Source organism: Conexibacter stalactiti, from assembly GCF_033542075.1.
Lineage (GTDB): Bacteria > Actinomycetota > Thermoleophilia > Solirubrobacterales > Solirubrobacteraceae > Conexibacter > Conexibacter stalactiti.
Genome location: NZ_JAWSTH010000040.1, coordinates 1 through 50,683, shown reverse-complemented (window position 1 = coordinate 50,683; position 50,683 = coordinate 1). Strand labels below are relative to the sequence as shown.

Below are 50,683 nucleotides of genomic sequence, written 5' to 3'. Positions count from 1 at the left end.
GGGCCCGGCCGGCGCGGCGGGCGCTGCCGGGGGGTCCGGCGCACGCGGCGACCGCGGCGCGACGGGGAAGCGCGGCGCTGCCGGCCGCGCCCGTCAGGTGCGCTGCCGGCTGACGGCGAGATGGCGGCTGCGCTGCAGCGTCGTGACGGTCGTGCGCAGTGCGAGAGCACGTGCCAAGAGAGCCCGGGCCAGAAGAGCACGAAAGAACAGAACTTCGAACAGGAGAACGGTGCGATGAGCATCCATCGAACGGGGCGCGCGCTGCGGCGCGCGACGGCGGTCGCGCTGAGCGCGACGGCGGGCCTCGCGGCGACGGCGGCTGTCGCCACCGCGGCGGTCACGCCCAGCACGCTCGTCGGCTGGGGTGCCAACCAGGCCGGGCAGCTCGCGGCCGGCGCGCCCGCGGCGGTCACGACGCCGCGCTCGCTGCCGGGGCTCTCCGGCGTCGTCGACGTCGCCGGCGGCGGGCAGTACACGGTCGCGCTGCGCGCCGACGGCAGCGTCTGGACGTGGGGTCTCAACGACGTCGGCCAGCTCGGCGACGGCACGAGGAACACGCGCTCGGCGCCGAGACGGGTCGACGGCGTCGGCGACGTCGTCGCCGTCGCGACGACGCTCGCGAGCACCTTCGCGCTGCGCAGAGACGGCGCCGTGTGGGCGTGGGGCAACGACGACTACGGTCAGCTCGGCCGCGGCACGATCCTCGAGCACCAGGGCAGACCGGTCGCGACCGGCCTGACGGGCGTGCGCGCGATCCGCGGCGGGCGCGAGTTCGCGCTCGCGCTGCGCGAGGACGGGACGGTCCTCTCGTGGGGCGACAACAGCTACGGCCAGCTCGGTCGTGACAGCGGCGGCGGCGCGAGCGGCACGCCGACCGCGATCCCCGGCCTCAGCGGCGTCAGAGCGGTCGCGGCCGGCGGCTGGAGCGGCTACGCGCTGCTGGAGGACGGCACGGTCCGCGCATGGGGCTACGCGGCGGGCGGCGCGCTCGGCGATCCCACGGCCCATGACGGCGAGCCGACCGACCCGGAGTTCGTCACGACGCCGGTGACGGTCGCGGGCGTCGGCGGCAGCGGGACGCTGGACGGCGTCAGCGCGATCTCCGGCGGCACCGAGCACGCGCTCGCGCTGCGCGCCGACGGCACCGTCGTCGGCTGGGGGCGCAACGGCGACGGCGAGCTGGGCCAGGGCGCGGGCGGACCGGCGTCGGCCTGGTCGCCGCTCGTCGTGCCGGGGCTGAGCGGGATCGCCGAGGTCGGCGCGCTGCTGGTCAGCAGCGTCGCGCGCGACGGCGACGGCCGCCTCTGGACGTGGGGCGACAACCGCCTCGGCCGGCTCGGGCGCGGGCTCGGCGACGACGTGCTCGCGCGCTCGGACACGCCGGCCCAGCTGGCGGACGTGGCGGTCGCGCGGCTCGGGACGCTGGCCGAGACGGCCGAGCAGACGGTCGCGATCGCGCTGCCGCCGGCGACCGTCGGCCCGGCGCAGCTGAGCTTCAGCGCGCAGGCGCGCGGGACGTTGAGCGGCGCGCGGACGGTGACGGTGACGGCCGGCTTCGCGCCGCTGACGGTCAAGCGCGTCGTCGCGACCGGCGCGCATGCCGACGACTTCCTGATCGCCGACGACTGCGCCGGCGAGGTGCTCGCGCCGGGCGAGAGCTGCGGCGCGCAGGTCCGCTTCTCGCCGAGCGCGGAGGGGGCGCGCACGGCGACGCTGGTCGTGCGCGCCGACGAGCCGGGGCCGCTGGAGCTGCCGCTCTCCGGAGAGGGCGGTCCGCTGCCGCAGGGGCCGCAGGGGGAGGACGGGCCGAGCGGTCCGCAGGGGCCGGCCGGCGCGACCGGGCCGGCGGGGGTGCCAGGACCGGCCGGCGCGCTCGGCCCGGCCGGCGCCGCCGGGCCGAAGGGGGAGACCGGACCGCGCGGCGCGACCGGACCGCGCGGCCGCGACGCACGCGTCAGCTGCCGCCTGAGCGGACGGCGCAACGTCCGCTGCACGGTCACGTACGCGGGGCGCGCGAGCACCCGCCCGCGCCTGACGACGCGCGCGCGGCTCGTGCGCAGCGGGCGCACCGTCGCGCGCGGGACGCTCGGCCGCCTGCGCGCGCCGCGGGCGCTCGTGAAGGGCCGCGCCGTGCTGCTGATCGGCGGCGGCAGCGGCGCAGCGGCGCAGCGGATCGTCACGACGGTCCGCTGAGCCACCAACTTGCCAACCACCAACAGAAGGGGAGTCATGTCCATCAAGAAGAGCGGCGGCGTGCGCGCGCTGCTCGCCTCCGCACTCGCCGTGACGGCGTGCGCGCTGGCGCCGCTGGCCGCCGAGGCGGCCGACGTGACGGTGCGGGTCGAGGGCAGAAGCGGCACGCTGCTGGCCTCGTCGAGAGTCACGATCGGCAACGGCACGGGCACGGCGAGAACGTGGAACGGCGTCGGCTCGCTGCCGACCAGATGCGCCGACGACACCGTCTACCAGGCGACCGAGCTGGCGCTGAGCGGCAACTGGGACCGCAACCCGTACACGACGACGCTCGCGGGCGAGTCGCACACCTGGTCGCCGAACGAGGAGTACTGGATCCTCTACCACGAGAACAACTACGCCGACTGGGGCGCGTGCGACCTGCACCTCTCCGACGGCGACACCGTTCTCTGGCAGGCCGGCAAGTCGGGCGTCTCGCCCGACTACATACCGGACTCGATCCCGATCTTCCTCGAGCGCGTGACGCCGGCGTCCGGCGCCGTCAGACCGAGCGGCTCGCTGACGGTGAGACTGACGGCCTATCGGCCGACGGACATCTTCGGCACGCCCGACCCGAGCATCCCGGGTCACTGGATCATCCCGCCGAGCCCGGCGACCAACCCGGCCGGCTACACGGTCGCGATCGGCGGGGCGACGGCGACGACCAACAGCAGCGGCCAGGCGACCGTCACGGTCCCCGCGACCGCCGGCACCTACCCGGTGCAGGCGAGCGTGCCGGGCAGCTCCAGCAACTGGAGCCGCTCGATCCCGCTGTCGATCTGCGTCAGCAGAAGCAGCTGCTGAGCGGCTGAGGGGTCCCGGCGGCGCGAGGACGCTCGCGCCGCGGGGCCGCCGGCTCGCGGGCCGCGCCCGGCGGCCCCGCCGGCTCCCTCAGACGCCGAGCGACCGCCCCACGATCTCCTTCATGATCTCGGTCGTGCCGGCGTAGATGCGCGTGATGCGCGCGTCGGCCCAGGCGCGCGCGATCGGGTACTCGGACATGTAGCCGTAGCCGCCGTGCAGCTGGACGCAGCGGTCGAGCACGCGCCCCTGCAGTTCGGTGCACCACCACTTCGCCATCGCCGCGTCCTCGCCCGACAGTTCGCCGGCGTTGAGCGCCAGCACCGCCTGGTCGCAGTACTGCGTCGCCAGCTCGATCTCCGTCTTCATCTCCGCGAGCGCGAAGCGGTTCGCCTGGAAGGTGCCGATCGGGCGCCCGAAGGCCGTCCGCTCGCGCGCGAACTCAAGCGTCCAGTCGAGTGCAGCCTGCGCCGAGGCGACGCCGGAGAGCGCGATCGAGAGGCGCTCCTGCGCGAGGTTGGAGACGAGGTACGAGAAGCCCGCGCCCTCCTCGCCGAGCAGGTCGGCGGCCGGCACCGGCGTGTCGGAGAAGAACAGCTCGGCGGTGTCCTGCGCGTGCTGGCCGATCTTCTCCAGCATGCGGCCGCGCTCGAAGCCGGGCGCGCCCCGCTCGACGACGACGAGCGAGATGCCGCGGTGGCGCTGTCTCGGGTCGGTCTTGACGGCGGTGATCACGAGGTCGGCGTTGATCGCGCTGGTGATGAACGTCTTCGCGCCGTTGACGACGTAGCCGTCGCCGTCGCGGCGGGCGCTCGTCGTCATCGAGGCGAGGTCGGAGCCGCTGTGCGGCTCGGTCATCGCGACCGCCGTGATCAACGTGCCGTCGGCGATCCCCGGCAGCCACCGCTCGGCCTGCTCGGGCGTGCAGTAGCGCAGGAAGTACGGCAGGCAGATGTCGTTGTGGAGCGTCAGGCCGTGGCCGGAGCCGCCGGCCCCCGCATAGGCCAGCTCCTCGACGACGATCTGGTTGAAGCGGAAGTCGTCGAGGCCGAGGCCGCCGTGCCGCTCCGGCACGGCGGTCCCGATGATCCCCTTCGCGGCGGCCTTCGCGTACAGCTCGCGCGGGACGATCCCGGCCGCCTCCCAGGCGTCGAGGTTGGGCGTCACCTCCTCGGCGACGAAGCGGCGGACGGTCTCGCGGAAGGCGTCGTGCTCGGGCTCGAAGATCGTCCGTCGCATCAGCGCTCGTCCGTGTAGACGGCGCCGCTGGCGGCGGCCGCGAGCAGCGAGGCCGGCGGCGCGAAGCGCTCGCCGTGGCGGTCGGCGAGCTGCTGGGCGCGGGCGGCGAAGGCAGGCAGCCCGCCGTCGTAGCCGTTGACGTACTGCAGCACGCCGCCGGTCCAGCCGGGGTAGCCGATCCCGAGGATCGAGCCGACGTTGGCGTCGGCGACCGACTCGATCACGCCCTCGTCGCGGCAGCGGATCGTCTCCAGCGCCTCGATGAACAGCATCCGCTCGACCAGCTCCTCGAACGGGATCCCGGCCGGGTCGGCGACGGTCGGGAAGGCATCGCGCAGGCCGCTCCAGAGTCCGCTCCGCCGGCCCGCCTCGTAGTCGTAGAAGCCGGCGCCGGCGAGCCGGCCGCCGCGGTCCAGCTCGTCGAGCATCCGGTCGACGACCTGCTCGGCCGGATGCGGCTCCCACGTCGCGCCCGCGGCCGTCGCGGCGGCGCGCGCCGCCTCGCGGATTCTGCGCAGCAGCGCGAGGTTCAGCTCGTCGTTGAGCGCCAGCACCGGCGCCGGGTAGCCGGCCTGCAGCGACGCCTGCTCGATCGTCGGCGCCGGGATCCCCTCGGCCAGCATCGCCAGCCCTTCGTTGAGGAAGGTGATGATCACGCGCGAGGTGAAGAAGCCGCGCGCGTCGTTGACGACGATCGGCGTCTTGCGGATCTGCCGCGCGAGGTCGAGTGCGCGTCGCACGGTCGTCTCGCTCGTCCGCGCGCCCTTGATGATCTCCAGCAGCGGCATCTTCTCGGCCGGCGAGAAGAAGTGCAGCCCGACGAAGTCGGCGGGGCGCGAGACGCCCTCGGCCAGCTCGCTGATTGGCAGCGTCGAGGTGTTGGAGCCGAGCAGCGCGTCGGGGGCGAGGAACGGCTCGATCTCGGCGAAGACCTTCGCCTTCACGGCCGGGTCCTCGAAGACGGCCTCGATCACGAGGTCAGCGCCGGCGGCGGCCGCCGGGTCGGCGGTGGGGGTGATGCGGCCCAGCAGCTCGGCTGCCTGCTCGGCGGTCGTGCCCCCGCGCTCGACCGCCTTCGCCAGCAGTCGCTCGGAGTACGCCTTGCCGCGCGCCGCCGCCTCGTCGGTGAGGTCCTTCAGCACGACCTCGATGCCGGCCTTGGCGCAGACGTGCGCGATCCCGGCGCCCATCATGCCGGAGCCGAGCACGACGACCTTGCGGGCGCGCGCCGGCTCGCCGCCGGGCGCCTGTCCGCGCGTCCCGTTGACGCGCTGGAGGTCGAAGAAGAACGCCTGCATCATGTTGCCCGCGACCGCGCTGGTGACGAGGCCGGCGAAGTAGCGCCCCTCGATCGTCAGGGCGCTGTCGACGTCGACCTGCGCGCCCTCGACCGCGGCCGCCTGGATCGCGTACGGCGCCGGGTTGCCGAAGCTCTTCGTGCGGCGCCGCAGGTCAGCCGGCAGCGACGGCAGCACGGCCGCGAGCCGCGCGCCGCCGGGAATCGCGTGGTCCGGGCGATCCCACGGCTGAGCGGCGTCGGGGTGGGCGGCGATCCACGCCTTCGCGGCCGCGATCAGCTGCTCGCGCGTCGCGACCAGCTCGTCGACGAGGCCGAGCTGGCGGGCGGAGCGGGGGTCGTGGCGGGTGCCGGGCAGCAGCACGTCGCGCAGCGCCGCGACGACGCCGAGCATCCGCACCGTGCGCACGATCCCGCCGGCGCCCGGCAGCAGGCCGAGCGTCACCTCGGGCAGGCCGAGCTGGATCTTCGGATCGTCGACGGCGATGCGGTGGTGGGCCGCCAGCGCCAGCTCCAGCCCGCCGCCGAGCGCGCTGCCGCCGAGCGCGGCGACGACCGGGCGGCCGAGTGTCTCCAGCCGCCGCAGCGGCGCCTTGACCTCAGCGCTCCAGCGCTCGATCGCGGCGGCGTCGGGGGAGCCGTTGCCGTTGCCGGCCACGGCGGCGCCGCGCAGCGCGCGCAGCTCGCCGAGGTCGGCGCCGGCGAAGAAGGTCCGCTTCGCCGAGGCGAGCACGACGCCGGAGATCGCGTCGCGCTCGGCCTCCAGCCGCGCGACGGTCCCGGTCAGGTCGGCGAGGAAGGCGGCCCGCAGCGTGTTGGCCGAGCCGTCCGGATCGTCGAACGTGAGGACGACGACGCCGTCGGCTTCCTGCTCCCAGCGGATCGTGCTCATCAGATCGCCTCCACGACGGTCGCGATGCCCATGCCGCCGCCGACGCAGAGCGTGGCGAGGCCGTATCTGCCGCCCGTGCGGTGCAGCTCGTCGACGAGCGTGCCGACGATCATGCCGCCGGTCGCGCCGAGCGGATGGCCGAGCGCGATCGCGCCGCCGTTGACGTTGACCTTCTCCATGTCGAATCCCATCTCGGCGACGAAGCGCAGCACGACGGCGGCGAACGCCTCGTTGATCTCGATCAGGTCGAGCTGGTCGGCCGTGATGCCGGCCTTCGCGAGCGCCTTGCGCGTCGCCGGCGCGGGACCGGTCAGCATGATCGTCGGGTCGGCGCCGGAGACGGCGGTCGCGACGATGCGGGCGCGCGGCGTCAGGCCGAGGTCGCGGCCGGCGCGCTCGCTGCCGATGGCAACGAGCGAGGCGCCGTCGACGATCCCGGAGCTGTTGCCGGGCGTGTGCACGTGCTCGATTCGCTCGACCCAGTGGTACTTCTGCAGCGCGACGGCGTCGAAGCCGCCCTGCTCGCCGAGCGCCTTGAACGACGGCTTCAGCGCGCCGAGCGTCGCGACCGTCGTGCCGGGGCGGATGAACTCGTCGTGGTCGAGCACGACGGTGCCGTTGTGGTCGCGCACCGGCACGACCGCGTTCGCGAAGCGGCCGTCGGCGCGCGCCGCGGCGGCCCGCTCCTGCGAGCGCGCCGCGTACGCGTCGACGTCCTCGCGCGTGAGGCCGTCGAGCGTGGCGATCAGGTCGGCGCCGACGCCCTGCGGCACGAAGCCGGTCGCGATGCTCGTCGCCGGGTCGTTCGCCCAGGCGCCGCCGTCGCTGCCCATCGGCACGCGCGACATCGACTCGACGCCGCCGGCGAAGACGAGCTCCTCCCAGCCGGAGGCGACCTTCTGGGCGGCGACGTTGACCGCCTCCAGGCCGGAGGCGCAGAAGCGGTTGAGCTGCACGCCGGCGACCGTGTCCGGCAGGCCGGCCTTGATCGCCGCCGTCTTGGCGATGTCCGCGCCCTGGTCGCCGAGCGGCGTGACGCAGCCGAGAACGACGTCGTCGACCCGCTCGGGGTCGAGCCCGGGGTTGCGCGACAGCAGCTCCTGCAGCAGCCCGACGACGAGGTCGACCGGCTTGGTGGCGTGCAGGGAGCCGTCGCGCTTGCCCTTGCCGCGCGGCGTTCGGATCGCGTCGAAGACGAGCGCTTCGGTCATTCCACTTCCTCGTGTGTCGGTGTGCGGATCAGTTCCAGCTCCCGCTCGCGGACCGCGCTGCGCCGCACCTTGCCGGCGTCGTCGCGCAGCGGCTCGCTCACGAAGCGCACCGAGCGCGGCAGCTTGTAGCGCACGAGCCGTTCGGCGGCGAAGGCGAGCAGCTGCTCGGCGTCGAGCGCGCCGTCGGCCTGCACGACCGCGTGGACGCGTTCGCCGAGGTCGTCGTCGGGCAGTCCGACGACGGCGCAGGAGAGCACCTGCGGGTGCTCGTCGAGCACCGCCTCGACCTCGGCCGGGTAGACGTTGGCGCCGCCGGCGACGACGAGGTCGAGCTTGCGGTCGGCGAGGTAGAGGTAGCCGTCGGCGTCGAGCCGGCCGAGGTCGCCGAGCGACTCCCAGCCGTCGCCGAACTCGCGCGCGGTCGCGCCGATGTAGCGGTAGGTCGGCGGGGTGCCGGGAGTGCGCCGCAGCACGACCTCGCCCAGCTCGCCGGGCGCCGCCGGGCGGCCGTCGGCGTCGACGACGCCGACCTCGCCGACGACGGCGCGGCCGACCGAGCCGCGGCGCGAGCGCCACTCGACCCCGTCGATCACCGTCAGCGCCTGGCTCTCGGTGCCGCCGTACAGCTCCAGCAGCCGCTCGGCGCCGACCAGCTCGATCCAGCGCTCCTTCAGCCACGGCGGGCAGGGGCCGCCCATGTGCCAGACGGTCTCCAGCGAGCCGAGGTCCCAGCGGCCGGGCTGCGCGTCGAGCAGCCGCAGGATCCGCAGCATCATCGTCGGCACGAAGTTGACGAACGTCACGCGGTGGCGCTCGATCGCGCGCAGCGCGGCCTCGGCGTCGAAGCGCTCCAGCACGATCACGTGCTGGCCGAGGTAGGAGCCGAGCAGTGACAGCGTCAGCGGAGCATTGTGGTAGAGCGGGCCGGGCACGAGCTGCACGTCCCGCGGGCCGATCCGGAAGACCGAGGCGAGCCCGTCGAGGTCGGGCGCGCCGCTCTGGCCGGAGACGATCAGCTTCGGCCGTCCGGTGCTGCCGCCCGAGGTCGGCGCCTTCCACGCCGGCGCGGTGACCGGCGGCAGCGGCGCGTCGCTGAGCGCGGGGTCGGGCGCGAAGCCGGCCGGCAGCGTCGGCCGTCCGCCGGCGGCGCCGTCGCCGACGCCGATCACCAGCGGGGCGTCGGCCAGTTCGACGATCTGCGCCAGCTCGCGCGGCGGCAGCCGCCACGAGACCGGCTGCGGCACGGCGCCGAGCTTCCACAGCGCGTAGAAGCACGCGAACGTCTCGATCGAGTTCGGCAGCGCGACCGTGACGAGGTCGCCGAAGCCGACGCCGCGCTCGGCGTACGCGCGCGCCAGCCGGTTGGCGCGCGACTCCAGCTCGGCGCGGGTGACGGTGCGCTCGCCGCAGGTGACGGCAGGCAGGCGCGGCGCGGCAGCGGCCAGCGCGGTCAGGATCTCTCCCACAGGGCGACTCATCTCGGTCAGCAGCATGCGGAGGGCGCTCAGCGGCGACAAGAGGGGACTCCCCGGGAGTTAAGCGAGCGGTGCCGCGGCGAGCGGGGTGAATTACCGCGCGGGGTTCCTCTCCTATCGCCGGGATCGCGGCGAGGTCACGCTCGCACCACGCCGGAGCACGTCGCTCCCGGCAGTCGTCAGCGACGGAGGAGAACTGATGAGAACGAGGATGGCCCGCGCCGTGGGCGAGACCCCGCGACGCGCCATGTGGCTGGCGGCGCTCGCGCTCGCCGCCCCGCTGCCGCTCGCCGCGTGCGGCAGCAGCGACGGCGATTCGGCCGGCGCGACCGCGGCCGGCGGGACGACGAGCGCCGCGAGCGCGACGACGACCGCGGACGGTGCCGGCGCCGGCAGCGAGCAGGCCGCGCAGGCCGTCGAGCAGCTGCGCGTCGCCCCGAGACCGCTGGAGATCCCGGCGCTTGAGAGAAGACCGGCGAGCGGCACGAGCGCTTATCTGATCTCGTGCACGTTCGTGGAGTGCCAGACGCTCGAGAGAGGGTTCGCGCCCGCGATCGAGGCGCTCGGCTGGCAGCTCAGAACCGTCACCTCCGAGCTGACCCCGGAGGGGATCGCCGCCGCCTGGACGCAGGCGGTCGCCGCCAGACCGGCCGTGATCTTCGCGCTCGACGTCGTGCCCGTCTCGGTGATCCAGTCGCAGCTCGAGGAGGCCGAGCGCAACGGCATCGCGGTCGTCGTGACGGCCGGCACGACCAGAGTCGGCGAGGGCGGCGTCGACGCCTCGATCGGCGGCACCCGCTCGCACGCGGCCGACACGATCGCGGCCGTCGACTGGGCGATCGCCGACTCCGGCGGGAAGGCCGACATCGCCTTCGTCTACGGGCCGTCGGTGCCGATGCAGGCGACCGTCTTCGAGGCGGCCAAGCAGGAGGCGGCGAGACTGTGCCCCGACTGCTCGGTCGAGGGGATCACGGTCAAGCCGACCGAGGTCGGCAAGGCGATCCCCGGGCAGGTCGTCAGCTACGTCCAGAAGCACCCGGAGGTCAGATACGTGCTGTCGGACGGCTCGACGATCGTGCTCGGCGTCGGCCAGGCGCTGAAGGCCGCCGGCCTCGACGTGAAGGTCGTCACGACGTTGTCGCAGGCGCAGAACTTCGAGTCGGTCAGAAACGGCGTCGAAGCGGCCGCGATCCCGTCCGAGGACGTCTCGCTGGCGTGGCGGATGGTCGACGCCGGCGTGCGGCTCGTCGAGGGCGCCGAGCTGCCGGAAGAGCTGGCCGACCCGGTCGGCCAGCGCCAGCTGTTCGACGCCGCCAACGTCGCCGAGGCGCCGCGGCAGTGGGAGATCCCGGACGTCGCGGCGACCTTCACAGAGGCATGGCAGGTCGGCTGACCAGCTCGCCGGGCGCCGGCACCTCCAGCGAGGTGCCGGCGCTCGCGCTGCACGGGCTCTCCAAGCGCTTCGGCGCGCAGGCGGCGCTGAGCGGCGTCGACCTGGAGCTGCGGGCGGGCGAGGTGCACGCGCTGCTGGGCCAGAACGGCTCCGGCAAGTCGACGCTGATCAAGCTGCTGGCCGGCTTCCACGAGCCGGACGGGGAGCCGCGGGCGGAGCTGCTCGGCGCGCCGCTGCGGCTCGGCTCCGCGGCGGCCGCGCACGCCGCCGGGATCCGCTTCGTGCACCAGGACCTGGCGCTCGTGCCCGGCCTCGCGATCGTCGACAACCTCGCGCTCGGCGAGCGCTACGCCGGGCGCCTGTGGCTCGGCGACCGGCGCGAGCTGGCGGCGGCGCGGGCGCTGCTGGAGAGCCTCGGGATCGAGCTCGACCCGGCCCGCCCGCTGCGCGAGCTGGCGCCGGCGCAGCGGACGATCGTCGCGGTCGCGCGGGCGCTGTCGGCCGGCGTCGGCGCGACGCGGCTGCTGGTGCTCGACGAGGTCACGGCCACGTTGCCCGAGAGCGAGGTCGAGCTGGTCTTCGCGCTCGTGCGGCGGATCCGCGAACAGGGCGGGACGGTCCTCTACGTGACGCACCGCCTGGAGGAGGTGTTCGCGCTCGCCGACCGCGTGACCGTCCTGCGCGACGGCCGCCGCGTCAGCACGAGCGCGGTCGCCGGCCTCGACCACGACGGGCTCGTCGAGCTGATCGTCGGGCGCCCGCTGGAGCAGCTCTACCCGAAGCCGCCGGCGCCGCGCGCCGAGCTGGCGCTGCAGGCGCGCGGGCTCTCCGGCCGCGTCGCGCGCGCGGTCGACCTCGACCTGCACCGCGGCGAGATCGTCGGCGTCGCGGGGCTCGCCGGCTCCGGCCGCGACGAGCTGCCCTACCTGCTGTTCGGCGCCGCGCCGTGGAGCGCCGGCCGGCTGACGGTCGACGGTCGCGAGCACCGCGCGCTGACGCCGCACGCGGCGATCGCCGCCGGCCTCGCGCTGATCCCCGCTGACCGCGCCGGCGCCGGCGCGACGCCGTCGCTGTCGTTGCGCACCAACGTCACGCTGCCACGGATCCGCGCCGGCCGCCTGCGCTGGATCGGCCGCCGCGCCGAGCGCGCCGACGTCGCCGGCTGGCTGCGGCGGCTGCAGGTCACGCCGCCCGACGGCGAGGCGCCGCTGGCGACGCTCAGCGGCGGCAACCAGCAGAAGGTCGTGCTCGCGCGCTGGTTCCGCCTCGCGCCGACCGCGCTGCTGCTCGACGAGCCGACGCAGGGCGTCGACGTCGGCTCGAAGGCCGCGATCTACGACCAGCTCGCGACGAGCGCGCGCGAGCGGCAGCTGGCTGTGCTGGTCGCCTCGACCGACCACGAGGAGCTGGCCGCGATCTGCGACCGCGTGCTCGTGATGCGCGGCGGCCGGATCGCCGCGCAGCTGAGCGGCGCCGCGCTGAGCGCCGACGCGATCAGCCAGCAGATCCTCACCGCCCCGCCACCACGACATGGGATGACATGACGCGCCTGTCGAACTACACCGGGCTCTACATCTGGGCCGCCCTGATCGCGCTGTTCGCGCTGTGGGTCCCCGACACGTTCCTGACGCAGCTGACGGCGCAGACGCTCGCCAGCGAGCAGGCCGTCACCGCGATCGTCGCGATCGGCCTGCTGGTGCCGCTGGCGGCCGGCGCGTACGACCTCTCGGTCGGCGGCATGGTCGGCCTCTCGGCGATCGTCGTCTCGGCGCTGACGGCGCGCGCCGGGATGCCGCTGGCTCCGGCGATCGCGCTGACGCTCGCGCTCGGCGCGGCGATCGGCGCGATCAACGGCTTCCTCGTCGTCGGCGTCGGCATCAACAGCTTCATCGCGACGCTGGCGATGGGCTCGGTGCTGGTCGCGCCGGCGCGCGCCGTCTCCGACGACCAGATCATCGCCGGCGTCCCGAGATCGCTGACCGGCATGACAGAGGGGACGGTGCTGGGGATCCCGGCGATCGCGCTGTACATGCTGTTCGTCGCCGTGGTCGTCTGGTACGTGCTGGAGCACACGCCGACCGGCCGCCGCGTCGAGGCGACCGGCGCCGGCCCCGACGCCGCGCGGCTGGCCGGCGTGCGGACCGGGCGGATGGTCTTCGGCTCGCTCGTCACCTCGGCGCTGCTGGCGTCGGTCGCGGGGATCCTGCTGGCGTCGAAGCTGAGCACCGCGACGCCCGACCTCGGCCCCGCCTACCTGCTGCCGGCGTTCGCCGCGGCCTTCCTCGGCACGACCCAGATCAAGCCCGGCAAGTTCAACGTGTGGGGGACGCTGCTGGCGATCTTCCTGCTCGCGACCGGCGTCAAGGGACTCCAGCTGGCCGGCGCCGCAGACTGGGTCACCGACCTCTTCAACGGACTGGCGCTGATCCTCGCCGTCGGGCTGTCGCTGTGGGGAGCCCGCGTCCTGCTGCTGTTCAAACGACCGAAGGAGACGACCTGAGATGAGCGGCGTCGAAGGGCTGTACCGCACCCGCCTGGAGCAGTACGCGCCGGCGTTCGAGCGCTTCTTCGCGCTGCGACGGGAGAACGGCATCCTCGAAGTGCGGATGCACACCGACGGCGGGCCGCTGCGCTGGGGCGGCGCCGTCCACCGCCTGCTGATCCCGCTGTTCCAGCAGATCGACCACGACGAGGAGACGGAGGTCGTGATCCTCACCGGCACCGGCGACAGCTTCAACGCCGAGTCCGACTTCGAGGACTACCAGCGGCGTGGGCTGCTGAAGCGCTGGGACAACGAGACGATCGCCTACGACATCAACTACCGCGACCAGACGCGCGAGCCGCTGGCGCTGCTGTCGCTCAACGTGCCGGTGATCTGCGCGATCAACGGGCCGGTCTGGGCACACCCGGAGCTGGCGCTCGTCAATGACCTCGTGCTCTGCTCGCGGACGGCCTCCTTCTGGGACGGCCACTGGCAGCTGCTGGGGATCGTCCCCGGCGACGGCGTCCACACCGTCTACCGCGAGCTGCTCGGTCACAACCGCGCGCGGCACATGCTCTACACGGGCGCGAGAATCGACGCCGAGGAGGCGCTGCGGTTGGGGCTGGTCGGCGAGGTGCTGGCGCCGGAGCAGCTGCTGCCGCGCGCCTGGGAGCTGGCGGAGGAGGTCTTCATGCGCAAGAGCCGCGTGCAGCGGCGGCTCGCGCGGGCGCTGCTGATCCAGCCGTGGCGCGAGCTGTTCGTGAAGGAGCTGGCGTTCGGGATGGCGCACGAGTGCCTCGCGACCGCGATCAACGGGCCGCTCGACATCACGGCGGCGCTCAGGGGGTAGGCGCGGCGGCGGCGGGCGGGGCGGGCGCGCCGTCGCGCTCGTCGCCGTCGCCGTCGCCGTCGAGCCAGCCCGCGTCGATCGCGCGCGCCAGCTCCAGCCGTCCGGCGCAGCCGGTCTTGGCGTAGATGCGGCTGAGGTTGGCCTCGACCGTCTTGACGCTGAGGAAGACGGTCGCCGCGATCTCGCGGTTGCGGCGGCCCTGCTGCACCAGCCGCGCGATCTGCAGCTCGGTCTCGGTCAGCAGCGCGTGCGGGCGCGTGCGCTGACGCGGGATCTTCAGGCCGCGCCGGCGCAGCTCGACGACGGTCCGCCGCCGCCATGGCGCGGCGCCGAGCGACTGGAAGATCTGCGCCGCGGCGGTCAGGTGCTGCTCGGCCTCGACGTCCTGGGCGCCGAGCAGCAGGTGGGCGCGCCCGCGCAGCAGCGCGAGGCCGTGCTCGTCGGCGAGCGCGAGCGCCTCGTGCAGCGCGGCGGGGTCGCCGGCGGCGCGCCCGTGCGCGAGCCGGATCGCGATGTGGGTCGGGTAGTCGAGCACGTCGAAGCCCTGCCGCATCGGTCCCGCGAGCAGGTCGACGGCGAGCTGCGGGCGGCCGGCCTCGGTCACCACGTCGGCGAGGCGGCTGAGCAGCAGCGCGCGCGCCCAGCCGGGGATCGACGGCGCCTCCAGGTGCTGTTCGAGGCGGGCGCGGGCGGCGTCGACGTCGCCGGTCAGCAGCTCGATCCCGGCATGCGCCCAGACGTGCAGCGGGTCGCAGTGGGGGTTGCCCGAGAGCGGCTTCTCGGCGGCGCGGCGGGCGTGCGCCCACTCGCCGCGGTTGGCGCGCAGCTCGATCTCCAGCGCGCGCAGCACGCCCAGCTGCGTCAGCGTGCCGGCCGTCTCCAGCTCGTCGGTGAGCGACTCGATCAGCGCCAGCGCCGCTGTCCAGTCGCCGAGGTGGGCGGCGTTCTGCATCTGCGCGATCGCGAGGTCCTCGCGGTAGACCGCCCAGCCCAGCTCGGCCAGCAGCTGCTGCGCGTGCCCGATCGAGAGCGACGCTCTGCGCGTGTCGCCGATCGCCGCCTGCGCGTAGGAGATCGCCTGGTAGGCGGCGAGCCGCGACGGCAGCGGCGCGTCGGCGGCGGCCTCCTCCAGCTCCCGCCAGATCCGCGGCAACAGGTCGTAGCGCGGCTGCAGGTAGCGCATCCGCATCAGATGGCCGAGCGCGAGGATCCGCTCCTGGACCGGCGCCTGGGGGAGCGCGCGCTCGGCGGCGGCGGCGCTGGCGAGCGCGTCGGCGGGACGGTTGACGCCCATCAGGACGTGCGCGGCCTTCGCGAGGAAGCGGACGCTGGCGCCGCCGGCGGCCAGCTCGGCGTCGACCAGGTCGGCGGCCTCGTCCATCTCGGCGGCGAGCACGAGGCCGTCGACGACGAGCGTCACCAGGCGCGCGCGGGCCGGCCCCTCCGGCAGCGTCGCGAGCGCCGATCTGCCGACCTCGACCGCCTCCCGCGGGCGGCCCGCGAGGAAGAGCGCGCGCGCCAGCCGCGCCGCCAGCGGCGCGTGGCGGGGATCGTCGGGCGGGGTGATCGCGAGCGCGCGCTCGAACCACGGGATCGACGACTGCGGCGCGGTCGCGCAGGCCCGCTCGGCGGCGCGCGAGAGGACCGCGATCGCGCGCCCGTCGCCCATCTCGGCGACCTCGCCGAGGTGGGCGGCGACCTCGAGGTCGACCGCCGGCGAGGAGGGCAGCTCCAGCAGCCGGTCGGCGGCGACGTGGTGCCAGCGCCAGCGCTCCGCAGGGCCGATCTCCTGGTAGAGCGCGTCGCGCACGAGCTGGTGGCAGAGGCGGTAGCCGCCGCCGGCGACCGGCTGCAGGATGCCGCGCTCGACGAGCGCGTCGAAGGCGGCGTCGGCCTCGGCCGGGGCGAGCCCGGCCAGGTCGGCGGCCAGCTCGATCCGCGCGAAGCCGACGACGCCCAGCAGCGCGACCGCCTGGCCGATCCGCCGCGACCGCGGGCCGACGCGCAGCACGCGGTCGAGGAAGGCGCGGCGGCGGTCCTCGGAGAAGGCCGGCGGGCGCGTGCCGTCGTCGGCGCTCCACGCGCGCGCCTCGGCGAGGTCGAGCGCGCACTGCTCGGCGAAGAACGGGTTGCCGGCGCTGCGGCGCTGCACCGTCGCGACCACGCCCGCCGCGGGCGCGCCGCCGAGCAGCGTCGCGACCAGCTCCGCGACGGCATCGTCGGCGAGTGGGCCCAGCTCCAGCTCGCGCACCTGGTCGTCGCGGCCCAGCCGCTCCAGCGCGCGCTCGAGCGCGCCGTGGCGCGCGCCCTCGGGGCGGCGCAGGTTGCCGGCGAGCACGAGCGGATGGCGTTCGCGCTGGCGCAGCAGGCTGGCGATCAGCGCGAGCGTGTCGTCGTCGATCAGCGCCAGCTCGTCGAACGCGAGCACGACCGGTCGCTGGTCGGCGAGCGCTGCGAAGAAGCGCGCGGCGGCGACGTGCAGCGACGGCAGCGGCTGCGCGGTCGCGACGTCGAGCGCGGCGACGAGCGCTGAGGCGAGCTGCGCGAGGTCGCCTCCGAGCGCGGCGGCGTGGGCGGCGACGGCGTGGCGCAGCGCGGCGTAGGGGACGAGCCGGTCGAGCTCGTCGGCGCGCACGTCGAAGCCGATCCAGCCGTCGGCGGTCAGCGTCGCGACGGCGTGCGCGAGCAGGTGGGACTTGCCGATCCCGGCCTCGCCGCGCAGCAGGACGACACGGCCGCCCGCGTCGTCGGCGGCCTCGTCGCCCGCGATGAGACGCAGCAGCTCGGCCAGCTCCGGCGCGCGGCCGATCAACGGCATCGCCGCCCGGCGGCGCACGCGCGCATCGTCTGTCTGCATCACCGTTCTCTCCTCCGGTTCGGCCGTCGCCGTGCAGCGTACGCCGCGCGGGCGCGTCGGTGGGATGGGTCGCTTAGCAAAGGGGCGAACCCTCCTTGCCGGCGCCCGGTCGCGGGCGTGATGCTTGCCCGGCAAGTTTGTTCGCGAGGTGGAGAGGTCGGGATGAGCACGACGGCGACGACGAAGCACGGCACGGTCCGCGGCACCGTGGAGGACGGGGTGAGCGTCTTCCGCGGGATCCCCTACGCCGCGCCGCCGGTGGGCCCGCTGCGCTACCGGCCGCCGGCGCCGCCGGCGCGCTGGGATGGCGAGCGCGACGCGAGCGCCTACGGGCCGCCGGCGCCGCAGCACCTGCCCGAGGGGCTTGTCGGCGAGCTGTTCACGCCGGAGCTGCCGTGGGGCGAGGACTGCCTGACGCTCAACGTCTGGACGCCGGCGGTCGACCGCGGCGCGCGCCCGGTGATCGTCTTCGTCCACGGCGGCGCCTTCCTGTTCGGCTCCGGCGGCGACCCGTACATCGACAAGGGCCGCTTCGCGCGCAGCGGCGTCGTCCAGGTCTCGATCAACTACCGGCTCGGGATCGACGGCTTCCTCGCCGTCGAGGGCGACGCCGACGGCGGCAACTACGGGACGCTCGACATCGTCGCCGCGCTCCGCTGGGTGCAGGAGAACATCGCCGCGTTCGGCGGCGACCCCGAGCGCGTGACGCTCGCGGGCGAGTCGGCCGGCGCGACCGCGGTCGCGGCGGTGCTCGGCGTGCCGGCCGCGCGCGGCCTGTTCGCGCGCGCGATCGTGCAGAGCGGCTACCCGCAGCCGCTGCTCTCGCGCGCCTCCGCCGCGCTCGCCGCGCGCGAGGTGTTCACGCGCGCGGGCCTCGCCGACGGCGACCTCGACGGCCTGCGGGAGCTGCGCGACCGCGAGCCCGCGCGGGTGGTCGCGATCCAGGGCGAGATCTTCGCCGCCGTGCTCGCCGACCGCGACCCCGCGCGCTGGGGCGAGGAGATCGCCTCGACCGCCAACCCGTTCCAGCCGGTCGTCGGCGGCAGCGTGCTGCCGCAGCGCCCGGCCGACGCCTTCGCCGCGGGCGAGGCGGCGCCGGTCGACCTGCTGATCGGCCACACGAAGGAGGAGTTCCTGCTGATGTTCGGCATCGGGCTCGTCGGCGCCGGCGACGACCTCGTCGCGGCCGCCTTCGACGGCGTCTTCGGCGCCGGCGGTGCCGACGCGCTCGCGCTCTACAGCGCGGCGCGGCCCGGCGCGCGCCCGGTCGAGCTGCTGGCGGCGCTGGAGACCGATCGCGCCTACCGCGTGCCGACGACCAACCTCGCCGACGCGCACTCGGCCAGCGGCGCGACGACCTTCTTCTACCGCTTCTCGTGGCCCTCGCGCGCCTTCGACGGCGCGATCGGCGCCGGCCACGCCGTCGAGCTGCCGTTCGTCTTCGACATCCTCGACACCGAGTGGGCGCTGCGGCTGACGGGCGAGCAGCCGCCGCAGCGGCTGGCCGACGACATGCACCTCGCGTGGGTGTCGTTCGCCGAGACCGGCGACCCGACCCACGACGGCATCCCGGCGTGGCCGCTCTACGACCGTGAGACGCGGCCGATCCTCGACTTCGGCGAGCAGCATCAGGTGATCCACGACCCGTGGCCGGAGGAGCTGCGCCTGTGGACGCAGCCGACCGCCGGCGCCGCGCCGAGCTGAGCGGTGGGGTCGAAGGTGCCGAGCACGATCGGTGAGCTGCTGAGCGCGGTCGCCGCCGCCGCTCCGTCACGGCCGGCGGTGACCTGCGGCGAGCGGACGGTGACGCGCGCGCAGCTGGAGGCGCAGGCCAACCGGCTCGCGCACGCCTACGCGGCGCGCGGGGTGCGGCAGGGCGACGTCGTCACGGTCGCGCTGCCGAACGGGATCGAGTTCTTCGAGGCCTGCTACGCGATCTGGAAGCTCGGCGCGACCCCCGCGCCGGTCTCCGCGCGGCTGCCGGAACGGGAGCTGCGCGAGGTCGTCGCGCTCGCCGACGCGGCGCTGGTCGTCGGCGTCGCGGCGGCGGCGGTGCCGGACCGCGCGAGCGTCCCGGCGGGCTTCGCGCCCGACGCGGCGTACGGCGACGAGCCGCCGCCGCGGGCCGTCTCGCCGGCGTGGAAGATCATCGGCTCGGGCGGCAGCACCGGGCGCCCGAAGCTGATCGTCACGACCTCCTCCAGCGAGCTGGACCTGACGCCGTACACGAGCGTGTTCCGGCTCAGCGGCGAGCAGGTGCAGCTCGTGCCCGGGCCGCTCTACCACAACGGTCCGTTCTCGGTGGGGATCGTCGGGCCGCTGCTGGGCCAGCACGTCGTCGTGCTGCCGCGCTTCGACGCGGCGGCGGCGCTGGAGGCGATCGCGCGCCACCGCGTCGGCTTCGCCTTCCTCGTGCCGACGATGATGCTGCGGATGCTGCGGCTGCTCGACGCAGCTCCCGGCGCCCACGACCTCAGCTCGATCGAGGTGCTGTGGCATGGCGGCGGGCCGTGCCCGCCGTGGCTGAAGGAGCGCTGGATCGAGCTGATCGGCGCCGGGCGCCTCTTCGAGATGTACGGCGGCACCGAGGCGCAGGCGTTCACGATGATCGACGGCGTCGACTGGCTCGCGCACCGCGGCTCGGTCGGGCGCCCGGTCTTCGGCGAGATCAAGGCGGTCGGCGGCGACGGGCGCGAGGTCGCGCCCGGCGAGGTCGGCGAGCTGCTGCTGCGGCGGCCGGCGGGGACGCCTGAGACCTACCGCTACATCGGCGCCGCGTCGCGCACGCTGCCGGGCGGCTGGGAGTCGCTCGGCGACATGGGCGCCTTCGACGAACAGGGCTGGCTGTTCCTCGCCGACCGCCAGCTCGACATGCTGCTCGTCGGCGGCGTCAACGTCTATCCGGCCGAGGTCGAGGCGGCCGTCCTCGAACATCCGCGCGTGCTGTCGTGCGCCGTCGTCGGCCTGCCCGACGACGAGCTCGGGCAGCGCGTCCACGCCGTCGTCGAGGCCGACGGCGAGCTGGAGGAGGAGGCGCTGCGCGCCTTCGCCGCCGAGCGGCTCGTCCGCTACAAGGTGCCGCGCTCGTTCCGCTTCGTCGCCGAGTCGTTGCGCGACGACGCCGGCAAGGTCCGCCGCAGCGCCGTGCGCGAGCGCGAGCTCGCGCTGCTGCCGCTGGCCGCTTCCGATTCAATCGACAGAGAAGGCAGCAGATGAGCGACTACCGGTACCTCCGCTACGAGCCGCTCGACGACGGCGCGATCGTGCGGATCGTGCTCGACCGGCCGCGGACCCGCAACGCGCAGAGCCGCGGGCTGCTGGTCGAGCTGGACGCGGCGTTCACGCGCGCGGAGGCCGACGACGACGTCCGCGTGGTGATCCTCTCCGGCGCGGGCAGCGCCTTCTCCTCGGGCCACGACCTCGGCACGCGCGAGGCGCTCGCGGAGATCGCCGCCGGGCCCGAGCAGCACCCGACCTACGCGATCAACGGCGGCACCCGCAGCGGCACCGAGCTGCGCTGGATCCAGGAGTCGCACTACTTCCTCCAGAACACGCTGCGCTGGCGCAACCTGCGCAAGATCACGATCGCGCAGGTGCACGGCGAGGTGTTCGCGGCCGGAGTGATGCTGATGTGGGCCTGCGACCTGATCGTCGCGGGGCAGGACACGCGCATCGCCGACCCGGTCGGACCGCGGCTGGGCGGCGGCGGGGTCGAGTACTTCGCGCACCCGTGGGAGCTGGGGCCGCGGCGCGCGAAGGAGCTGCTGCTGACCGGCGACGCGATCGACGCCGAGGAGGCGCAGCGGATCGGGATCGTCAGCAAGGTCTTCGCGAACGATCAGCTGGAGGAGCGCACGCTCGCCTTCGCGCGCCGGATCGCGGCGCTGCCGACGGTCGCCGCGCTGGTCGTGAAGGACTCGGTCAACGGGTCGGTCGACGCGCAGGGCTTCCAGAGCGCGCTCAACAACGCCTTCGCGCTGCACCAGCTCGCGCATTCCCACTGGGCCGAACTGCACGCGACGCGCGCTGCCGACGGCGGTCGCGAGACGCCCGTGGGCGAGCGGCCGGAACGCGCCTACGCGGGCGCGGTCGCGACGGTCGACGACGGCATCCCCGACTGGCGCAGCGCGCCGCCGGTCGTCGTCGCCGTCAAGGACGAGGTGCGGGCGAGCGAGCGGTGATCGGCTGGGAGCAGGGGGAGGACGGGATCGTCGTGCTGACGCTCGACGACCCGGCCCGCTCGGCCAACACGCTCAACGGCACGTTCACGACGGCGCTGGGGGCGGCGCTCGAGCGGCTGGAGGCCGAGCGGGCGGGGATCGCCGGCGTCGTGCTCTGCTCGGCGAAGCGGACCTTCATCGCCGGCGGCGACCTGCTCGACATGCGCGCCTCCGCGGGCAGCGTGACCGACGACGTCGCCCTCTTCGGGCGCCTGCTCGACGGCCAACTGCGGCGGTTGGAGACGTACGGCCGGCCGGTCGTGTCGGCGATCAACGGAGCGGCGCTCGGGGGCGGGTTGGAGGTCGCGCTGGCGACCCATCGCCGGATCGCGCTCGACGCGCCGGAGACGGTCGTCGGTCTGCCGGAGGTGACGCTCGGGCTGCTGCCGGGCGGCGGCGGGGTCGTGCGCACCGTGCGGCTGCTCGGGGTCGTCGACGCGCTCGTCGGGGTGCTGCTGGAGGGGGCGCGGCACCCGGCGCGCGAGGCGCTGCGGATCGGTCTGGTCGACCAGCTGGTCGCGACGCGCGAGCAGCTCCTGCCGGCGGCGAAGGCGTGGATCGCGGCCAACCCGGGCGCGCGGCAGCCGTGGGACGCGCCCGGCTACCGCGTGCCAGGCGGGGCGGCGGTGACCGCCCGCGAGATCGAGCGCCACCCGGCGCTGCCCGCGGGCGTGCGGCGCCAGCTCGCGGCCGACCACTATCCGGCGCCGCACAGCATCATCGCGGCGGCGATCGACGGCGCCGGTGAGCGCTTGGAGCGCGCGAGCGAGATCGAGCTGCGCGCCTTCCTCGGCCTCGTCGGCGGCCCGACCGCCGCCAACATGACGCAGGCCTGCTTCTTCGACCTCCAGCAGGTGCGGGCGCGCGGCCGGCGCGGGCCGGTGCCGCGGACGGTGGCGCTGATCGGCGGGGCGGAGTGGACGGGCGAGGCGGCGCGGTTGCTCGGTCGCGCGGGGATCGAGGTGGTGGCGGCCGGCTCCGCCGATCTCGTGCTCTCCGACAGCACTGGACGCGCCCCCGCCGACGACCGCGTCAGCCTGCTGAGCCACGGCCCGCTCGACCGCGCGGCGCTGGTCGAGCTGGTCCCAGGCGCCGGCGTGGGTGAGGCGGAGGTCGACCGCGCGCTCGCGCTGGTCGAGCGGCTCGGGAAGCTGGCGGTCGTGATCGCCGGCGGGGCCGGGTCGTTCGTCGAGCCGGTCGCCGCCGCGCTCGCCGCAGAGCGCGCCGCGATGCTGAGGGAGGGCATCCCCGCCGAGATCGTCGACACCGCCGCCGCCCGCGCCGGGTATGCGCTGCCGGCGGCGCTCGACCGGACACCCGCCGCCGTCGGCGCGTCGTCGTCGGCCGGCGCGATCGACGCGACCGGGGCGGGCGCACCCCCGCCGCTCCAGGAGCTGAAGGAGCGCCTGCTGGTCGCACAGGCGCTGACAGCGGTTCGCCTGCTCGATGCCGGCGTCATCGCGACGGCCGCCGAGGCGAGCGTCGCCGCGATCGTCGGCGCCGGCTTCCCCGACTGGACCGGCGGGCCGCTGCGCTACCTCGAGAGCTTCGACGGCGGCGTGGAGGGTTCCACGTCGCCGCGCCCGCACTGGTACAACCGGTCGCGATGACAAGCGGCGACACCCAGGCCCGGCGCGTCTCCGACGTCGTGCACGAGCGGATGCGGCAGGAGATCCTCGGTGGCCGGCTGGAGCCGGGCGCCGCGGTTCCCTCCGAGCGCATGCTCGCGGAGCGGTTCGGCGTCAACCGGCACGCGGTGCGCGAGGCGCTGAAGCGGCTGGAGCAGGCGGGGCTGGTGCAGATCAGCCAGGGCGGTCCGACGCGCGTGCTCGACTGGCGCGAGAGCGGCGGCCTGGAGGTGCTGCTCGACCTGATCGACGATCCCGGCGAGTTGCCGCCACAGGAGCTGGTGCGCGCGGTGCTTGAGCTGCGTGCCTGCATCGGGACCGATGCGGCGCGTCGCTGCGCCGAGCGCGCGGATCGCGCGACGCGGGCCGAGGTCGCGCGGCTGGCGCGCGAGACGGCACGGCTCGCCGGCGACGCACCGGCCAGTGCAGCGCCCGCCGCTGGACAGCACGGTGGCGTCGAGCCAGGCGACGACGCGACCCCCGCGGCGGCGGTCACGGCTTACGACGAGCTGTGGCGCGAGATCGTCCGCGGCGCCGGCAACCTCGCCTACCGCCTCGCGCTCAACTCGCTGCTGGCCGCGCTGGCGTCGTTCCCGCTGCTGGCGGCGGCGCTGGTGCCGACCGACGGGGCGCGGCTCGCCGCGCTCGGCGACGCGGTCGCGGCCGGTGATCCGGCGGCCGCCGAAGCCGCCGCCCGTGCGCTGCTCGAAGCCGACGAGCCGCCGCGCTGAGGCGCGCGCGCTGCCGCCCCGCGCCGCGGCCGCCTCACCAACCGGTGGCGTCTCACCCGGGCCAACTGGTATAACCAGTCGCGCAACTGGTCCAACCAGCGCGCGGAGCGAAGCGCGCCGCCGCCCGGAGGTGTGTCGTGCTCGAGGTCTTCCTCGTTGCGATCCCGTTCTTCCTGCTGTCGATCGTCGTCGAGGTGGCCGTGCTGGCGCACCACGCGCGCGAGGAGGCCCGCGAGGCCGCGACTCGCGGGGAGGAGGCGGCGACCGTTCGCGGCGGCGCCACCGCAACCGCCAGCAGCGCGATGCTCGGCTATGAGCTGCGCGACACGCGGACGAGCCTTGCGATGGGCGTCGGCCACCTCGTCATCCTCGGCATCTGGAAGATCGCGATAGTCGCCGTCTTCGCGGTGCTGTGGACGATCACGCCGCTGCGGATTCCGGCCGACGCGTGGTGGGGCTGGGTCCTGCTCTTCTTCGCCGACGATCTGACGTTCTACGTCTGGCACCGCAGCCACCACCGCATCCGCTTGTTCTGGGCGACGCACGTCGTTCACCACAGCTCGCAGCACTACAACCTCTCGACGGCGCTGCGACAGGACTGGACGCCGTTCGGGGTCGGCCTGTTCTGGCTCTGGATGCCGCTCGCCGGCTTCGAGGTGTGGACGATCTTCCTCGCGCAGTCGTGGAGCCTGCTGTACCAGTTCGGCCTCCACACGGAGACCGTCGGAAGACTGCCGCGGCCGATCGAGTTCATCTTCAACACCCCGAGTCACCACCGCGTTCACCACGGCTCTCAGCACCAGTACCTCGATCGCAACTACGGCGGGATCCTGATCATCTGGGATCGCCTCTTCGGCACCTTCGAGCCCGAGGGCGAGCGCGTCCGCTACGGGCTGACGAGAAACATCGACACGTTCAACCCGGTCCGCGTCGCCTTCCACGAGTACGTCGACATCTGGCACGACGTGCGGCGGGCGCGCACCTGGCGTGACCGCTTTGGCTACGCGCTCCGCGGGCCGGGGTGGAGGCCGGCGGGTCCGGATGCTGGCGCAGCGCGCGAAGCGGGGATGGAGGCGGAGCGCGCGAGCGCCGCGTAGCCGGGCTCAGCCGTCAGCGGGGCGCGCGGCGGGTGGCGCGACCCGCGCCGCTGCGGATGCCATCGAGCACCAGCGCCGCCAGCTCGTCATAGGCGTCGGCGTCGTGCAGTCCCGTGGCGGCGAGCACCTGGCCGGTCTGGATCCGTTGCATCGTGGCGGCCACCGTGTCGGCGACGAAGGCGGCGTGGACGTCGCGGAAGTCGCCGGCGCGGACGCCGTCGGCGATCAGCTGCGCGACGCGCTCGGCGGCGATCGCGGTGTTGCGCTCGTAGATCTCGCGCGCGAGCGGCTGCGCCGCGACGTCGGCCATGAAGGCGGGCGACGCCGGCCGCAGCGCATCCGCCACCGCTCGCAGGTACGTCGCGATGCGGTCGGCCGGCGCGTCCGCCGCGGCGGTGCGCCGCTCGACGGCCTCCGCCGAGGTGCGGAAGAACTGCTTGAGCGCGTTGGCGGTCAGCTGCTCCTTGCTGTGGCCGAGCGTGTAGAGCGTCGTCTTGGAGCAGCGCAGGCGCGCGGCGAGCTGCGCGAGCGTGAAGTGGCCGAAGCCCTCGGCGAGGAAGAGCTCGAGCAGGTCGTCGAGGAGACCTGCGCTGGGACGTGCGACTCCGACGGGCACGCGCACAGTCTACGGCGCTATCGAGTCCATGAATAGTACCGAGGTATTCATAGCAGTATTATTCGCCGATGCCTGCCGACCGACTGCTCCCATCCGACGAAGCCGCCGACGTCGTCGCGCTCGCGCGTGACCTGGCCGCCGACGAGCTCGCTCCGCGCGCCGCCCGCGCCGAAGCCGACGGGGCGTTTCCGCGCGACCTCTTCCGCCAGCTCGGCCGGCTCGGGCTGCTCGCGATGCCGTATCCGGAAGCGCTCGGCGGCGGCGGGCAGACGTACGAGGTCTACCTGCAGGCGCTCGAAGAGCTGGGCGGTGCATGGGCGAGTGTCGGCGTCGGGATCAGCGTCCATGTCATGTCGTGCTATCCGCTCGCCACGTGGGGCAGCGACGCGCAGCGCGAGCGCTGGCTGCCCGCGCTGCTCGGCGGGGAGCTGCTCGGCGCCTACGCCCTCTCGGAGGCCGAGGCCGGCTCCGACCCGGGCGCGATGCGCGCCCGCGCGGTCCGCGACGGCGACGGCGACGGCGACGGCGGCGGCGGCAAGGGCGGGTACCGCGTCAGCGGCGCGAAGGCATGGGTCACCCACGGCGGCGAGGCCGACTTCTACACGCTGTTCGCGCGCACCTCTGAGGACCGCTCACGCGGCATCTCGTGCTTCCTCGTGCCGGGCGACGCGCCCGGCCTCGGCGCGCAGGCGCCGGAGCGCAAGATGGGGCTGACCGGCTCGACGACGGCGACCGTCGACCTCGACGAGGTCGCCGTCGACGCCGATCGCCGCATCGGCGAGGAGGGCGCGGGGCTCGCGATCGCGCTGCAGGCGCTCGACAGCGGCCGGCTCGGGATCGCCGCGGTCGCGGTCGGGGTCGCGCAGGCCGCGCTGGACCATGCGGTCGCGTATGCGCAGGAGCGCAGAACGTTCGGCAAGGCGATCATCGACCACCAGGGTCTCGGCTTCCTGCTCGCCGACATGGCCGCGGCGGTCGCCTCGGCGCGCGCCGTCATGCTCGACGCGGCGCGCCGTCGCGATCGCGGCCTGCCGTTCTCGCGCCAGGCGTCGATCGCGAAGCTGGTCGCGACCGACGCCGCGATGAAAGTGACGACGGACGCGGTCCAGGTGCTCGGCGGCTTCGGCTACACGAAGGAGTTCCCCGTCGAGCGGTTGATGCGCGAGGCGAAGGTGATGCAGATCTTCGAGGGCACCAACCAGATCCAGCGCATGGTGATCGCGCGGCACCTCGCGCGCGGGACCTGACAAGGCGGGTCAGTCGCCCCACCAGTCCCGCGTGCCCTCCACGTCGTCTCGCGGGTTGTCGCCGAGATTGGGCGCACCGAAGACGAGCAGCTCGAGGCCCTCTGGCCCGCTCTCGTAGCCGCGCCAGGTACCGGGCGGGACGCGCACGACGTCCCACTTCTTGACCTCGACGATCTCGTCGTCGAGCTTCATCCGCCCGCTTCCGCCGACGACCACGTACAGCTCCTCCTGCTCCTTGTGCGTGTGGCCGTACGGGAAGCGATAGCCGGGCGGGACGTGCTGATAGGTGAGCCCGGACTGCTCGAGCTGGAGCGCTTTGGTCGCCATGCGGAACTCGAGGTCGGGCGCGCCGTTGAAGTTGGACCCGACGTCCTCCAGGTCCTCCCTGAGGTTCTTGAGCGTGAACGGCATGGTCGCGATCCTATCGCTCAGAAAGTTGGACCCCGCGGCCCGCCGACCTCACACGAAGTGCGCCGCCGCGTGGCCCGACGCCCACGCCCACTGGAAGTTGTAACCGCCCAGATGGCCGCTGACGTCGAGCACCTCGCCGACGAAGTACAGGCCCGGGCTCTTCAGCGACTCCATCGTCTTGGACGACACCTCGCGGGTGTCGACGCCGCCCAGCGTGACCTCGGCGGTGCGGTACCCCTCGGTGCCGGCCGGCACCACCTGCCAGGCGCCGAGCTTGTCGGCGATGTCGCGCAGCTCGGCCGGGGTGTACTGCTTCATCGGCTTGGAAGCGAACCAGCGATCGGCCAGGAGTGCCGCCATCTTCTTCGTGAAGAGCTCGCCCAGAAGGGTCTTCAGCTCGCTGTTGGGGCGCGCGGCCTGCTGGCCCTGCAGCCACTCCAGTGCGTCGCGGTCGGGCAGCAGGTTGATCTCCACGGCATCGCCGGGCTGCCAGAACGAGGAGATCTGGAGGATCGCCGGGCCGCTGAGGCCGCGGTGGGTGAAGAGGATGTTCTCGCGGAAGCTCTCGCCGTTGCAGCTGACCACGCAGTCCACCGACGTTCCGGACAGCTCGGCGCACAGCTCCTTGAGCTGGCCGGAGATGGTGAACGGCACCAGGCCGGCGCGGGTGGCCAGCACGTTGTGGCCGAACTGGCGAGCGATCTCGTAGCCGAAGCCGGTGGCGCCCAGCGTCGGGATCGACAGGCCGCCGGTGGCGACCACCAGCGACGGCGAGGCGACCGGCCCCATGTCGGTGCTCAGCAGGTACCCGGCCGCGGTCTTCTCGATCTGCCGCACCGAAGTGTCCAGGCGCAGATCAACGCCAGCCTGCCGGCACTCGTCCAGGAGCATGTTGAGGATGTCCTTGGACCTGTTGTCGCAGAACAGCTGGCCCAGCTTCTTCTCGTGGTACGGCACGCCGTGCCTGCCGACCAAGGCGATGAAGTCCCACGGGGTGTAGCGGGCCAGGGCCGACTTGCAGAAATGCGGGTTCTTCGAGACGAAGTTGGCCGGGTCCGTGTACATGTTGGTGAAGTTGCAGCGGCCACCGCCGGACATGAGGATCTTCTTGCCGGCCTTGTTGGCGTGGTCGACGAGCAGCACCTGGCGGCCGCGCTCGGCGGCGGTCAGGGCGCACATCAGCCCGGCGGCACCTGCGCCGATGATCACAACGTCGGTAGAGCGCAACAAGAATCCTTGGGCAGAGTGAGTCGCGGGTGGATCCAGCCGCCGCTCATAGACATTCGCAGTGGATCCCGGTCCGACAAGATACGGCTACGAGGAGCGCGGCTGCGACGCGCCGGCTTCTCTTCATCCGGCCGCTTTCGCCGACCACCACGTACACATCCAGGAGAACATCGACCCAACGTCCGCGACCTGCTTTGTCGGTCCTTCCGCCTGTGTATCGTGGCGCGACAGGCGTCGGACGCCATCGGATGGCATCGGAGAGCAATGGGGTTGGGGACTGACAAGGGGACGACTGCGGCGGATGACGTCCGCGCTCTGCTCGATGGGCTTGATCGCGCCGCCGACGATCGGGTCGCGATCGTCGCGATCCTCTGGACCTGGCTGGAACACCACCTTCTCCACCTCGGCTCGCTTTTGGAGAAGCCACTGGTGATTCGCGCCAAGGCGCTCGATGAACCCGACTTCGTGCGCTTCGACGAGGACGAGCGAGCGCGGCTGATGGCGGCTCCGCTGCGAAACGCTGCGGAGTTGCTGGCGCGCATCGAGATCACGCTCACAAGGGATCAGCCGATCGAGTCAGCGACCGAAGCGGTCGGCGTCGATGGCAGCGAGGTGTTCGTGATGTGGCGGCGTCCGAGACTCGCCACCCGAGCGGGCAACGATGCCGACAGACCGCCAGAGGCCGACGAGCACCCCTCGCTGTCGGCGCTCGCGCCGCGCCTGGTCGTCTGCCCGACCGTCCATCGCGACATCGAACTGCACGTCATCAGACCTGGCAGCGACGGATGGGTGGCGGTGGAGGCGCTGCTTGAGCAGGGCGTGGTCGGCGCCGACCCGACGCTGTCCGTCCACCTCGACACGCTCGGGGACGCCGGCCTCTCGGGCTGGCTCGAACGCGAAGACGTCGAGGTGGGCTGGTTCGATGCCGCTGCGATGGATCCGGAGGACGAGCGCATCTGTCACGACTCGGCCGTCGCAGCCGTCGAGGCCGCATCCGGCCCAGCCTCGCTGCTCGTGTTGCCGGAGCTGTGCGCAACGCCGCGAACGCTCGACGCGGTGACGGCCGCGATCGTCGCGGCTGACGAGGCACCGGCGTTGACGTTCGTCGGCCTCCGGCACCGTCCGATCGCCGCCTCGGAACCCTCCGCGATCGAGCCGGAACTGCTCGGCGACGCCGTACTTGCGACGCACGTCAACGAGGCGGTCGTGATCGGGCCGGACGGCGAGCCGCTGTGGAGTCATGTCAAGCTCTCCTGCGCGCAGGGTCCACAGCCGAGACTGCTCAGCGACGGCACGCAGCCGCTGGCTGCGACCGAGGACATCGTGCTCGGACGGACGCTCCAGGTCGTGCCTTCGCCCATCGGCACGATCGCTGTCGTGATCTGCCTCGACTCCTTCGCCGACCATGTCCGCGACCGCCTCGCGCGCAGCGGCGCTGATGTTCTGATCGTGCCTTCGCTGAGTCCCAGGGTCCATCGCCACCGCGATTCGCTGCAACATCTCGTGCAGCGGTTGTGGGCGATCGCTTTTGTGTGCAACCGCGACTTCGCGGTGCCCTCGGATGGCACGACGACGTGGGACGAGGAGCACAACCGCTCGTTCTGGGCAATTCAGCGAAAGAGACTGAGACCTCCAACCCGAGCCGATGATCGCCCGGCCTTCATCTTCCGGCTGGCCGATCACGTTCGATCGCAGACGTCGAACGCTCAAGTCTGAGTCAAGTATGCTCGATGACGGGAAAGACCCATTCAATGCGATGACTGAATCAGAGCACTCCCCACCGGCTGCGGACGACCTGTTCACGCTGGCCTCTGCGCCGATGCCGATCCTGATTGCCGCCCTCCAGCGCGCGATCGCGGCAGGCGAGAGCCGACGCGATCTTCCCGCTCGCGTCGTCCAGCTCGCCGAAGCCGTTCTGGCCGAGGCGATCCGTCTCGTTCGTCTCGGGACGCGGCAGGAGATCGCGGATGCCGCCGTGGCCACCACGCAGTTGATGATCACTCCCGCTGCGAAAGGGCTGCGGGAAAGCAACCCCCAAGCGCACAGCATCCTCACTTCCGCATCGCGAGCGCTGACGGCTGCCGCGTCCCCGGCCAGCAAAGGCGGCGAGCTGACCGTGCTGCGCTCGTGGAATGGCAAGGCGCGGAGGGTCGTCCGACACGTCAACGAGGCCGAGGGGCACGCCGTGCCTCGCGCCGAGCTGAGACGCCTGCTGCAGGTCGACGAGTCCTATCTCTCGCACCTTCTGGCGGACCTGGAGGCGTCGGGGCTGGTCGAGCGCATCCGCGAGGGTCGCACCGTGACTGTTCACCTCGGGCGCGTCGCCCTCGCTGACCACGTGCAGGAGCTGCTGGGCGCCAGCTCAGACGATGGCTCAGGCGTCGACGACGATCGGCGCAGCCGAGCCGACGACGTCCGTCGGGTCGCGAATGGGACGCTCGAACGGCTCTTTGGAGAGGACGAATGGTGCGTCTCGGCGACCGGCTTCGACGACGGTCCGTTGCAGCCGCTGCGGCAGAAGCTGCTGGGGTTGAGGCAATACGCCGAGGAATGCGAGCAGACGATCATGGAGACGGTCGTCGAGGACGGAGTGGCGGTCTGTCGGATCCGCGTCGTCGGTCGGCTGCTGGATGTCGGGAGCCGTGATGAGCCGTTCGACGTGCGCCTCGTCTGCCGCATACGGGTGGAGGGTCAGGACGTCGTGGCTGCCGAGTGGTGGTCGGCGGACGATGAATGGCCCGCACCGCGCCCGCGATTCGCATTCGACGAGCCGAGATCGAGCTCCATCCTCGGCGACGAACGCGTCGAAGAGCTGACGAATCTGCCTGACGACATGCCCTCTCGCTACAGCGTCGTGGCCGTGACGGCCATCGGAAGGGCCACGTCGTTCGGCAGTTACGCACCCGCGTTCGTCAACGAGTCGCCGGAGGCCGAGATCACGCTGCGTCGGTACGACGTGACCACGCTCCGATCGCTCATGCACTCTGGAACGCCGCGCCGATCGCTCGGCTGAGAGCGTGGGCAGAGCACGGTCGTATCCTCGTCACGGAGACCGATCGGCGAGTGAACTGATCAAATTGGTGGCGATCGTCGCCGCGACGCCCGTGCCCAGGGAGCTGCTGCTCAACCGGCCCGCGGGCCAGAACGACGATGACGGCGCGGTTGAGGAGATCGTTGCCGGGCTTGTCGCAGAGCGTCTGCTGGAGGAGCGCGAAAGCGGCGTCGTGCTCGCCCCAGCGATTCGCGAGCAAGTGAGGACCGCCCTGGACGATGACGAGCGACGGCTGTCGATTCAGGACGCTGCTGACCGGCTTAGCGCGGTCTTCCCGCAAGACGTCCTTGATCTGAGCATGTGGAGACTGAGCGGGAGCCTGGCCGACCATGTTCGCGCGGTCGTCGAGGCCGCAGACGAGCTCGACGTGGTCACGCCGGCGCTGCTGCGCGCAATTCTGCATCGCAGCGGCTACATCGCCTATCTCGGCGATCTGGTCTCGGCACGCGACGAGTTGCAGCGCGCGGTCGAGCTCGCGGACGCGCGGCTGCCAGAGGAGGACACGCTGCGCGCGATGCTGCGGACCAGTCTCGGCGAGGTTCTCAATCAGTTGAGCAGGTACGCAGGGGCTACGAGATGGCTCCGAGAGTCACTCTCGCTGTGGGAAGGGGTGGCGGAGCCCGATCCTGACGAGGTCGCGCGCGCGCGAATCCAGCGCGGTACGGCGATGACCGGGCTGGGGCTCCTCGACAAGGCTGTGGATGAGCTGACGATGACGGTGGAGGCGCTCGCGCAGCGACCGTCAAGCAGAGTCTGCCTCGCGCTCGCGTGCAAGTCCCTCGGCTGGGCGTTGTTCTGCAAACACGACCTGGACGGTGCGGTCGGGGCAAGCGAGCGGGCGCTCGCGCTGTTCGTCGACGCCTGCGGGCCCGCTCATCCCGAGACTGCCGGCGCACGCACGCAACTCGGAGCCATCCTGCACGAGCGCGGTGACAGAGAAGCCGGGCAGACGCAGATGGAGCGGGCCGTCGAGGATCTCGTGGCGACGTTGAGCCCGGAGCACCCCGAGATTGGGATCGCGCGCAGCAACCTCTCGGACGCGCTCGGCGCAGCGGGCGATCTGAAGGGCGCGCAGGAGCAGCTGGAGCTGTCGCTGGCCAGCGCGGGAAGAACACTCCCTGAGGACTACCTGGGCCTGGGCATACGTCATGGCAAGCTCGCCTGGACGCTCACCAAGCTGGGCGACCTTCGCGGCGCGCTTGCGCATCGCGAAGAGGCGCTCTCGGTCCTCGAGCGTGCCGTCGGTCTCGACGACCCGAAAGCTGTGGAGGCACTCGCGGCGCTGGCCGGTGCCCGTCGCGCGACCGGCGACCTGCCCGGCGCGCGAACGGCGTACGAACGGGCGCTGGCGACGGGGCAGCGGAGCGACTTGGAGCAGAAGCTCCCGCTCTCGGCCTACTCACGGCAGCTGGCAAGCGTCTTGCGCCAGCTCGGCGACCTGCCGGGGGCGCTGCGCAGCTATCAGCAGGCACGTGTGCTGAGTAGGCCCGACGACGATGACGCCATTACATGGAACGCGATCGATCGGCTTTCGATCGCCGGCAATGCGCGCGTCCTGCAGGAGGCCACCGCTCACGCATATCAGTCGCTGGGCATGGAGCAGCACGCGCAGACGGCGCGGGCCGCTGCCGATGACGTGTCGCGGGCGATCCTCGAGGAGGCGATCGCGACCGACGAGCCGGCGCCGCTGCTCGAAGCCGGTGGATGGGCGGTCGAAGCGGGCTGGGTCGATGTCGCGGTGCGCGCGGCGGAACGCATGACGACGCTGGCGCTGACAGCCGACTTCGAGCGATGGGACTATCGCGGCCGGCTCACCGATCTGTGGCACAGGATCGGCCGCGCGGCGGTCCGGCTCACGATGCCCGATCAAGCGCTGCACGCGTTCGAACGGCGTCTCACGCTCCTGCAGTCGCAGCCGCAGCCGGATCCTCAGCAGATCGGCGTGACGCTGCACGACCTCGCGGACGTGCGCGCGCAGGCCGGAGAGCTGTCGGCGGCGATCGCACTCTACGAGGAGGCGGCAGCCTCGAAGCGCGAGGGCTCCGCGCCGGCTGACCTCGCGACGACGTTGTTCGCGCTCGGTCGCGGGCTCATGGACGCCGAGCGCAACGAAGAGGCAGAAGTCGCCTTGACGGAGCGTCTGGCGCTGCTGCGGCGGCTGCCGGATCCAGAACCGCTGATCCTCGGCGTCACATTGAGCGACCTCTCGGTCCTCAACCGCAGAATGGGCCGCTTCGAGGAGTCGCTCACGCTCAGTCGGCAGGCGGTCGAGCAGATGCGCAGAAGCGGTGATCGCGGCCAGTTGGCGATCGCTCTGCAGTGGCATGGACGGGCGCTGGCATCGTGTGCACGTCCCGCCGAGGCGCAAGCAGCATATGAGGAGGGCCTGGAGTTGCTCCGCGACCGGTCCGAGCCCGATCCCCAGTCCATCGGTGTCATGTTGCACGACCTCGCCAGAGTCCATCGCGACGATGGTCGGACGGATGTCGCGATCAGGCTCTACCGCGAGGCGGTGGAGTCGAAACGTCGCGCCGATCGACCGCGGGACCTCGCCGTGACGCTGATGGCGCTCGGGCGCGCGTTGGAGGGCAACGAGCAGTACGAGGAGGCAGTGGAGACGTTTGAGCAGCGCCTGCTGCTTCTGAGGGGGCTGTCAGATCCCGATTTGGAAGCCGTGGCGGAGACGCTGGAGATGCTCGCGGACGTGCGCGGCAGACAGCGGCGGGTGGCCGATGCCGCCGAGTATTACCGGCAGGCGGCGGATGCCTATCGGCGGATGCTGCAGGGAGACTGGACCTCCGCGGCGCCGGACGTCCCAGCGCGGTTGATCGGTGTCGCGGTGTCGCAGTTGCTGCTCGGCGAGCAGGTGTCTGCAGCTGCGACCGCTGCAACGGCCGCGTCGGCGCTGGAGGACGTCGAGCAGAGCCGCGACCTCTCATTCGCGCTGACGTTACAGGCGCAGGCGAGCGTGGACGAGCCGGCGACGGCGCTGGGGCTGCTGAGGCGGGCGCGGCATACGACCGGGCAGTGGCGTGACGCGGACCAGCTCGAAGCCGTGCAGATCGACGCGATGATCGCGGATGTTTGCAGGCAACTCGGCCAGTTGGAGGCGGCGAACGAGCTGCTCGCGCAGGCGACTGCCTTTCTGGACGAGATCGCCGACGAAGTGCTGGCCGCGCCGGACCCGACCGAGCTGATCCGGCTGAGCACTGCCTGCCTGAACATCGGCGCGCTGGACGTGGCACAACGGGCGCTCGCCAGCGCGGCCGACGCGATCAAGGAGGGACCGGCGGTCGCGTTGTCACAGCTCGGCGAGTTGTTGACCTACCTCGCGCTGCGCTGCGAGGCTGCCGAGGACTTCGTCGCGGCGGCGGCTGCGATCGAGCGATGCCTGGAGCTGCCCCCCGGACAGGACGGGCGCGAGGTCGTCGACCGTCCGGAGATGCTCGAGAGGCTGGGCCACGCACACGAGGCGATCGGCGAGTTGGAGAGCGCGATCGACCTCTTCCGGCAGAGCGCCGCGCTGTTGGCCGAGCGGGGCGAGGGCGATGAGGCGGACGCGCTGTTCTACCTCGGGCGCGCGCTGGCGCAGAACGGCGACGACGAAGCGGGCCTGCACATGCTGGAGCGGCATCTGAAGGGTCTGCAGAGGCTGCCGCTACGCAACGCCGACGATGAGAGCTGCGCGTGGCACGCAATCGGGCTTGTCCAATCACGGCTCGGTCGAAACGACGAGGCACTCGCTGCGCACAGACATGCCATCGACCTGGCGCGGGACGGCGACGCAGGAATGTGGAGCATAGCGGCGTCGTTGAGCATGTACGCGCAGACCGGGCTCGGCGTGGTGCAGCCGGAGCAGCTGTGCGAGCTCGCCGACGAGGCGGCAGGGCTGCTGCGGCGCGCCTGGCTGGGCGCGGAGCCCGTCGGAAAGGAGCGGTCGTTCCGCGCTCTGCCTGAGCAGTGGCCCGTCAACCTCGCTGAGATCGAGGTGATCGCGCGTGCGGTCGGCGAGCTCAGCTCGCGTGCCGTCGCGCTGCTCGTGCGTGTGCACCGTCTCGGCGTCGTGGTCGAGACCGTCGGCGGGGACGCCGCAACTGAGCTGGGGGCGGCCGGGCTCCTGACCGAGGATCCGCCCGAAGGCCCGCTCCAGCTGTCCGCTGCTGGGGTCGCGGCAGCTGGTCTGCTCGGCAGCGCGGGTGCAGCGCCCGCGGCCGTCGCTGCGTGGCTGAGAATCGCCAGCTCGGCCCCGGATGTCGGTGCAGTCAGCAGCGCAACCCTTATCGCACGCCTCGCGTGCTCACCCCTGGTCTCGGCGGCGGCGCTGGTGGAGGGGCTTCCTCCGGTTGCCGACAACGCCGTTGTCGACACCGCGGAGGAGCTCGCAGCCCTGACGTTGCGGGCGCTCTGCGTGCAGGAGCGCGACCGGGCGGAGGGAGCGGCGCTGCGCGCACGAGCGTTGGCGGCCGTCGCCGCGCTGCCCGGTGACGGCGACGCGCAGATGCTCGTCACTGCCGGCCTGACATGTCTGGACCTTGGCGAGGTCGATCAGGCGCAGACACTGCTCGTGAGTGCCGCCGCGCACGATGACGTCGGCGCCTCCGGGCATGAAGCGGCGGAGATCGGCCTCGCCTGGTATCGGCTCGCCGCGTCCTTGGAAGCTGACGGACGGGTGAACGACGCGCTGGTGGCATACGAGCGGTCGGTCGCGATCCTCGCCGACGCGAGTATCCCAGCGTGCCGCGCGGTGGTGGGCGTCTACACGGATCTCCTGTACGCGCAGGGAGCGCGCGAGCGAGCCGCCGTGGTACGGGACACGTACCGGCTCGGCCGGCCACAGAAGCCACGCACCAGCCGGATCTCTTGGCTGCTGCAACTGTCGCGGACGCAGACGGCGTTGGGGCAGACGTTGCATGCTCGTGCGTCCAGCGCGCAGGCGGCGACCGAGATGCGGCTGGTTGCTCTGGTCCGCTCCGGCGAGCGTGGAGACGACGCTGCCGGTGCTCCTGGCGGCCCCGGCGGTTCGCGGTCTGAGCACCCAACGGCCCTCGCGGTGGATCTGAGCCGGCTGAACCCGCTTGCGGTGGCACTGCTGGAGCGGTTGCGTCAGGACCTCTTGCTGTCGACTTCCAAACGCCTCGCTCCCGGACTGCCGGTACCGCCGGAACAGGCGTGGTCATGGTTGTGCGCAATCGAGCCGCTGAAGCAGGTGGGCTTCGTCATGAGTGACCTCCCCCTCGGTTGGTTCACGCTGACCGCCCGGGGCCGCGCGGCGGCTGCCCTGCTGGGGCCGCCCGACGACTCGGCAACGCTGCCACCGGCACCGTGACCCACCGAGTGCGGCTCGGCCCGCGCTGACGTAGACCGAAGCTCGGACGTTCGAGTATTCCGCCGGCGAGATCGCGACGGACACGCCATCACCCCAAAACGACGAAAGCCCCGCCGGAGCGGGGCTTTCGTGTGAAGCGGATGAAGAGACTCGAACTCTCGACCTTCTGCATGGCAAGCAGACGCTCTAGCCAACTGAGCTACATCCGCAGGGCTTCGCCAGTATAGCCAAGCTCGCGCGCGACGTGTCGTGAGGTCGCGCGCCCGCACGACATCCCCGGCTCGTCCGGCGATCACGCCTCCTCGGGCAGCACTTTCCCCGGGTTCAGCAGCCCCGCCGGGTCGAGCGCGCGCTTCACCGCGCGCAGCACACCGACCTCGGAGGCGCCGCGCGCCCGCTCCAGCCAGCGGGCCTTGGCGAGGCCGACGCCGTGCTCGGCGCTGATCGTGCCGCCGTGGGCGAGCACCAGCTCCAGGACGGCATCGTCGGCGCGCTCGTCGTCGTCGGCGGGGCCGAGCAGGTTGACGTGCACGTTGCCGTCGCCGAGGTGGCCGAAGAGGATCGCGCGCACCCCGCCCGGCACGTCCGGCGCGGCGGCGGCGACCGCCCCCGGCACCGCGTCGAGGAACGCGCCGAGCGACGCCAGTGGAACCCCGACGTCGAGCTTGTGGGGGACACCGGCCGCATTGATCGCGTCGGCATGTCCCTCGCGCAGCGCCCACAGACGCTCGCGGCCGGGCGTGTCGTCGGCGATCAGCGCTTCCTCCACGCCCGCGCGCGAGAGCGCTTCAGCCAGCTCCTCGGTCGGGTCGGTGCGACCGGCGCACTCGGCCAGCACGTACACCGGGGCCGCCGCCTCCAGCGGGGAGGACCGGCGCTGATGCGCGAGCACGAGCTGCAGCCCCTCGTCGAGGAAGAAGTCGCAGCTCTCCAGCGACGGCGCCTCGGCGCGCAGCGCGGCCAGCAGCGCCGCGGCCTCGTCTATCCCGGGAAGCGGTACGAGCGCCGCGACGCGCGCGTCGCGGCGCAGCTCCAACCTCCACAGCACGCGCGTGATCACGCCGAGCGTACCCTCCGACCCGACCAGCAGCGAGGGCAGGTCGTAGCCGGCGTTGTCCTTCGCGAGGCCGGCCATCCGCGTCACGACGGTGCCGTCGGCCAGCACCGCCTCCAGGCCCGCGACGCGCGCGCGTGCCGTGCCATGGCTCAGCGCCCGCGCGCCGCCGGCGTCGCAGGCGACCGCGCCGCCGATCGTGCACGAGTCGCGCGCGGCGAAGTCGAGCCCGGCCTCGAAGCCGGCGGACCGCGCATGCGCCTGCAGCGCGGCCAGCGTCACGCCGGCGCCGACCTCGACCAGCCCGAGCGCGCCATCGACCGGACCGATTCCCGCAAGCCGCGCCAGCGACAGCACGACCTCGCCGCCGCGCGGCACGCCGCCGCCGACCAGGCCGGTGTTCCCGCCCTGGGGGACGACCGCCACGCCGGCCGAAGAACAGACCTCCATCACCGCGGCGACCTCACGCGCATCGGACGGCCGCACGACGCACAAGGCGCGCCCGCCGAACCGGCCCGTCCAGTCGCGCTCGTACTGCTCGGTCACCGCCGGGTCGTCGAGCACGTGGCCGGCGCCGACGATCTCCACAAGGGCTTGTCTCCACTCCATAACATGTGACATGCTACTCGAACCGACGGGGGAGCGGCGCCGCCCAGAAGGCACGAGCGGAAGCGGCGCGGCACCTGCCCCCGGGGGAGCTGGTCCCATCAAGGAGGAAGAGAAGATGGCTGAAGATCGAGAAGCGATCTTCACGTTGGAGGCGACGCCGGTGAAGTTCGGCCCGGGCTCCTCGGCAGACGCGGGTTGGGAGCTGAAGCGGCTCGGCGTGCGCCGGGTGCTGCTCGTGACCGACCCGGGCGTCGCGGCGCTCGGCCACCCCGAGCGGATCAAGGGCCTGATCGAGGCCGAGGGCATCGAGGTCGTCCTCTACGACCGCAGCCGTGTCGAGCCGACGCTCGACTCGCTGCAGGAGGCGGCCGACTTCGCGATCGCCGAAGGGGTCGACGGCTTCGTCTCCGTCGGCGGCGGCTCGGCGATGGACACGGCGAAGGTCGCCAACCTCGTCCTCAGCCACCCGGCGCCGGTGATGGACTACGTCAACGCGCCGGTCGGCGGCGGCAAGAAACCGCCCGCGCCGCTGAAGCCCCACCTCGCGATCCCGACGACCTCCGGCACGGGCTCGGAGGCGACGACGGTGGCGGTCCTCGACATCCCGCAGCTGAAGGTCAAGACGGGCATCTCGCACCGCTACCTGCGCCCGGCGCAGGCGATCGTCGACCCCGAGCTGACGCGCACGCTGGCCGCCGAGATCACCTCTTCGGCCGGTCTCGACGTCGTCTGTCACGCGGCCGAGTCGTACATCTCGCGGCCGTTCGACACGCGCCCGCGCCCCGCCGGACCCGACGACCGGCCGCCCTACCAGGGCTCCAACCCGGTCGCCGACGTCTGGTCGGCGAAGGCGCTCGAGTACGGCGGCAAGTACCTCCGCCGGGCGGTCGCCGATGCGGACGACGTCGAGGCACGTGGCTGGATGATGCTCGGCGCGACGATGGCCGGCGTCGGCTTCGGCTCCGCCGGCGTCCACATCCCGCACGCCTGCGCGTACCCGATCGCCGGCCTCAAACACGTCTACCAGCCGCCCGGCTACCCGGACGACCACCCGTTCGTCCCGCACGGCCACTCGGTGATCGTCACCGCCCCGGCCTCCTTCCGCTTCACCTACGAAGCGGCGCCGGAGCGTCACCATCACGTCGCCGAGCTGCTGCACGGCAGCCCAATTGAGAACCCCGGCCCCGACACGCTGCCGGACGTCCTCACTCAATTGATGAAGGACGTCGGCGCACCCAGCGGCATCGCCGAGCTCGGTTACACCGAGGACGACGTGCCGGCGCTCGTCGAGGGCGCGCTGAAGCAGCAGCGCCTGCTCGTGATCGCCCCACGCGAACCGAGCCCGCAGGACCTGCACCACATCATCACCGCATCGATGCGCAACTGGTGAACGAGGGGAGAGACACGATGTCCGCAACGACCGACGGCCCGCGCCTGCACATGTTCGAGTGCGGCACGCTCAAGTGCCATGTCGAGAACATCAAGATGAACCAGGGGCTCGGCGACCCCTACGAGATCCCCGTCCCCTGGTACCTGATCGAGCATCCGCGCGGTCTCGTCGTGATCGACGGCGGCAACGCCGCCGAGTGCGCCGAGGACGCTGTCAAGCACTGGGGCGGGATCAGCGACGTCTACTGGCCGACGATGACGGCCGCCGACGCCTGCGTCCCGACGCTCCAGGCGGCCGGCTTCGATCCCGCCGACGTGCGCTACATACTCCAGTCGCATCTGCACCTCGACCACACCGGCGCGCTCGCGGCGCTCGAAGCCTTTCCGAACGCCGAGGTCGTCGCGACGCGGACCGAGTTCGAGTACGCGCACGCGCCCGACTGGTTCGCCGACGGCGGCTACATCAAGGCGGACTACGTGAAGCCGAACGTGCCGTGGACGCTGCTGGAGGAGACCGAGGACGGCTACGACCTCTTCGGCGACGGCACGATCCGCTGCTGGCGCACGCCCGGTCACGCGCCCGGCCACCAGTCGTTCGAGATCACGCTGCCCAACAGCGGCGCGATGCTGCTGACGGTCGACGCCGCGTACACGACCGACCACTGGAACGAGAGAGCGCTGCCCGGCTTCCTCGCCTCCGCCGTCGACGCCGTGCGCTCGGTGCGCAAGCTCCACCACATAGCCCGCCGCAGCGACGCGACCGTCGTCACCGGCCACGACCCCGAGGCGTGGCCGACCTTCAAGCAGAGCCCCGCGGGGGTCTACGACTGACCCAGCCGGCCGACAGCGACGAGCGCCCGCTGGCGCTCGGCGCGCTCGAAGGAGCGCGTCAGACGCTGACCGACCGGGCGGTCGCCGCGTTGCGCGCGGCGATCGTCGACGGCCGCCTGCGCGCGGGCGAGCTGTACTCCGTCGCCAGACTGGCCGAGCGGCTGCAGGTCTCGCGCACGCCCGTGCGCGAGGCGCTGCTGCTGCTGGAGCGGCAGGGGATGGTGCGCTTCGAGCGCAACCGCGGCGCGCGCGTGCTCGAATCCTCCGCCCACGACCTCGACGAGGTCTTCGCGCTGCGGCTGCTGCTGGAGGTGCCGGCCGCGCGCCGCGCCGCCGAGCTGGTCGGGGAGCGCGAGCTGGCCGAGCTGACCGCGATCCTCGACGCGATGCGTGAGCAGATCGACGGCGGCGACGAGCGCGCGTTCATGATCCACGACAGACGCTTCCACGAGGCGCTGCTGGCGGCCGCCGGCAACCGCCGCCTCGTCGGCGTCGTCGGCTCGCTGCGCGACTTCGTCCGCTTCCGCGGCGCCTCGACGGTCGGCCGCGGCCGCGATCTGCGCGCGATCTACGACGAGCACGTGCGGATCCTCGACGCGCTGCGCGCCGGCGACGCCGCCGCCGTCGGCGACGCGATGCGCGACCACCTCGTGCGCACGCGGCGGCTGCTGCTCGCGGCCGATCCGGCGAGCGCGACCGACGCCGGCGCCGAGCCGCCGTGGCCGGCGCGGCTGAGCTGAGCTGAGCCGGCGCCCGCGCGCGACGCCGCTCGCGCCACCCATTGCCGCCGCTCGCGCCGCTAGCGTGCCGCGGCCGTGCGTTCACTCCTTCTCCTCCTGCTCTCCTTGCTCGCAGCCGCCGCCCTCGCCGGGTGCGGCGCGGACTCGCTGGTCGGTGGGATCGCCGAGCGGACGACGCCGAGCGGCGGCGTCACGAGAGCGGCGACCGGCGCGCGCGCCTGCCAGCGCACCTCGCGCGTCGTCGAGGTCGGCATCAGCGCGACGAGATACCCGCGCGTGCTCGCGCACATCGACGCCGCCGTCCGCGCCGGCTATCCGCGCGTGCTGCGGATACGCCGCGACGGTGCCGACCAGCGCCGCGACCGGCTGCTGCGCGGCATCCCGACGCGCCCCGGCTACGACCGCGACGAGTGGCCGATGGCGATGGCGCGCGCTGACTGGAGAGCGCACGTCGCCTACGTCCCCAGCGGCGAGAACCGCGGCGCCGGCGCGAGCGTCGGGCTGAAGCTGCGGCGCTGGTGCGACGGCGTCCGCTTCACCGTCGTCGGCTACTGAGCGGGCGGCGGCGGAAGGCGACGACCGGAATCGAACCGGTGTACACGGCTTTGCAGGCCGCTGCGTAGCCACTCCGCCACGTCGCCAGGGACGAGAAGGGTAGATGATCGGGCCGGTCTCACGCAGCGTGAACCGCAGGCCCCGGCGGTGCCGGCGTGCGAGCGCCGCGGCGCCCGGGCCGCCGGCCCGCACCGCGCCCACGGTCAGGCGCGGGCGATCTCCTCCGTCCGTCTCCAGCTCGTCCCGTTCCAGACGTCAACCGGCACGTCCTGCCAGTTCGATCCGGACCAGCGCGAGACGACGGCGCCGGTCCCCGCGTCGTAGTGGGCTCTCACGCGCGTTGCGGTGAGCGCCGTCTTGTACAGGGCGACCTCGTCGATGGTGCCGGTCAACAGGTTGTTTATGCCGGCGTCCGCGGCGCCGATGTTCAGTGGGAGCGCGGTGTCCTGCATCGTCTGATTGGTGACCGTGCCGGTGACGTCGACGCCGTCGAGATACAGCTTCGCGACGCCGGCCGCCTTCGTCGCGACGACGTGGTGGGCCTTGCCGGGCGTCAGCGCCACGGTGCTGGTGACGACGTCGCCTCTGTTGTTGCGCCGCAGCAGCAGTCTGCCGCTCTCGGTCGTGCGCAGGATGTAGCCGCCGTCGCCCTTGTCGACGATGCCGCCCAGCACGACGTCGGACATCCGCACCCACGCCTCGAGCGTGAAGGTGTCGCCGAGGTCGAGCGCGGCGCGGTCGACGACGCTCACATAGCCTCTCGTCAGGGCGTCGAATCTCACCGCGGTTCCGCCGGACCACGGCGCGACGGCTGGCTGGCCGAGCGCAAAGGTGCCGACGTACGTCCCGGCCGCGCCGCCGACGGTGTCGACCGCGGTCGTTCCGAAGCTCTCGCCGAGGCGGAAGTAGGCGCTCGGGTTGTCAGCCATCACCATCTCGCAGTACTGCGACGGCCAGAAGCTCGGCGGCGACTCGGTGTGGTGCGTCGAGCGCTGCGGTCTGGTGAGCTCCTGCCCGGCGAAGGGCGGATCGCCGTCGAGGCGCGTGGCGCGGACCGGATTGAGCGCGCGGATCGTCGCCCACGACGTGCACGCCTCGATCTCGGTGTTCGACAGCACCCGGTCGAAGATCGCGAACCCGGCGACGAGCCCCTCATACCACCAGTCGGTCGCGGTCGACCAGTCGGTGCTGTCGGTGCCGAGATCCCAGTAGGAGAGCGGCGTGAAGTTGGGCAGCTCCGTGGCGCCCTCTCTGTGCAGCGGCGTGTCGGCGGCGTCGAGCAGCTTCAGGTGGTGGATCGGTCTGAACGTCCCGGCCGCCTTGGTCGTGGCGAACACCTGCCATCTGTTCGCGGTAGGCGCGAAAGGGCCGCTCGACGGCGAGGAGGGGTTGTACAGGTAGACCTGGCCCGAGGCCCATCCCCATTCGGGCGTGTACCCGCTGCCGTTCAGGAGCGCGACTCTCTCGCTCACGTTGATCGGCTTGATCACCGCCAGCAACGTGATCGCGCCGGTTGGATTGGGCGAGGTCAGCGTGAAGCGGATCGCGTCGATCGCACCGTTGAATCTGCGCGAGCCGGTCATGCGGCGGGGGTTCTGATCCAGAGGTCGCCGGTCGCCTTGCTCGCCGGATCGCCCGATCCGATCCAGATCACGAGCGCATAACCGGTCGGGCGTGAGACGTCGGTGGCGGCGCCGTGCGCGACGCGCCCGACGCCGTTGATCCCTGGAACGGCCTCGCCGGCGCCGCTGCCGAGTCTGCGGACGGCCTCGGTGGCGTCGGTCGCCGTGCCGGTCGGCTTCAGCCCGGCCGCGAGCTTGGCCGCGGTGACGCTGCCGTCGGCGAGCGTCGCGTCGCTGCCGGCGGGTCCGGTCGGACCCTGCTCCCCCTGCGGTCCCGTCTCGCCCTGCGGCCCGGCCGGGCCGACGAGGTTCTCGACGCCGACCTGGTCGACGATCACGCTCGCGAGGTAGCTGTCGTCGAGTGTCTGCGCGACATCGTCGACGATCACTCTGACGGGCGTGTCCTGGTAGTAGACGTCGGCCATGCTGCTCTCCTTCGGGGTCCGTTGCGGCGGTCTCGGCCGCCGGAAGGGCGGCTCGCGCCGGACTATCCGGTCGGTTCCCCGCGATCTCCCAGCGATCCGGCAGATTCGCCGGAGGAACCGCCGGATCGACGCCCTCGCGCGCGCGTGCGCGCTGCGGCAGCGGCGAGGACGAGGTCGGGAGGCACGCGCCGGGGCCTCCTGTGTATGCTTCCGATCTCCCAGGGCGATTAGCTCAGCTGGGAGAGCGCCGCCTCGACAAGGCGGAGGTCACTGGTTCGAGCCCAGTATCGCCCACTCCTCGAAAGCCCCGCAAATGCGGGGCTTTCGTCGTTCAGATGAGTGACACGATCCCCACATGTCCCGCCTGCGCCAGCGAGTACACGTACGAGCTGGGCGGGCTGCAGGTCTGCTCGATGTGCGCGCACGAGTGGTCGCCGGCAGCGGCCGGCGAGTCGCCCGCGGCGGCTGAGAAGGTCGTCAGGGACTCCGTCGGCAACCTGCTCGCCGACGGCGACACGGTGACGGTCGTCAAGACGCTGAAGGTCAAGGGCAGCTCGGCGCCGATCAAGGCCGGCACGAAGGTCCGCAACATCCGCCTCGTCGACGGCGTCGGCGACCACGACATCGACTGCAAGGTCGACGGCTTCGGCGCGATGCAGCTGAAGTCGAGCGTCGTCAAGAAGGCCTGACGCATCGCCTGCCGCGGCTGACGCGGCTGTCACCGTCGCGCTGCGCCCGGCGTGCTCGGAAGCGACAACGGGTACCGCTCCTGTGAGAGCTACCGAAGGAGGAGCGAGATGTCGACCGGAGCGATCATCGCGATCGTGGTCGCCGTCGTCGTCGTGTTGGCGATCCTGCTGGTGCTGATCCCGCGGATGCGCGCGAGCAAGGCCCGGCACAAGCTCGTCGACGAGCGTCACGACGCCGCCCGCGCCCACCGTGTCGAGGCGGAGCGCCGCGGCGCCCGTGCCGAGCTGTCCGAGCGCGAGGCCGAGCGCGACCGCGCCGAGGCGAAGCTGCACGAGACCCGCGCTGAGCTGCACGAGCAGGGTCTCGCCGACGACGAGCTGAACGATCAGCGCGGCACGCGCGACGCGCGCACCGCCCCGTCGCCACCGCCGCCCGTTGACAGCGCGACCCGCCCGACCGCCGACGATCCCGTCCGAGGCGGGAGCCAGAGCGGCGCCTAGCGCCGCTCAGCCGCGCCTGGCGAGCGTGCGCGCGAAGACGAACAGCGTCCCCGAGCTGACGATGAGCACGCCGCCGATCAGCGCCACGATCAGCTCGCCGATCGCGAAGCCGACGATCAGCAGCACGAGCCCGACGAGGACCTCGGTGATGCCGACGAGCTGAAGGATGCGCGCCCCGGGCGGGCGCGACGGTTCCGGCGTGGGATTGCCGAACGGGTCGGTGCTCATGAAGCCGAAATTCTGCACCGACCCGTCCGGTCCTGCCTCACACCCGCGTCAGCCGGCGGTCGCGGTCGTCGTCGCGCTCGTGACCGGCCGCAGCCCCGACCGCGTCCCCGTCGATCGCCTCGACCGACGGCTCGTGCGTGACGCGCGGCAGCCACTCCAGCCAGCGCGGCAGGTACCAGTTCCACTCGCCGAGCAGCTTCATCGTCGCGGGCAGCAGCACCGCTCGCACGATCGTCGCGTCGATGAAGATCGCCGCCGCCAGGCCGATGCCGAGCTGCTTGAACTCGATCGCCGACAGCGTCGCGAAGATCGAGAAGACCGCGACCATGATGATCGCCGCGCTGGTGACCGTCGAGGCGGTCGACTTGATCCCGTGCGCGACGGCGCGGTCGGTCGACATGCCGCGGTCGTACGCCTCGCGCACGCGGCTGAGGATGAACACGTGGTAGTCCATCGACAGGCCGAACAGGACCACGAACAGGAACAGCGGCAGCCATGAGGTGATCGCGCCGGTCGAGTCGAAGGCGAGCAGCGACTCGGCCCAGGTGTGCTGGAAGACGAGCACGAGCACGCCGTAGGCGGCACCGACCGACAGCAGGTTCAGCACGATCGCCTTCGTCGCGATCACCAGCGACCGGAAGGTCACCAGCAGCAGCAGGAAGGCGAGCGTCAGGACGAACGCGAAGACCCAGGGGATCCGCTCGCTCATCAGGTCGTTGAAGTCCTGCGTGCCGGCGGTCGTGCCGGTGACGGGCGTGTCAGCGCCGGCGCCGAGCTCGGCCCGCAGCTGCGGCGCCAGCTCACCTCGCAGCAGGTCGAGCGCTCTGACGGAGGCGTCGTTGGTGCCGTCGCCGTCGATCGGCAGGCTGATTCTCGCGACGTCCCCCGATCTCGACAGCTCGATCGCGATCGGCTCGTGGATCACGCCGCTGGCGAGTGCCGCTCTGCGGAAGTCGGCGAGCGCCGCCTGCGCCTGCGGCGTGTCGAGTCTCCCGGCCCCGCTGACGGCCAGCTCAGCCTCGATCTGCTGGCCGGGGAAGGCCGACTGGATGCGGTCGAACGTCTGCATCACCGGCAGCGAGCGCGGCAGCGTCTCGATCCCGGGCACGGCCGTCTTCATCCCGATCACTGGGATGCAGAGCGCCAGCAGCAGTCCGCCGGCGAGCAGCCCGGAGATGAGCGGCTTGCGCAGCACGGCGTCGATCACGGCCGACCACATCCGTGGCGTCTTGGAGACGTCGCGCTTGCGCATCAGGAACGGGATGCGGCCGCGGTCGACCTTGTCGCCGAGCTTGGAGAGCAGCGCGGGGAGGACCGTCAGCGAGGCGACGAGCGAGACGCCGACGACGAGGATCGCGCCCATGCCCATGCCCATGAAGGTCGCGTCGCCGGTGATGAACATGCCGGCCATCGCGATCATCACGGTCAGGCCGGAGATCAGCACCGCGCGGCCGGAGGTGGCGGCGGCCGCCAGCAGCGCGGCCTCCTCGCTGCGCCCGGCGGCGCGCTCCTCGCGTTCGCGGCGGAGGTAGAAGAGCGAGTAGTCGACCCCGACGGCGAGGCCGATCAGCAGGACGACCGAGCTGACACTCTCGTCGACGGCGATCACGTGCGAGCCGATCGAGACGAGCCCGAGCGTCGCCATCACGGCGGAGAGCGCGAGCAGCAGCGGGATGCCGGCGGCGACGAACGCGCCGAAGGCGAACACGAGGATGATCAGCGTGACCGGGATCGAGAGGAACTCGGCCTTCTTGAAGTCGTCCTCGAACATCTTGCCGAGCGCCTTGCCGGCGCTGGCGCCGCCGAACTGCTCGACGCGCAGCTCGGGATGGTCGGCCTGCGCCGCCTTCGTCTGCGCCAGCAGCGCCTCGACGTCGTCCTCGGCGTCGTCCTCGCCGCTTCTGAGCTTGATCTGGACGATCGCGGCGTGGCGGTCGGCGGTGATCTGCCCGGCGTTGCCGGCCGCGTAGGGCGCGCTGACCGCGGCGACCTCGGGCAGGCGCTCCATCCGTCTGACGACGTCCGCGACCGCCGCTCTGAACCGCGGGTCGTCGGCGGTCAGTCTCGGCGACTGGACGAAGACCGTCTCGCTCGCCTGCTCTGGAAAGGCGTCGTAGAGGACCTGCTCGGCGCGGCCGGACTCGCCGGTGCCGTTGTCGCGGTCGCTGACCGGTCTGGTCCCGACCATGTTGCCGGCCATGAAGGCGATCACGACGAACGCGATCCAGCCCAGCACGGCCGTCTTCCGATGTTGCGCGCTCCAACGGCCGGCGCGTGCGGCGAAGTTCTCTTTCTGCATGATGGCTCGCAACCCCTTGTGGCCTGGTGACTCGATGCTTGCGAGCAGGCTCCCAAGCGGTCGATCCAGCTCCCATGAGGACGCCCGGCGAGCGTGGGTGAGGCCAGGCCCCGAGCCGATGGTGCGGCTACCCCCAGTTGATCGGGACCGCGCTGCCCGCTTCGCGTATCCTGGCCAACCGATGAAGGCCCTCCTGCCAGATGGAACCGAGCTTCAGCTCGAAGACGGCGCCACCGGCGCCGATGCCGCCGCCGCGATCGGCGCCGGTCTCGCGCGCGCCGCGCTCGCGATCAAGGTCGACGGCGAGCCGCGCGACCTGACGGCGCCGCTGCACGACGGAGCCCGGCTGGAGATCCTCACGCAGAAGAGCGGGGAGGAGGCGCTGGAGCTGCTGCGTCACGACACCGCGCACGTGCTCGCCGCCGCCGTGATCGACCTCTTTCCGGGCGTCAAGATCTCGATCGGCCCGGCGATCGACAACGGCTTCTACTACGACTTCGAGTTTCCCGACGGCGTCACCGTCTCCGACGCCGACTTCGAGCGCATCGAGCAGCAGATGCGCAAGCACATCAAGGCCGACGAGCAGTTCACGCGCGAGGACGTGACCGTCGGCGAGGCGCTCGAGCGGTTCGTGCGCGAGGACCAGCCGTACAAGGTCGAGCTGATCGAGGACCTCGTCAAGAACGAGGACGTCAGAACGGTCTCGCTCTACACCAACGGCCCCTTCACCGACCTCTGCCGCGGCCCGCACGGCCCCGGCACGAAGCGGATCAAGGCGTTCAAGCTGCAGTCGATCGCCGGCGCCTACTGGCGCGGCGACGCCAACCGCACGATGCTGACGCGCATCTACGGCACCGCCTTCTTCTCCAAGGAGGAGCTGGCGCAGTACCTCGAGATGCTGGAGGAGGCGAAGAAGCGCGACCACCGCCGCCTCGGCAGAGAGCTGAGACTGTTCCAGTTCTCGGCCGTCTCGCCCGGCGCCGCCTTCTGGCTGCCGCGCGGGACGAAGCTGTGGAATTCGCTCGTCGCCTTCACGCGTGACATGAACGAGCCGCGCGGCTACGACGAGGTCAAGACGCCGCAGATCTACGACAGCGAGCTGTGGAAGACCTCCGGTCACTGGGGCAAGTACCGCGAGAACATGTTTCTGACGGCCGCCGAGGACCGGGAGATGGCGCTCAAGCCGATGAACTGCCCCGGCCACGCGCACCTCTTCGGCAGCCAGCGCCACTCCTACAGAGACCTGCCGATCCGCTACAGCGAGCCGGGCCTGCTGCATCGCTTCGAGCCGTCGGGGACGCTCCACGGCCTGATGCGCGTGCGGCACTTCGCGCAGGACGACGCGCACGTCTTCTGCACCGAGGAGCAGGTGCAGGACGAGGTGATCGCCTGCCTCGACCTGATCTTCGAGACGCTCGGCCGCTTCGACTTCGAGATCGACATCGAGCTGTCGACGCGGCCCGAGAACCGCGTCGGCACCGACGAGATGTGGGATCGCGCCGAGGGCAAGCTGGCCGAGGCGCTGAAGGTCAAGGGCCTCGACTACCGCCTCAACCCGGGCGACGGCGCCTTCTACGGCCCCAAGATCGACTTCCACGTGACCGACTCGATCGGCCGCTCGTGGCAGCTCGGCACCGTCCAGCTCGACTACTCGATGCCGGACCGCTTCGGGCTGACCTACGTCGGCGCCGACGACAGAGAGCACACGCCGGTGATGATCCACCGCGCCGCGATGGGCTCCTACGAGCGCTTCATCGGGATGCTGATCGAGCACTACGCGGGCGAGTTCCCGGTCTGGCTGGCGCCGGTGCAGGCGATCGTCCTGCCGATCGCCGACCGTCACCTCGACTACGCAGCCGAGGTCGTCGCGCAGCTGCGCGCCAGACGCGTGCGCGTCGAGGTCGACGAGCGCGTCGAGTCGATCGGCCGCAAGATCCGCGAGGCGGAGCTGCAGAAGATCCCGTACATGCTGATCGTCGGGGACAGAGAGCTGGAGGCCGGTGAGGTCGGTCTGCGGCGCCACAGAGAGGGCGACCTCGGCAGCCTCGCGGTCGGCGACTTCGTCGCCCGCGTGGTGGACGAGACCGAGCGACGGTCCGCATAGATGCAGCACTCTCTTTCCTGCGCCGTCGGCGACGCTATACTGCGACCCCTTGATGATCATGACCAACACGTCGCGCAACTCTTGACGCGACAGAACAAGGCCTCGTAATGCCGGTCCCTCGACGGTTTGACCGGCGCCCGCCAGAGCGGGACAACACGCGCATCAACGAACGCATCCGCGTTCCAGAGGTGCGCCTGATCGGCGAAGACGGCCAGCAGATCGGCATCCTCAAGACGCCGGACGCGCTGAGACTCGCTCAGGAACGGGATCTCGACCTCGTCGAGGTCGCCGCTGACGCGCGCCCGCCTGTCTGCCGGATCCTGGACTACTCCAAGTACAGATACGAGCAGGCGCAGAAGGTCAAGGCGGCCAAGAAGCATCAGCAGCAGATCACGATCCGGGAGATCAAGTTCCGGCCGAAGATCGCGCTGAACGACTACGAGACGAAGAAGGGGCACGTCACCCGCTTCCTCAAGCACAAGGACAAGGTCAAGATCACGATCATGTTCCGCGGGCGCGAGGTGACGCATCCCGAGCGCGGTCAGGTGCTGCTGGAGAGACTTGCGGAGGAGCTGGCCGATCTGGCGATCGTCGAGCAGCGTCCGATCCAGGACGGCCGCAACATGACGATGATGCTCGGCCCCTCGAAGGCGATCCTCGCGGAAGCCGAGAGCGGCGGCGCGAGAAAGCCGAAGGGCGACGCGCCGAAGGCCGAGGCGAGCGCCGAGGCAGCTGCCGCGGCGAGAGCTGAGGCAACGCCTGCTGCTGCGAGAGCTGAGGCCGCTCCGGCCGAGGTCGAGACCCCGGTTGCGGCGGAGGCCGACGCCCCGGCCGCGGCCGAGGCCCCTGCCGTGGCGGAAGCCGAGGCTCCGGCCCCGACGCCCGCCGAGGACGCTCCGGCCGCTGCCGAAGCCGAGGCTCCGGCCCCGGCTGCGGAGGCTCCCGCAGTGGCGGAGGCGGACGCCGCTCCGGCGGAGGCCGAGGCTCCGGTTGAGACCGAGGCGCCGGCGAGAGCCGCCGCTCCGGCGAGAAGAGCGGCGAGAGCCGCGGCCAGAGCCGATGCTCCCGCCAGAAGAGCCCCGGCCAGAAGAGCGGCCGCCAGAGCCGCCAGAAGAAGAGCCGCCGCCAGAGGCGACGAGACGCCCGCCGAGGGCGCCGCCGCCACCTCCTGACGGTCGCTTCCGGCGCCGTACGGCCGATGATCACCTCTCTGCTCGTCGCACTGGCGACCGCGCTCGGCGCGGCCGCCGGTGCTCCGAGCGCGTCGCAGACCGCAGCCGGCAGCGCGCCGGCGACGGCTGCGCGCGCCGTCGCGCCCAGCGCCAGCGCTTCGCCCGCGCGCGCCGCCGCGCC

Annotated in this window: 37 protein-coding genes and 3 tRNA genes; 25 read left to right on the top strand and 15 right to left on the bottom strand. The window is 72.5% G+C overall.

The genetic code is table 11. The annotated features are described in order from the left end of the window. Nucleotides 1-234: 234 nt before the first annotated feature. Nucleotides 235-2,193, top strand: a complete 1,959-nt coding sequence (locus R7226_RS15770; protein WP_318598143.1) for an RCC1 domain-containing protein — start codon at nucleotides 235-237, stop codon at nucleotides 2,191-2,193. 36 nt (nucleotides 2,194-2,229) lie between these two features. After that, complete coding sequence (locus R7226_RS15765) at nucleotides 2,230-3,036, top strand: Ig-like domain-containing protein (protein WP_318598141.1); 807 nt, start codon at nucleotides 2,230-2,232, stop codon at nucleotides 3,034-3,036. Nucleotides 3,037-3,123: 87 nt separating this feature from the next. Here the strand turns inward: R7226_RS15765 and R7226_RS15760 are convergent, their stop codons facing one another. The 4 genes from R7226_RS15760 to R7226_RS15745 are packed head-to-tail and all read right to left on the bottom strand — an operon-like array spanning nucleotide 3,124 to nucleotide 9,165. Beyond that, nucleotides 3,124-4,272 (bottom strand): acyl-CoA dehydrogenase family protein, encoded by a 1,149-nt coding sequence (locus tag R7226_RS15760; RefSeq protein WP_318598140.1) that lies wholly within the window; start codon nucleotides 4,270-4,272, stop codon nucleotides 3,124-3,126. Next, entirely contained in the window at nucleotides 4,272-6,461 is a 2,190-nt protein-coding gene (locus R7226_RS15755) for a 3-hydroxyacyl-CoA dehydrogenase NAD-binding domain-containing protein (RefSeq protein ID WP_318598139.1), read from the bottom strand. The genes R7226_RS15760 and R7226_RS15755 overlap by 1 nt, the downstream gene beginning before the upstream one ends. After that, on the bottom strand, nucleotides 6,461-7,672 hold the full coding sequence (locus R7226_RS15750; RefSeq protein ID WP_318598138.1) for an acetyl-CoA C-acetyltransferase: 1,212 nt from the start codon (nucleotides 7,670-7,672) through the stop codon (nucleotides 6,461-6,463). The genes R7226_RS15755 and R7226_RS15750 overlap by 1 nt, the downstream gene beginning before the upstream one ends. Further along, nucleotides 7,669-9,165: an AMP-binding protein gene (locus R7226_RS15745; RefSeq protein ID WP_404827857.1), complete on the bottom strand. Its 1,497-nt coding sequence runs from the start codon at nucleotides 9,163-9,165 to the stop codon at nucleotides 7,669-7,671. The genes R7226_RS15750 and R7226_RS15745 overlap by 4 nt, the downstream gene beginning before the upstream one ends. A gap of 193 nt (nucleotides 9,166-9,358) precedes the next feature. Here R7226_RS15745 and R7226_RS15740 point away from each other — a divergent pair, with 193 nt between their 5' ends. Genes R7226_RS15740 through R7226_RS15725 form a run of 4 tightly spaced genes read left to right on the top strand, consistent with a single transcriptional unit; the run spans nucleotide 9,359 to nucleotide 13,872 of the window. Next, nucleotides 9,359-10,540 carry a sugar ABC transporter substrate-binding protein gene (locus R7226_RS15740; protein WP_318598136.1) on the top strand — a complete coding sequence of 394 codons (1,182 nt, stop codon included), beginning with the start codon at nucleotides 9,359-9,361 and terminating at the stop codon, nucleotides 10,538-10,540. Continuing rightward, nucleotides 10,525-12,084 (top strand): sugar ABC transporter ATP-binding protein, encoded by a 1,560-nt coding sequence (locus tag R7226_RS15735; RefSeq protein WP_318598134.1) that lies wholly within the window; start codon nucleotides 10,525-10,527, stop codon nucleotides 12,082-12,084. Before R7226_RS15740 ends, R7226_RS15735 begins: the two co-directional genes overlap by 16 nt. Beyond that, entirely contained in the window at nucleotides 12,081-13,040 is a 960-nt protein-coding gene (locus tag R7226_RS15730) for an ABC transporter permease (RefSeq protein ID WP_318598133.1), read from the top strand. The genes R7226_RS15735 and R7226_RS15730 overlap by 4 nt, the downstream gene beginning before the upstream one ends. Nucleotide 13,041: 1 nt before the next feature. Next, a complete protein-coding gene (locus tag R7226_RS15725; protein WP_318598132.1) occupies nucleotides 13,042-13,872 on the top strand; it encodes an enoyl-CoA hydratase/isomerase family protein in 831 nt (276 codons plus the stop codon). Here the strand turns inward: R7226_RS15725 and R7226_RS15720 are convergent. After that, nucleotides 13,862-16,729, bottom strand: coding sequence for an ATP-binding protein (locus tag R7226_RS15720; RefSeq protein ID WP_318598131.1), 2,868 nt, complete (start codon nucleotides 16,727-16,729; stop codon nucleotides 13,862-13,864). The two genes, R7226_RS15725 and R7226_RS15720, sit on opposite strands and share 11 nt — an antisense overlap. Before the next feature lie 162 nt (nucleotides 16,730-16,891). Between R7226_RS15720 and R7226_RS15715 the strand changes: the two genes are divergently transcribed. From R7226_RS15715 to R7226_RS15690, 6 genes are all read left to right on the top strand, one after another. After that, nucleotides 16,892-18,433, top strand: coding sequence for a carboxylesterase/lipase family protein (locus tag R7226_RS15715; RefSeq protein WP_318598130.1), 1,542 nt, complete (start codon nucleotides 16,892-16,894; stop codon nucleotides 18,431-18,433). Between the two features lie 15 nt (nucleotides 18,434-18,448). Next, the gene (locus R7226_RS15710; RefSeq protein ID WP_318598129.1) at nucleotides 18,449-19,945 is read left to right on the top strand and encodes an AMP-binding protein; all 1,497 of its coding nucleotides are present in this window, start codon (nucleotides 18,449-18,451) and stop codon (nucleotides 19,943-19,945) included. Beyond that, on the top strand, nucleotides 19,942-20,910 hold the full coding sequence (locus R7226_RS15705; protein ID WP_318598128.1) for an enoyl-CoA hydratase: 969 nt from the start codon (nucleotides 19,942-19,944) through the stop codon (nucleotides 20,908-20,910). The genes R7226_RS15710 and R7226_RS15705 overlap by 4 nt, the downstream gene beginning before the upstream one ends. Continuing rightward, nucleotides 20,907-22,559 carry an enoyl-CoA hydratase-related protein gene (locus R7226_RS15700; RefSeq protein ID WP_318598127.1) on the top strand — a complete coding sequence of 551 codons (1,653 nt, stop codon included), beginning with the start codon at nucleotides 20,907-20,909 and terminating at the stop codon, nucleotides 22,557-22,559. The genes R7226_RS15705 and R7226_RS15700 overlap by 4 nt, the downstream gene beginning before the upstream one ends. Further along, entirely contained in the window at nucleotides 22,556-23,308 is a 753-nt protein-coding gene (locus tag R7226_RS15695) for a FadR/GntR family transcriptional regulator (RefSeq protein ID WP_318598126.1), read from the top strand. The genes R7226_RS15700 and R7226_RS15695 overlap by 4 nt, the downstream gene beginning before the upstream one ends. A 137-nt stretch (nucleotides 23,309-23,445) precedes the next feature. Next, complete coding sequence (locus R7226_RS15690; RefSeq protein ID WP_318598125.1) at nucleotides 23,446-24,405, top strand: sterol desaturase family protein; 960 nt, start codon at nucleotides 23,446-23,448, stop codon at nucleotides 24,403-24,405. Nucleotides 24,406-24,418: 13 nt separating this feature from the next. Here the strand turns inward: R7226_RS15690 and R7226_RS15685 are convergent, their stop codons facing one another. After that, on the bottom strand, nucleotides 24,419-25,021 hold the full coding sequence (locus R7226_RS15685) for a TetR/AcrR family transcriptional regulator (RefSeq protein WP_318598124.1): 603 nt from the start codon (nucleotides 25,019-25,021) through the stop codon (nucleotides 24,419-24,421). A gap of 68 nt (nucleotides 25,022-25,089) precedes the next feature. On the opposite strand from R7226_RS15685, the gene R7226_RS15680 reads away from it, so the two are divergent. After that, a complete protein-coding gene (locus tag R7226_RS15680; RefSeq protein WP_318598123.1) occupies nucleotides 25,090-26,268 on the top strand; it encodes an acyl-CoA dehydrogenase family protein in 1,179 nt (392 codons plus the stop codon). 9 nt (nucleotides 26,269-26,277) lie between these two features. Here the strand turns inward: R7226_RS15680 and R7226_RS15675 are convergent, their stop codons facing one another. Both R7226_RS15675 and R7226_RS15670 read right to left on the bottom strand, forming a co-directional pair. Then, the gene (locus tag R7226_RS15675) at nucleotides 26,278-26,679 is read right to left on the bottom strand and encodes a cupin domain-containing protein (protein WP_318598122.1); all 402 of its coding nucleotides are present in this window, start codon (nucleotides 26,677-26,679) and stop codon (nucleotides 26,278-26,280) included. A 48-nt stretch (nucleotides 26,680-26,727) separates the two neighbouring features. Next, on the bottom strand, nucleotides 26,728-27,906 hold the full coding sequence (locus tag R7226_RS15670; protein ID WP_318598121.1) for a BaiN/RdsA family NAD(P)/FAD-dependent oxidoreductase: 1,179 nt from the start codon (nucleotides 27,904-27,906) through the stop codon (nucleotides 26,728-26,730). A gap of 270 nt (nucleotides 27,907-28,176) precedes the next feature. Here R7226_RS15670 and R7226_RS15665 point away from each other — a divergent pair, with 270 nt between their 5' ends. The 3 genes from R7226_RS15665 (at nucleotide 28,177) to R7226_RS15655 (ending at nucleotide 36,284) form a co-directional block, all read left to right on the top strand. After that, a complete protein-coding gene (locus tag R7226_RS15665) occupies nucleotides 28,177-29,622 on the top strand; it encodes a nitrilase-related carbon-nitrogen hydrolase (RefSeq protein WP_318598120.1) in 1,446 nt (481 codons plus the stop codon). 7 nt (nucleotides 29,623-29,629) lie between these two features. Beyond that, nucleotides 29,630-30,919 carry a helix-turn-helix transcriptional regulator gene (locus R7226_RS15660; protein ID WP_318598119.1) on the top strand — a complete coding sequence of 430 codons (1,290 nt, stop codon included), beginning with the start codon at nucleotides 29,630-29,632 and terminating at the stop codon, nucleotides 30,917-30,919. A 67-nt stretch (nucleotides 30,920-30,986) separates the two neighbouring features. Next, a complete protein-coding gene (locus R7226_RS15655; protein ID WP_318598118.1) occupies nucleotides 30,987-36,284 on the top strand; it encodes a tetratricopeptide repeat protein in 5,298 nt (1,765 codons plus the stop codon). Between the two features lie 135 nt (nucleotides 36,285-36,419). Here R7226_RS15655 and R7226_RS15650 read toward each other — a convergent pair. Together R7226_RS15650 and R7226_RS15645 are read right to left on the bottom strand one after the other, a co-directional pair. Beyond that, nucleotides 36,420-36,493 (bottom strand) — tRNA-Gly (locus tag R7226_RS15650). Nucleotides 36,494-36,576: 83 nt separating this feature from the next. Beyond that, nucleotides 36,577-37,947 (bottom strand): FAD-binding oxidoreductase, encoded by a 1,371-nt coding sequence (locus R7226_RS15645; protein WP_318598117.1) that lies wholly within the window; start codon nucleotides 37,945-37,947, stop codon nucleotides 36,577-36,579. Between the two features lie 115 nt (nucleotides 37,948-38,062). Between R7226_RS15645 and R7226_RS15640 the strand changes: the two genes are divergently transcribed. The 4 genes from R7226_RS15640 (at nucleotide 38,063) to R7226_RS15625 (ending at nucleotide 41,462) form a co-directional block, all read left to right on the top strand. Next, complete coding sequence (locus R7226_RS15640) at nucleotides 38,063-39,337, top strand: hydroxyacid-oxoacid transhydrogenase (protein WP_318598116.1); 1,275 nt, start codon at nucleotides 38,063-38,065, stop codon at nucleotides 39,335-39,337. Between the two features lie 17 nt (nucleotides 39,338-39,354). Next, nucleotides 39,355-40,167: an AttM family quorum-quenching N-acyl homoserine lactonase gene (attM, locus tag R7226_RS15635; RefSeq protein WP_318598115.1), complete on the top strand. Its 813-nt coding sequence runs from the start codon at nucleotides 39,355-39,357 to the stop codon at nucleotides 40,165-40,167. A 29-nt stretch (nucleotides 40,168-40,196) separates the two neighbouring features. Then, nucleotides 40,197-40,907 (top strand): GntR family transcriptional regulator, encoded by a 711-nt coding sequence (locus R7226_RS15630; protein WP_404827856.1) that lies wholly within the window; start codon nucleotides 40,197-40,199, stop codon nucleotides 40,905-40,907. Nucleotides 40,908-40,982: 75 nt separating this feature from the next. Then, nucleotides 40,983-41,462, top strand: a complete 480-nt coding sequence (locus tag R7226_RS15625; protein WP_318598113.1) for a NucA/NucB deoxyribonuclease domain-containing protein — start codon at nucleotides 40,983-40,985, stop codon at nucleotides 41,460-41,462. Nucleotides 41,463-41,477: 15 nt separating this feature from the next. On the opposite strand, the gene R7226_RS15620 is transcribed toward R7226_RS15625, so the two are convergent. The 3 genes from R7226_RS15620 to R7226_RS15610 form a co-directional block, all read right to left on the bottom strand. Beyond that, nucleotides 41,478-41,548: transfer RNA gene (locus R7226_RS15620), tRNA-Cys, on the bottom strand. A 117-nt stretch (nucleotides 41,549-41,665) separates the two neighbouring features. Further along, nucleotides 41,666-43,045, bottom strand: coding sequence for a LamG domain-containing protein (locus R7226_RS15615; RefSeq protein ID WP_318598112.1), 1,380 nt, complete (start codon nucleotides 43,043-43,045; stop codon nucleotides 41,666-41,668). Continuing rightward, nucleotides 43,042-43,509, bottom strand: a complete 468-nt coding sequence (locus tag R7226_RS15610; RefSeq protein ID WP_318598111.1) for a hypothetical protein — start codon at nucleotides 43,507-43,509, stop codon at nucleotides 43,042-43,044. Before R7226_RS15610 ends, R7226_RS15615 begins: the two co-directional genes overlap by 4 nt. Before the next feature lie 221 nt (nucleotides 43,510-43,730). On the opposite strand from R7226_RS15610, the gene R7226_RS15605 reads away from it, so the two are divergent. From R7226_RS15605 to R7226_RS15595, 3 genes are all read left to right on the top strand, one after another. After that, nucleotides 43,731-43,803: transfer RNA gene (locus tag R7226_RS15605), tRNA-Val, on the top strand. Nucleotides 43,804-43,844: 41 nt separating this feature from the next. Continuing rightward, nucleotides 43,845-44,198 carry a zinc ribbon domain-containing protein YjdM gene (locus R7226_RS15600; protein ID WP_318598110.1) on the top strand — a complete coding sequence of 118 codons (354 nt, stop codon included), beginning with the start codon at nucleotides 43,845-43,847 and terminating at the stop codon, nucleotides 44,196-44,198. Nucleotides 44,199-44,306: 108 nt separating this feature from the next. Then, complete coding sequence (locus tag R7226_RS15595; RefSeq protein WP_318598109.1) at nucleotides 44,307-44,699, top strand: hypothetical protein; 393 nt, start codon at nucleotides 44,307-44,309, stop codon at nucleotides 44,697-44,699. A 6-nt stretch (nucleotides 44,700-44,705) separates the two neighbouring features. Here R7226_RS15595 and R7226_RS15590 read toward each other — a convergent pair whose 3' ends face one another. Beyond that, a complete protein-coding gene (locus R7226_RS15590) occupies nucleotides 44,706-44,927 on the bottom strand; it encodes a hypothetical protein (protein WP_318598108.1) in 222 nt (73 codons plus the stop codon). 37 nt (nucleotides 44,928-44,964) lie between these two features. Further along, nucleotides 44,965-47,226, bottom strand: coding sequence for an MMPL family transporter (locus R7226_RS15585; RefSeq protein ID WP_318598107.1), 2,262 nt, complete (start codon nucleotides 47,224-47,226; stop codon nucleotides 44,965-44,967). A gap of 181 nt (nucleotides 47,227-47,407) precedes the next feature. Between R7226_RS15585 and thrS the strand changes: the two genes are divergently transcribed. Together thrS and infC are read left to right on the top strand one after the other, a co-directional pair. After that, entirely contained in the window at nucleotides 47,408-49,330 is a 1,923-nt protein-coding gene (gene thrS / locus R7226_RS15580) for a threonine--tRNA ligase (RefSeq protein ID WP_318598106.1), read from the top strand. A 188-nt stretch (nucleotides 49,331-49,518) separates the two neighbouring features. Further along, nucleotides 49,519-50,502: a translation initiation factor IF-3 gene (infC, locus tag R7226_RS15575; RefSeq protein ID WP_404827855.1), complete on the top strand. Its 984-nt coding sequence runs from the start codon at nucleotides 49,519-49,521 to the stop codon at nucleotides 50,500-50,502. Nucleotides 50,503-50,683: the final 181 nt, after the last annotated feature.

Bases quoted from the DNA above. Each gene is read 5' to 3' on its own strand.
- R7226_RS15705 (WP_318598128.1), top strand. From the start codon at position 19,942: ATGAGCGACTACCGGTACCTCCGCTACGAGCCGCTCGACGACGGCGCG.
- R7226_RS15735 (WP_318598134.1), top strand. From the start codon at position 10,525: ATGGCAGGTCGGCTGACCAGCTCGCCGGGCGCCGGCACCTCCAGCGAG.
- R7226_RS15600 (WP_318598110.1), top strand. From the start codon at position 43,845: ATGAGTGACACGATCCCCACATGTCCCGCCTGCGCCAGCGAGTACACG.
- R7226_RS15765 (WP_318598141.1), top strand. From the start codon at position 2,230: ATGTCCATCAAGAAGAGCGGCGGCGTGCGCGCGCTGCTCGCCTCCGCA.
- R7226_RS15730 (WP_318598133.1), top strand. From the start codon at position 12,081: ATGACGCGCCTGTCGAACTACACCGGGCTCTACATCTGGGCCGCCCTG.
- R7226_RS15680 (WP_318598123.1), top strand. From the start codon at position 25,090: ATGCCTGCCGACCGACTGCTCCCATCCGACGAAGCCGCCGACGTCGTC.
- R7226_RS15725 (WP_318598132.1), top strand. From the start codon at position 13,042: ATGAGCGGCGTCGAAGGGCTGTACCGCACCCGCCTGGAGCAGTACGCG.
- R7226_RS15615 (WP_318598112.1), bottom strand. From the start codon at position 43,045: ATGACCGGCTCGCGCAGATTCAACGGTGCGATCGACGCGATCCGCTTC.
- R7226_RS15755 (WP_318598139.1), bottom strand. From the start codon at position 6,461: ATGAGCACGATCCGCTGGGAGCAGGAAGCCGACGGCGTCGTCGTCCTC.
- thrS (WP_318598106.1), top strand. From the start codon at position 47,408: ATGAAGGCCCTCCTGCCAGATGGAACCGAGCTTCAGCTCGAAGACGGC.
- R7226_RS15750 (WP_318598138.1), bottom strand. From the start codon at position 7,672: ATGACCGAAGCGCTCGTCTTCGACGCGATCCGAACGCCGCGCGGCAAG.
- R7226_RS15660 (WP_318598119.1), top strand. From the start codon at position 29,630: ATGCTCGATGACGGGAAAGACCCATTCAATGCGATGACTGAATCAGAG.
- R7226_RS15745 (WP_404827857.1), bottom strand. From the start codon at position 9,165: ATGCTGCTGACCGAGATGAGTCGCCCTGTGGGAGAGATCCTGACCGCG.
- R7226_RS15645 (WP_318598117.1), bottom strand. From the start codon at position 37,947: ATGGAGTGGAGACAAGCCCTTGTGGAGATCGTCGGCGCCGGCCACGTG.
- R7226_RS15720 (WP_318598131.1), bottom strand. From the start codon at position 16,729: ATGCAGACAGACGATGCGCGCGTGCGCCGCCGGGCGGCGATGCCGTTG.
- R7226_RS15585 (WP_318598107.1), bottom strand. From the start codon at position 47,226: ATGCAGAAAGAGAACTTCGCCGCACGCGCCGGCCGTTGGAGCGCGCAA.
- R7226_RS15595 (WP_318598109.1), top strand. From the start codon at position 44,307: ATGTCGACCGGAGCGATCATCGCGATCGTGGTCGCCGTCGTCGTCGTG.
- R7226_RS15610 (WP_318598111.1), bottom strand. From the start codon at position 43,509: ATGGCCGACGTCTACTACCAGGACACGCCCGTCAGAGTGATCGTCGAC.
- R7226_RS15715 (WP_318598130.1), top strand. From the start codon at position 16,892: ATGAGCACGACGGCGACGACGAAGCACGGCACGGTCCGCGGCACCGTG.
- R7226_RS15740 (WP_318598136.1), top strand. From the start codon at position 9,359: ATGGCCCGCGCCGTGGGCGAGACCCCGCGACGCGCCATGTGGCTGGCG.
- R7226_RS15695 (WP_318598126.1), top strand. From the start codon at position 22,556: ATGACAAGCGGCGACACCCAGGCCCGGCGCGTCTCCGACGTCGTGCAC.
- R7226_RS15770 (WP_318598143.1), top strand. From the start codon at position 235: ATGAGCATCCATCGAACGGGGCGCGCGCTGCGGCGCGCGACGGCGGTC.
- R7226_RS15760 (WP_318598140.1), bottom strand. From the start codon at position 4,272: ATGCGACGGACGATCTTCGAGCCCGAGCACGACGCCTTCCGCGAGACC.
- R7226_RS15640 (WP_318598116.1), top strand. From the start codon at position 38,063: ATGGCTGAAGATCGAGAAGCGATCTTCACGTTGGAGGCGACGCCGGTG.
- R7226_RS15590 (WP_318598108.1), bottom strand. From the start codon at position 44,927: ATGAGCACCGACCCGTTCGGCAATCCCACGCCGGAACCGTCGCGCCCG.
- R7226_RS15675 (WP_318598122.1), bottom strand. From the start codon at position 26,679: ATGCCGTTCACGCTCAAGAACCTCAGGGAGGACCTGGAGGACGTCGGG.
- attM (WP_318598115.1), top strand. From the start codon at position 39,355: ATGTCCGCAACGACCGACGGCCCGCGCCTGCACATGTTCGAGTGCGGC.